We start from the raw sequence: 57,671 nt of genomic DNA on the forward strand, positions 1-57,671 counted from the left end.
ATCAACAATCGCTTGAAGCTCATCAAACGCTCTGGCTACGGGTTCAGAAATTTTGAGCGATTCAAATTACGCTGCCTCATTAGCTGGCATTTTCCTACTGCAACTGCATAATCAACCCGGTAGAGCCAAAACTTTATGCGCCACCAGGCTGACGAGAAGCACTTGGCTTTCGACATTTTGTTGCCCGCCACCCGCGACGATATTACCGTCAACGGCAACTACCAGCGCCTGCTTCAGGTGCTGATCAACCTGGTAGGCAACGCCATCAAGTTCACCCACGAGGGCGGCGTCACCATCAGCGCCGAGGTCAAGCCCCAAAAGGTGGAATATCAGGGCAAACCCTGGCCCGGCCTGGCCAAAATTAGCGTGGCTGACACGGGCATCGGCGTTTCGTTAGAAAAGCAGGATCGCTTGTTTCAAAGCTTTAGCCAGGTGGATGGCGATCGCACCCGCCAGTACGGCGGCACCGGCCTGGGGTTAGCGATTTCCCAGCGCTTGGTTGAGGCCATGGGCGGGGTGGTGCAGTTCATCAGCATGGGCGAAGGGCTGGGCTCGACGGTGACATTTACCGCACTGCTGTACCAGGAGCCGGTAGTAATCGACAAAGAGCCGGTGTATCCGCCGAAGTAGAAGGCCTGGTCAGCGGCAGATTAGCTGGGTACAGGACTGAGGTAGGCGGGGCGGGCGGTTTGGGCCTGGGTCAGGGTGCTGTGCACGGCGTCCCAATCTTCGGCGGCAATCAGGGTTTTGAGTTGCTCTAGCTGATGCTGGTACTGGGTCAGGGCATCCAGCAGAGCCGTGCGATTGTGGCGGGCCATGAGGGTGCCGAGGTCAGGGACGCCACCGCCGACGCGACTGGTGTCTTGAAAACCTGAGCTGGCAAGGGTTTGAGCGATCGAGAGAATAGCCGGGTCAGATTCCCCCTGGCAGGCCAAAATCAGGCTGCTGCTCACCATCACCGGCAGGTGCGAGATCCAGGCGACGGCGCGATCGTGCTGATCGGGGTGGCATTGGCAGAGGTTGGCCCCGAGGGTGGTTGCGATCGCCCTCACCCGCTCCAAAGCTTCCGGCTGCGTTGCCACAGTGGGGGTGAGCACATAGGGGCGATCGCGAAACAACCCCGCCTCCGCTACCGCCAGCCCGGCCTCGGCCTTGCCCGCCATTGGGTGCCCGCCCACAAAGCCCGGCCACAGCGCCTCCAGTCTGGGGACAAGTTCCCCCTTCACCGAGGCTACATCGGTTACCACCGCTCCCTCGGATAGGTAGGGGGCGATCGCATCAGCCGTTGCGACCACGGCATCAATCGGGGTGCAGATAAACACCACATCGGCCCCCGCCACCAGAGCCAGATCGGTACCGGCCTCGGTAACGGCCCCCATCGCCAGAGCCTGCTCGGCGGTTTCAGCACGGCGGGCAATGCCGACAACAGGATGACCGTACCGGGTCAAATCGAGCCCCAGCGACCCGCCGATCAGCCCTAAACCAACAATGGCAATGCGTTCCATAGCCCTACCCCTTATCCACAGAAACCCCTATCAGCATATCGGTGGGGGGATACCCAGCGGCCCCAGCAAGGCATCTATGCGACAATAGACGCCTGTAGCCTAAGCTGGGCAACCCTCCGCCTGCTTTGGTCGTCAACTGTTCCCACTGATTCTTTCGAAAGGCAGCGGCGTTTTCCCTGTGATTGAGGCCCAAGTACATCAACAACTGCGCGCGCTGCTGCGGGAATGGGGAGAGCCGAGCTGGCCCCATCACCTGACGCTGGCGCGGCTGGTGGCGCGGGCGCTGCGGCTGCGGCGAAGTGCCCTGATGCAGGTGGGTGGTCTGTCGGCCTACCAGGGCGAGTATCGCCTAAGCTACCTGATTGCGCTAATGCTGTGGCCCGGCCCGGCAGTGGTGGTGGCCCCCGACCCCACGGCTCAGCGGGTGCTAATGGTCGATATTCCTCGGCTGCAAGAAAAGCTGCGACTGCGGAAGCCGGTGCAGCGGGGCAATGGTTGGCCAGGCGACGGGTTCGACGGGCTGCTGATCACTACGCCCGAGGCCTGGCTGGGCGATCGCCTAGAGGGGGGCACCCAGTTCCCCGCCGGCATCCCTACGCTGATCGACGATGCCGACAACCTCGAACTGTGGCTGCACCAGCAGCTCACCGCCGACCTCGCCACCCTCGACTGGACTCACCTGGCCCTGGCCTACCCCGACCACCAGAGCCTCATTCAAGACACCCAGGTGGCCCTGACCCACGCGGCCTTTCAGCGCCCGGCCAACCCCTACCACCGCTACCTACTCGAAGAGGGCGATAGTCAGCAGCTCCAGCGGCTGCACCAGGTGCTGACCGCTAGCCGCGCCAGCGTTCCTCAGGGTGAGGGGCCGATGCCGCCCCGGTGGGCGAAGTTCTGGCAGCGGTTCAGCCCGCCCGACCACCTGCTGTGGTTTTCGGTTGATCGCGATCGCGGCCAAATGGCGCTGCACTGCGCCCCGGTGGAACTGGCTACTGCCATGACCTCGGTGTGGCCCCGCCAGCCGGTGGTGCTGATTGGCGCAGCCCTTGACCCCGACGCCGACGCCGAAAACTTTCGCCAGCGGTTAGGACTGGGCGATCTGACCTGCCTGCAGTTCACCCCCAACCGGCAAAACGACGCCATTCAGCTCTACCTGCCCACCCACCTGCCCCTGCCCAATACCCCCCAGTTCCAGGGGGTGCTGCACCAAGAAATTCGCCGTTTGCTGAGCGTTGGCCGCCCCCAGATCCCCGGCCCCACGGTCATTCTGCTGGATGATTTGCCCCTCAAGGGGCAGCTAGGGGCAAGGCTGGCCGGGGAGTTTGGCTCGCGGGTGCAGGTGGAGAATGCCGCCATCGATGCCAACGGCATTTTGGTCAGCGGCTGGGCGTTTTGGCGGCGACACCAGGGGCTACTGCCGCCCCCGGCACTGCTGATTATTGCGACGCTGCCCCTGCCCTCCTTAGAAAATCCGATGGTGGCGGGGCGGGTGGCCTACCACAAGCGGCGGCGGCAGGACTGGTTTCGGCTGTACCTCTTCCCCACGGCGGTGACGGAGCTGCAGCGGGCTGTGGCCCCCTCGCGGCTCCACGGGGGCACCGTGGCCCTGCTCGACACCCGCGTCCACTACCGCAGCTACGGGGCACAAATTTTAGAGGCGCTGAGCCCGGCGGCCTGCTCGCGATCGCTGCCCACCGCCTGGGATCCCTAGCTGGGGCTTTTGTACTGTCCCCCAATTCGCTATCGTCATAGTAAGCAAGCGATGCATAGCGCGATCGCAACCATCTCAATAACGTGACAGGTAGGACGTGGCAGGGTAGACCCATGGGCGAATCAAAACGACGCAAAGAGCAGCTGGGGGAGAAGTACGGTCAGTCAGAGCCGATTTTGCCCTGGGTGCCCATTACCAAAGAGCAGTCGCAGCAGTTTGTGAAATGGACTGGCCGAGGCACCTGGGGGGCGATCATAGTGGTCATCGCGTTTTGGATCACGCTCCGATTCATTGGCCCCAGCTTAGGCTGGTGGACGCTGGCAGATTAGGGGCTTATACCAATCGTCCACGCGGCACCCCCAACGACAAAAATCTATGTTTTAGAGCAAATCCGAATTACACCCCCCCGATTCCCAACAGGTGAATTTGTAGGGGGCGCATGGCATTCGCCCAGTGGAATTAGGGCAACCAAGCAGGATTCAGCATTACACCAAGTCCAGCTTGGGAGCTGTGTCCAACTCGGGAGCTGATCTGTAGGTTTTCCCCAGGCAGAACTCCACTTCTGGACTTGGATGAGGTTTATTTCAAGGTTTGGAGACAAAACCGGGGTAATTTTCCCGCTAGCGCTAAGAAATCGTAACCAGGGCTTTCCGTCTTCCGTAGATTCTAGGTAGAGTTAGGAAGGTGGTTGCGCGGGAGCTTACGGGTATATGCTGAGTCAACAGCAGTCTGGCCCCCAGCGGGGCGAACCCCTGGTTGAAGGGGTTGCCAAAGATTTCAGTCTAATGATCGATGGGGATGACTCGGCGCTGGCGCTGTCTGAGGTGCTGGTGCCCGTACCGAAGAGCGGCAATCAGTCGTGGCGACTGCTGCTGATTTCGCTACTGAGCTGCTTTGCGGCCAGCGGTGCGGCGATCGGGGCATTTCTGTGGCTGATCAATCTCCCCCCCACCGCCAACTGCGACAATCCGGCCTCGGTGACGACCGATCGCGCCCAGCTATTTTGTGCCCAGGTGGCGGCTGAGTCAGGGGATCTGCCCGATGTGCTAACCGCCCTCGACCTAGCAGGCAGTTGGACTGCTGGGCACCCGCTCTATTACGAAGTACAGCCGCTCGTTGAGCAGTGGTCGTGGGTGGTGCTCAAGGCCGCCGAGCAGGAGCTGCGCAGCAACGGCAGTATGGCGCAGGCCCAGGAACTGGTGAGCCACATTCCGGCGGACAGCCCGGTATTTGCCACTGCCCAGGAGACCATACAGACCTGGCAGGGCGAGTGGGATCAGGGCGAAGCTATTCTGGCCACCGCCCAAACCGCCCTCCAGCAAAAAGATTGGGCCACAGCCTCTCAGCAGGTGCTGGCCCTGGGCCAGATGAACAACTCCCACTGGCGGGTGGGGCAGGTGCAGGCTCTGTCGCGCCAGATTCGCCTAGAGAAGCGGGCGCAGGAGCTATTGGGTGAGGCCGTGGCCACGGCGGCCCCCGGCGGCAGCGATCGCCTGGGTTTGGCCCTGCGCACCGCTAGCCAGATCGACGAGAGCACCTACGCCCGCCAGCAGGTGCAGCCCTACCTCGATCGCTGGAGCGACCTGCTGCTCAAGCTGGGCCAAGACAAGTGGTATGCCTCAGATCTCGACACCGCAATCGACCTGGGCCGCAGCGCCGCCCTCAACCCCAGCCGGGCCAAAGTCGCCCAAGAGCTGATCTGGATCAGCCAGGCCCGCCAAATGGCCCAAAAAAGTCTAACCACCTGGCGCACCTCCCCCGACCAGCTGGTAACGCTCTACCAGGCCATGCTGCTGGCCAACCGGCTGCCCGCCGACAGCCCCTACTATCCCCAGGCCCAGTCAAGCGTGGTGAGCTGGCGCAGCCACATGGGCGAGCTGGCCCGCCTGCAAACCGCCCAGGCCGTGGGGCAGGTGCGCACCAAAGAGACGCTAAAATCGGCCATTGACCAGGCCACCCAGGTGCCCCTAGGGCATCCCCGCCGGGTGCAGGCCCAGACGATGGTGGCCCACTGGCGGCAGGAGATCGAGCGCTTAGAAGATCGTCCCCAGTTAGTGAAAGCCCACGAGCTGGCCAGCGCCAAAACCTTTGACAGCCTCCAGGAGGCGATTCAGACCGCCAGCGGCATCGCCCTTCACCGAGCCCTGCGCAGCGAGGCCCAAGGCTGGATCTACATCTGGAACAACGACATTCAGGTGATGGAAGATCGGCCTTTGCTCAACCGGGCGCGATCGCTGGCTCAGCGGGGCCAGCTTTCCCAGGCCATCGTCGAAGCCAGCGGCATCAAGCCAGGCCGTGCCCTCTACGGGGAGGCTAGAGCTGCGATCGCAGGCTGGCAGGGAGAGATTGCCGCCGCCGAACAGGCCCGCCTGCGAGCCCTCCAGCGAGCTGCCACTCCCCAAGTCAAAGCCGCTGACAGTGGGATCTCTGCCCCGGCTGAGGATCCGACTGCCGAGACTCTCGAAGAGGCTACCTTCCCAGGGGCAGAGGCCCTGCCCCTGGCCCCTGCGCCCGTGAACTCCGACCTGCGCCAGTCCCCATCGCCCCTGCCCGATCGCATTGACACCATCCCCGGCGAGGCGGCTCCGGCTGAGGCCGTGGCCCCCAGGTCGCTGCCGTCGCCCCCAGCCCTAGAAAGTCCTGCGGTTCAGCCCGCCCCGATGGATTTGGCTCCGACCCCACTGCCTGCGGCTCCCCCGGCACCCCTGCCGGTAGCCCCCCCAGCCCCCGCTCCCCTGTCCATAGACCTAGCGCCGGACCCCGCCGCTGCCCCTGATGGAGAACCGCAGGCGGCGACCCCCAAGGCTCCCGCTGTGTCGGTTCAACCCCAGCCCGAAGCCCTGGCGCGATCGCCCCTGGGTTCGCCCCACCGCTCTGCCCCAGCCACCGAGGTACTGGTGATCGGGGCTCTGTACACCGGCTACTGAGCCCTGCTCTAGGAGACTTCACTCCCGTCTATCCGAGCTGGTCAATCTGATCTGGGCGGATCTGCTCCGCCGCGCAGCAGCATCTCCTGGTGATAGATGGCGTTGTTGGCGATCTCCCAGGGAAAGGTAAACGATTCAAACGACTCGCTGGTGATGCGATCGACATCGAGATCGGTGACCACCCGTTTGAGAATGTCGAACAGCGTTTTCCGCAGGGCCTCCAGTTCCTCAAAGGTTTGGGCCTGGTCGATTGCCTCCATCAGCGCCAAAATTTCTAGATTGTAGGTGTCGGCTCGGTTTTTTTGCTTGCCCAGCAGCCACGATCGCAGCTGCCACAGCCCCGAGATGCCCAGTACCCCCACCGACAGCAGCAGGGCCATGGGTTCGGCATACTCCACCAAAAACTCTGGCTCTCCCTGGCGATAAAAGTCTTCGGCACCGGGGTGCAGGGGCAGGCCCAAATCCCCGGAGGTGTCGAGGCGAATCATGGCGGCTCGGGGATAGAGGGCCACTAGCTCGTTGCGGTTTTGGTGCAGGGTGCTGGTCAGGGCATGCACCACCTTGGGGGGCAGAGTCTCGTGGGCCACCAGCAGAGCGTTCACCGCCACCACCGGCAGATCGGTCGAGGGAATCGGCTGCCCGCCGTTGTAGGTGCCCTTCGGAATCACCTGGGCTTCGAGGTAGGGGAGCGACAGCCGCAGGGCATCGACCTGATCGATGGCAACTAGCCGCATGGTGCCGGTTTGCAGCAGGTTGGCCACCGCCGGGTTGCCCAGGGTAATCACTCGAAACAGGGCATCGACCTCCCCTTCGGCCAGGGCCGCCTGCGCCGCATCGACGGGCATGGGTAGAGTGGTCATGGCGTCGGCGGTCAGACCGTAGTGCTGCACCAGCGGCCAAAACAAAGCGTAGGAACCGCTGCCTTCAGGCATGAGCGCCACCCGTTTTCCCCGCAGGTCGGCTACGCCATCAATATCGGCATCGACCCGCGCCAGCAGGTGAAACAGCTCAGGGAACAGCCTCGCCACCGCCCGCACGGGGGGCTGTACCGGGGTATCGCTCTGCACCAGGGCCAGCTGAGCCTGGTCAGTTTTAAGCAAATCCATATTTTGCAGGGAGCCGTTGGTTTCGAGCACTTCAATGGCGATGGTGGGATGGTTGCGGGCCACCACCGTCGCCAGAGCCTGGCTAAAGGCGTAGTATTCGCCCGTGCTACCGCCCGAGGCCAGCACCAGGCGGTAGGTGCGGGTCTGTTCGCGCACCACAAAAAAGGTCGAGGCGACCACCCCCATCAAGCTGAGTACTACCACCGGCAAGACAACCTTTCCCTGCATAGATCTCCTGGGCCGATATAAAATGGGGACTGGCCAATTTTGCTGTGGAACCTAATCCAAGTTCAGCCTAGGATTGGTCGCTTTTTCACTGCAAAACTCACTTCTGGAATTGGATTGGGTTTACACCTATGGCTCTACTCCAAAATTTACCCCAGGTACCCGACACTCTGCGCGGTCGCACCGTCGGTCGCAACTTTCAGGCGGTATTTTTGCTGGCCCTGGTGTCAGTGCTGCTGCTGGGGGCTTTTGGGCTGCGGCTGTTTCAGCTCCAAGTGGTGGAGGGCGATCGCAACCGTCAGCTGGCCGACACCAACCGCATTCGACTGGTGCCCAAGCGCCCGGCTCGCGGCACCATTTTTGACCGCAACGGCAAAATTCTCGCCGGTAGCCGCCTGTCGCATACCGTGTCAATCTGGCCGATTGCCCTGCCCCGTGACCAGTGGCCCATGGTGATTAGCCGCCTGTCGCAGGTGCTCAACATGCCCCCCGACGAAATTCAAAAGCGCCTAGAGCAGGCGGGCTACGAGTCGATTGAGTCGATTACCATTGCCCGGGGCATTAGCCCGGCCCAGGCCACGGCTCTGGCCGAATACACCAACGAGCTGCCGGGGGTGCGGCTAGAGGCCGAGGCGGTGCGCAACTACCCCAACGGCGATCTGGCCGCCCACGTGATTGGCTATACGGGCGAACTCACCGACGAGCAGCTCAAGGCTCGCCGCGAGCAGGGCTATCGTCTGGGGGATGTGGTGGGGCAAATGGGGGCCGAGTCGGCCTTTGAGAGCACGCTCCACGGAGCCTGGGGCGGTCAGCAGGTCGAGGTCGATAGCGCTGGCCGCATTATTAGCATTTTGGGCGACAAACCCGCCGTGGCCGGTAAAGACATTCAGCTCACCATCGACATTGAGCTACAGCGGGCGGCGGAGGCGGCCCTGGGCACCCGCGAGGGGGCGATCGTCGCCATTGACCCGCGCAATGGTGCTGTATTGGCCATGGCCAGTTGGCCCACCTACGACCCCAATATTTTCACCACCCGCATTACCGAGGCCCAGTGGCAGCAGCTCCAGGGGGCCGATCACCCGTTCCTCAACCGATCGCTGCAAGCCTTTCCCCCGGCCAGCACCTTCAAGATTGTCACCACGGCGGCGGCTATAGAGTCGGGCAAATACGATCCGGGTACTGTGCTGCCCACCTATCCCTACATTCAGGTGGGGGGCATTCAGTTTGGCGACTGGAACCGAGCGGGCTTTGGCCCCTTGGGCTTTACCGGGGCGATGGCCTGGAGTAGCGACACCTTTTTCTATCAGGTAGCCATGCGCCTGGGTGGCCCCACCCTGATTGAGATGACCCGCCGCTTTGGCTTTGGCCGCAAAACCGGCATTGAGCTGGGAGCCGAAGAGAGCGCTGGTTTAGTACCCGACGACGCCTGGAAGCGCGACGCTATGGATACTCCCTGGGTGATTGGCGACGCCATCAACATGTCGATCGGCCAGGGGTTTATGCAGGCTACTCCCCTGCAGGTGGCCAATATGTTTGCGGTGGCTGCTAATAACGGCTACAACGTCAAGCCCCACCTGCTCAAAGATAATGAAGAGCACCGCAATTGGAAAGAGTCTTTGGAGCTGAGCGATGTGACCGTTGACATCCTCCACCGGGGGCTGCGGCAGGTGATTACAGGCGGCACGGGCCAGAGCCTCAACGTGCCCCACCTGCCTCCCCTGGCGGGTAAAAGTGGCACCGCCGAAGCACCGCCGGGGCTATCCCACGCCTGGTTTGGAGCCTACGCCCCGATGGAAAATCCCGAAGTGGTGGTGGTTGCCTTTGCCGAACATTCCGGTGGCGGCGGTGGTAAGGTGGCGGCTCCCATGGTGTTACAGGTTTTAGAAGCCTACTTCAAAGCCGACCAAAATGCGGCGGCGGCAGCCCCCTAGGTGCGGCTAGCCAGGCTAAAGTCGCGGAAGTGCTTGGCCTGAGCCTCGATGCGGCAGGCGAGGCGATCGCACACCAAGCCGCACAGATCAAAAATCAGCTCGTCGGCAACGCTGTAGTAAGCGGAGGTGCCCTCGGTGCGGCGGCTGAGAATGCCGGCCTGGAGCATCACCTTGAGGTGCTTGGAGACATTGGCCTGGCTGGTTTGGGTGGCCTCAACTAGCTCCTGCACGCATTTTTCACCCTCTCGCAGCAGATTGAGAATTCGCAGCCGCATCGGCTCGCTGAGTACGCTGAAATACTCTGCTACCTGCTGCACAACTTCAACTGAAACCGGTTCTACAGAATCCATCGGGGTTTAGGGGGTAGGCTCGGGTGTGCGCGAACGATTCTTAGTAATCTTAACAACTATTGTATTTTTGCAGTTATCCATAGCGATACAGTCATCAAATCTTGTCAATTGCTTAGCCCTGATCCCCGTGGGGTTTAGGCAAACTTCAGGCAACGAGATTTTGCCGAGACCTTGGGCCATGGCCCCCGCCGTGAGATTCTTAAAGATAGCGTTCACCCACCCTGAGGATTGCTGTGAAAGCCATTACCCTGCTTGGATCAACTGGGTCTATCGGTACCCAGACCCTCGATATTTTAGAGCACCACCCCGACCAGTTTCGCCTGGTGGGCATTGCCGCAGGGAACAATGTAGCGCTGCTGGCCCAGCAGGTGCGCCAGTTTAAGCCCGAGATTGTTGCCATCTGCAACCCCGATAAGCTGGGTGAACTGCGCGATGCCCTGGCAGGCATGGAGCCGATGCCTCAAATTTTGGCGGGCGACGACGGCATTATGGAAGTGGCTCGCTACGGTGACGCTGAGGCCGTAGTGACAGGCATTGTTGGCTGCGCTGGGCTGCTGCCGACCCTGGCGGCGATCGAGGCGGGCAAAGACATCGCCCTGGCCAACAAAGAAACATTAATTGCCGGTGGCCCCGCCGTGCTGCCCCTGGTCGAAAAGCACGGCGTCAAACTGCTGCCCGCCGACTCCGAGCACTCCGCCATTTTCCAGTGCCTCCAGGGGGTGCCCAGGGATGGCCTGCGGCGAATTTTGCTGACCGCTTCGGGTGGGGCCTTTCGCGACTGGCCGGTGGAAAAGCTGGCCCAGGTGACGGTGGCCGACGCCCTCAAGCACCCCAACTGGTCGATGGGCCGTAAGATCACGGTGGATTCGGCCACGCTGATGAACAAAGGTCTAGAGGTGATCGAGGCCCACTACCTGTTTGGCATGGACTACGACCAGATCGACATCGTCATCCATCCCCAGAGCATTATTCACTCGCTGATTGAGCTGCAAGACACGTCGGTGCTGGCCCAGCTGGGCTGGCCCGACATGCGCCTGCCGCTGCTCTACGCTCTCTCCTGGCCCGATCGCATCTACACCGACTGGGAACCCCTCGACCTCGTCAAAGCGGGCGATCTCACCTTCCGCGAGCCCGACCACGCCAAGTACCCCTGTATGGATCTGGCCTACGCCGCCGGGCGCGCGGGCGGCACGATGACCGCTGTGCTCAATGCCGCCAACGAGCAGGCGGTGGCGCTATTCTTAGACGAGAAGATCCATTTCTTAGAAATTCCTAAGGTGATTGAGGGGGTGTGCGATCGCCACCGCTCCCACAACGTCACCCAGCCGGTGCTGGCCGACATTCTCGCTGCCGACCAGTGGGCCAGGGCCGAGGCTACCAGCGTTAGCGAGTCGTTGACCTCAGCCACTGTCGTTTCAATGGGATAGGAGGGCACCCGTGGAGCTGCTGATTGTACTGGGGGCGATCGTGATTGCGATCGTGGTGTTTGGCTGGGTGTTTAAGCTGATCAAAAACACCATTCAAACGGTGCTGCTGGTGGCCTTTTTGCTGCTGGCACTCTACTTCCTCTTTGGCATCGGCCCCGACGCCATATGGAATCAAATTCAACTTTGGCTCAGTGGCGGGCAAAATCGTTAGGTTAGCCTAGCCAGGCACAATTTGAGCTTGGCGAGCTGCTAACCACCGGGCTAGCGATCGCTGACTTTCGCTACTGCGCCTGCCAGCCAGCAATCCTTCGGTACCAATATGTTCATCTAGCTGCGGCCATTCTATGGCGTAGCCATCGCCCAGCAGTTGCCAGTCGCTTCTTTCTTGGGGAGACCCATGCAGCAACCGAGGATACCAATCTAGGGGAATCGCCAGGCTGCGACCATCGGCCAACTCAACCACCAGTTTTTCATGGTCTATACCTACGGAGGTGGCGAGAGGTTCGGTTTCAAGGATCAAAGTAGTCATGCCAGGCCTCTAGAAGACTGTCTTGGTTTTCCTCGACAATTTCGGCAATCTTATTGAGTTCGTAGTCTTTGAAGCCACGATTTTTCTCTAATGTAACTGGGCTGAGCCAAAATTTGGCGATCTGGCGATCGCGCTTAACGTGAATATGAGCGGGTTCACCGCGATCGGAGCTGAAGAAGATAAAGCTGTAAGGCCCGACCTGAAGCACGGTAGGCATCGGCAATACTTTGGGTGAGAGAAATTCCAAAAGCTAGGCAAAACCCTAGTTTAGGAAGCCTAAATAATCAACAGGACGCTGCGTTGATTAAGCAAATACCACGGTGCGGTTGCCGTAGACCAAGGTGCGGTTTTGCAGGTGCAGCCGCACGGCGCGGGCCAGCACAATGCGCTCCACATCTTTGCCCTTGCGGATCAGTTCCTTCACGTCGTCGCGGTGGCTGATACGCACCACGTCTTGCTCGATGATTGGGCCTTCGTCGAGGTCGCTGGTGACGTAGTGGGCAGTGGCCCCGATGATTTTGACTCCCCGCTGAAAGGCGCGCTGGTAGGGGTTGGCCCCCATAAAAGCGGGCAAAAACGAGTGGTGAATGTTGATGACGCGATCGTACTGGCTGAGGAAATCTGAGCTGAGCACCTGCATATATTTAGCCAGCACCACCAGGTCAATGTTGTAGGTCTTGAGCAGCTCTAGCTGCCGCTGTTCTTGCTCGGCCTTGGTGTCTTTGGTCATGGGCAGGTGCTCAAAGGCGATGCCGAACTGGTCGGCGATAGGTTTGAGGTGGGGGTGATTGCTGACAATGAGCGCAATTTCGGCCTTGAACTCGCCCGCTTTGTGTCGCCAGAGCAGGTCGAGCAGGCAGTGGTCTTGGTGACTGACCCAGATCGACAGGCGGGGCACGGCGTCGGAGAAGTGGAGCTGCCAGGTAGCGCCAAGGGGTTGGGCGATCGCACCAAACGCCGCACCAATGATCTCCCTGGGCAGGTTAAACCCCTCTAGCTCCCACTCGATGCGCGATAAAAACAGCCCTGCTTCAGGGTCGCGGTGCTGGTCGGCGTGGAGAATATTGCCGCCGTTGGCGTAGATAAAGTTGGCAATCTTGGCCACTAGACCCTTTTGGTCTGGGCAAGAAAACAGCAAAATGGCGGTGGGAGAGCCCATGGGGAGAAAGATTAGAAGAAGAAAAAACGAAAAATGAAGAGAACTTAGGAATTGCGAAAAGCCTGCTTTGCAGACGTAGGGTGGGCATTGCCCACCAGCCACATCTATGTCATTCAGCCCGCAATGGAATGCACGAAACGTGGGACGGCCCTAGGCTAGCACCGCTTACCAGCTACATCCATGCCATTCAGCCCTTGATCGTGCGCCATGAATGGCTGGCTTAGCCTAACATCTGCGACCACGATCAGTTGGTAGCTTCAGGAGCGGGGGCCGTCGGCGCGGGCGCAGGCTGAGATTCGTTTGCTGGGGGCTCTACAGTAGGTGCCGGGGCGGGAGGAGATGCCGCTGGTGTGCTGCTTTCTGGGGTTGAGCTGGCCCCCGGATTATCTGAGGCCGGGGTTTCCACCGGCATCTTCCACTCGGCGAGGGGGCGGTTGATGCCGTTGGCCACGTCGCGGGTGACGACGAGGACAGAGTATTCGGTTCCCTCGGCTGGGGGCCAGGGATCGGGGTCTACTACGGCGTAGTTGGCGCTGCCGCTAAAGTCGGGGCCACCTAAAATCAGCTCGTGCTCGGTGCCGTCCTTGAGGGTGGCGGTGACGATGCCGAGGGGGGCGTTAAAACCAAAGTCGGTGGCCTGGTCGGCCTGCATGGTGACGGTTTGCAGGGGCGAGTCGGTGTTGAGGCGGCTGAGAAGAAAGGCGATCGCCCCCGGTTCCGCCAGGGCTTCGTCCGGCGCTGTCATTTGCCAGGTCTCGTCGTCGCCCTGCTCAAAGACCAGGGTTTCGTCGCCGCGATCGACGGTGAGGGTGGCAACATCAGTTTCTTCAAAGGTGAAGATGGGCGCGGTGGAGGTGGTATCGGTGGCGGATTCGGGGGACTGCGAGCGCTGCGACTCAGCAATCAGCACCCCGGCCCCCAGCAAAAAGGCCACCCCAACCAGCATTACCGTACTGCGCTTAAACTTCATACCCGCTTACCAAAACTCTCAGGTCGTAGGACAGATCCTGCTGTGCTGATCCATCCTACGACCTGAGAGGTAGCTTGATAGGCATGTTCATCAGGAACTTTTGTTGTCTTTCACTCTAATGAAGTGCTGTCTGTTCTCCTCAATAAGGGGAGAACACAACAGCGATTAGGCTACCGAGAGAGCAGCGGCGGGAGCCGTTGAGGTAGAGAGCTGAGCAAGAATGCCGTTGACGTTGGTTTTGGCATCGCCAAACAGCATCAGCGTGTTGTCGTTAAAGAAAAGGGGATTTTCGACCCCGGCGTAGCCCGACGACATGCCGCGCTTGAGCACCACCACCGTACTGGCTTCCCACACCTCCATCACGGGCATACCAGCAATGGGGCTGTTGGGATCATTTTTGGCGCTGGGGTTCACCGTGTCGTTGGCCCCAACCACCAGCACCACATCGGTGTGGGGTAGGTCGTCGTTGATCTCGTCCATTTCGAGCACGATGTCGTAGGGCACGTTGGCCTCGGCCAGCAGCACATTCATGTGGCCAGGCATGCGGCCCGCCACGGGGTGAATGCCGAACCGCACCTGTTTGCCCTGGGCGCGGAGCAGGCGGGTGATCTCGGCCACGGCGTGCTGGGCCTGGGCCACGGCCATACCGTAGCCGGGGACGATCACCACGCTCTGGGCGGTATCGAGCAGATCGACCACTTCACCTGTGGTGGTGCTGGTGGCGCTGCCCTCAATAGCCGCCGCCTTGCCACCACTAGCCGTTTCGCCAAAGCCGCCCAGCACCACATTGATAAAGGAGCGGTTCATGCCCTTGCACATGATGTAGCTGAGAATCGCGCCGCTGCTGCCCACCAGCGCCCCGGTGATGATCAGCAGGTCGTTGTTGAGCATAAAGCCCGCCGCCGCCGAGGCCAGACCCGAATAGCTGTTGAGCAGCGAGATCACCACGGCCATGTCGGCCCCGCCGATCGCCATCACGATCACAATGCCGAAGATGCCTGCGATCGCCGTCATCGCCCCCAACGCAATCAGCGGCGTAGTGCCAACCCCCGTCAGGAAGGGGAAGCCTAGAGCGGCGATCGCCCCCAGCATCCCCAAGGTCAGCACATGGCGGGCGGGCAGCAGCACCGCTCGGCTCGGCACCCAGCCCCGCAGCTTGGCCACCGCAATCATCGACCCGGTGAAGGTGACAATGCCAATGAATACGCCAATGAAAATCTCCACCCGGTGGACGGTCACATCCCCACCCGTGAGCGCCGCACTGGGCTGGAGGTATTCGGCAAAGCCCACCAGCACGGCGGCCAGACCCACAAAGCTGTTGAGCAGCGCCACCATCTCGGGCATGTCGGTCATCGCCACGCGGGAGGCGGCCAGCGCCCCCACCATCACCCCCAGGCCAATGGAGCCAAGTTGAATCGGGTAGCCCTGGCTGATGAACGCAGTAGCAGCAAAGGCAACGGCCATACCGACTATGCCCAGCAGGTTGCCCCGCTTGGCACTTTCCGGCTGCGACAGCCCCGCCAGGCTGAGAATGAACAGAGCGCTAGCGGCGATGTAGGCGGTGGTTACGAGGTTATTTTCCATGGGGTAGGAGAATGGGGATGAGGGCAAATTTTGAACTTTGAATTTTGCATTTTGAACTTTGAATTCAAAATGCAAAATTCAAAAAGAATTACTTATGAAACATATTCAACATGCGCTGGGAAACCATGAAGCCCCCGGCGATATTGACGGTGCCGAGGAAGAGGGCGATCGCCCCCAAAATCGTCATGGGTGAGGTGATGTCGCCAGAGATCTGGAGCATGCCGCCGATGATAATGATGCCGCTGATGGCGTTGGTGACGCTCATCAGGGGGGTGTGCAGGGAGGGGGACACATCCCAGATCACCTTCCAGCCGAGGAAACTGGCGAGGACGAAGACGGTTAGGTGGGTGATGAAGGAGGCCGGTGCCCAGAGGCCGATGGCGACGACCAATCCGCCCAGGAGGAGAGGCCAGAGGAGCTGGCTGAGGGGGGACTTGGCGGCGGGGATTTCCTCGGAGGTGGGGGAGGTAGGGGAGGTGGGGGCAGCGCTGGGGGCCGGGGTCTCGACCTTGGGGGGCGGCCAGGTGACCTGGCCGTTGTGGATGACGGTGGTGGCGCGGATTACCTGGTCTTCCATATTGATGGAGAACTTTTCGGCTCCGCCCAGGTCGCTGAGTAGGTGCACCAGGTTGTTGCCGTAGAGCTGGCTAGCCTGAGAGGCCATACGGCTGGGCAGGTCGGTGAGGCCAATGATGGTGACGCCGTTGTGGGAGATTACCTGGCCGGGCTGGGTCACTTCGCAGTTGCCGCCCTGCTCGGCAGCGAGATCTACCACCACTGAACCCGGCTTCATGCTCTCGACCATCTCCTGGGTGATCAGCAGAGGCGCGGGCTTGCCGGGGATCAGCGCCGTGGTGATGATGATATCGACATCCTTGGCCTGCTGAGCAAACAGGGCCATTTCGGCAGCGATAAAGGCCGGGCTCATCACCTTGGCGTAGCCACCTTCGCCGCTGCCGTCTTCGGTTTCATCAAAGTGCAGTTCGAGAAATTCGGCACCAAGGCTTTGCACCTGCTCTTTGACCACTAAGCGGGTGTCGAAGGCTTTGACAATCGCCCCCAAACTCTTGGCCGCACCGATCGCCGCTAGACCAGCCACGCCGACGCCAATCACCATCACCTTAGCCGGGGGCATCTTGCCTGCGGCGGTGATCTGCCCGGTAAAGCAGCGGCCAAAGTGGTGGGCCGCTTCAATTACCGCCCGGTAGCCGCCGATGTTGGCCATGGAGCTGAGGGCGTCGAGCTTCTGGGCGCGGGAGATGCGGGGCACCGAATCCATCGCCAGCACCGTGCCGCCCTGCTCGGCCATTTGGGCCAGCAAATCTGGGTTTTGGGCGGGCCAAATGAAGCTGGCCAGGGTGGTGCTGGGCTTAATTAAGGTGGCTTCATGGCGGTCGAGATCGGGGTGGTGCTGGGGCGATCGCACCTTGAGCACCACATTGGCGGCGTCCCAAAGACTGGCGGCATCGGGCATGATTTGGCAGCCTGCGGCCTCGTAGGCGCTGTCGGTAAAGCTAGCCCCGGCCCCGGCCTGGGTTTCAACCAGTACCTCAAAGCCTAGCTTTTGCAGTTTCTTGGCGGTGTCGGGGGTGGCGGCGACCCGCTGTTCGCCTGCAAATACCTCCTTGGGGATGCCAACTTTAAACCCTGAGGGGGCGGCATCAGCAGGAGCGGCCATAGAACTATCTTTGGGTGCTGCAATGGTCATAGGTGGTTATAGGAGAAATGGCCTTAAACAACAAAGATGCGGGCAGTGAACGGAGCCAACGCGATAAAAAAGACCCGACCTCAGCACTCAATAAAATGGGATCGAAGGTGGGTAAATTGTGCGACAGAATATGCGGCAAAATTTAGGGGCGATCAGCGACGGAGCTGTGCGCTGGGGGCGCGATCGCCCCGGCGATCGAAGGTGCTTTGAGAAATGGCAAAAAACCTGTACTAAGGGGGCAGTCTCCAGCTAAGCTAGGGTGATTGACAGAGTTGGCGACAGTCTAAACGCTCCCATTCTGAACGTATTTTCTACAGAATTGCCATAACGCGCCGACTAATACAATCTCCCCTGGCTTCCCAAATCGCCTGGATATTCAGATTGTTTTTTGATTTCGACTTTGGTTTCAACGCAGGACAACAACTTGCGGCAACAATCTGGCAGAGCGGCTTGGCAGAAAATTCCCTTGTCCCATTCTCTGGCATGGTAAAAGGGCTGCCCACCTCAAGGCAGAAAACTTCAAGAATGTTTTATATCTGCTAAAGCTTTATCGGTCAATTGTCAGCGGTAGAAGATATAGCGATGGCCATTACGCTTAGGACACCTGCTTTTGCCCTTTGACGAGACCTGGGACAGCGCAATGGCCATAACATCTTTTTTTGTTGCAAAACTAGTCGCACCTGCCCCAAATTAAAAATCCTGTAGTAGAAACTCTGCCAATTCTAAAAATCCGGCCACCTCGGCAGCCTGGGTAACATAGGTAGGGCGATAGGTGAGGTGAGGCCAATAGTCCGCCACGTTGGCCACCCCCACCGACTGGGGAAACAGGGCCGGATCAAACATGCTCTGGTCGTTAGGGCTGTCTCCTACAGTCAACACCTCGGCGGTGGAGACGGGGGCAAAGTGGCGTTCGATCGCCCGCTTCAACCCCGCCGCTTTCGACTGGCCCACTGTAAACAGGTGGCACTGCACCGTGCTGTAGGTAAACCCCCAGCCCAACGACTGACAGATCTGAGCCATTTCATCCAGGTCGGCCTGGGTGAACCCCTCAAGGTCGAAGGTCCAGTCGGTGAGGCGAAAGCGGTTGTCGTTGGACTCATGCAGCTGGGGCCACCGCCACTGGAGCTGGGTAAAGGCCTCGTGCAGCCGCTGGCGATGGGCCACCAGGTCGGGAATTTCAACTAAGGGCTCAGGCGGGCCATCGGGGGGAAAGTAAATGCCGCCGTTTTCGGCCATGGCCCCGGCTACGGGTAGATAGTGGGCCAGGCCATTCACCCAGCCCGCCGATCGCCCCGTGACGATCATCACCGGCAGCCCTGCCGACTGGAGCTGCTCTAGCCCTTGCAGCAGGGCGGGGGTAAACTTGCCCGCGTGGGTAAGGGTGCCATCCATATCGGTGGCCAGCAGCTGGGGTCGGGGTGAAAACCCGTGGCTAGGTAATGGTTGAACTTCGCCCATTGAGTTTACACTTTGGGGTTACTGTGGACAGGTCAGGATGGCCTAATGCACGCTATGAGCACGTTAGCACCCGATCAACGCAACTACTACTATCTATTGGAAGGGGGTCGAGCAGGGGTGCACAAGCCCATTTTGGCGGCCCTCTACGCCGTTCACAGTCAGCCCCAGCTCACCGATGGCGAAACGGGTTTGGGTATTGCCCCGGTGAACCAGGTGGATATGGGCGAGGTCGATACCTTTGCTACCCAGGTGCAGTATGCGGCCAACACCCTGCGCAGCCTCACCAACGGGCTAGCTGAGCAGGGCTGGAGCGGGGCCGACATTTGGGATGCCAGCGTGGGGCGCTACAGCGATCGCTTTCTGCAAGTGGTGGCCAAGGGTTTTACGCCAGCGGAGGGCGATCGCGACGCCGCCCAGCTCGAACCCACCGACCCCGCCGCCCTGCTCCAGGCCTACCTCGAAGACATCAGCACCGACTACAGCGGGGCGCAGCTGCCCCAGAATTTGGGCCAGCTCGACCCGGCCCTACTGGCCTTTGCCGAACGGGTGCCGCCCAACTACGGACGGCTCGACTTTCAGCGCCAGGCCATGGTGGAGGCGGTGCGGCTGTGGCGGCAGCTCAACACGGCGGAAGCGGTGTACGACGCCCTCAGCGTGCCGGTGGTTGACCAGGTGCCCGATGAGGCGGCCCTAGACAATGCCCTGGTGGCTTTTATGCAGTCGGCAGCGCGCTACTACGCAGGCTACCCCAACCAGCGGGAGGCGCTGATTCGCCTGGTGCAGCTGTGGCGGGCGATGGATGCGCGGGAAGAGGCGATCGCCTGGCTGCTCACCCACGACCCCTTCGCCAATGAGACCAACCTGGAGATCATTGACCCGGCGCTGATCGCCTTTGTGCAAAAAATTCCCGATCTCTACAATGGTCAGGGCGATCTGCGCTTTGCGCTGACCGAGGGCTACCGCCGCTGGTTTGGCCTCGACTCGCGCACTGCCGCCATTCAGCGGCTGGGGGTCAACCCCGACGACCTGGCACAAAACGTCGACAACCAGGCTGCCTTGGTGATGACCGCCCGCACCCTCGATCGCGCCCTGCTCGACTTTGCGGCCACTATTCCCACCACCTACACCCCCACCGAAGACCAGCGGGAGGCGCTAATTCGCCTGGTGCAGGTCTGGCGGCGGCTGGAGGGGCGCATTCCTGCGATTCAGTCGCTGTTTGAAGATCTGCGGCGGCTAGAGCGGGCCGCCCCCTCGTCGCCCGAGGCCATGCCCGCTCCAGTACCTGCGCCCCAGCCGCCGCGCCCCCTGCGGTGGACGCCCAACAATATTCAGCTCGACGCCAGCATTGTGCCCAACGGCAACTTTACCTGGTCGGAAGCGACCCGTGGCGGTGCCCGCATGCCCCCCAACCAGGCCACGGTGGATGCCATGGTGCGCATTGCCGCCCTGGCCCAGCAGGCCCGCGATCGCATCGGTCGGCCCTTTCTAATTACCAGTTGGTATCGCCCGGCTGAGATCAATCGCCGCGTGGGCGGAGCCTCCCGCAGCCGCCACATTGTGGGCGATGCCATCGACTTTTACTGCCTGGGGCTGACTGGGAACCAAGTTTATTGGGCGCTGGATCCCTGGTGGCCGGGGGGGCTGGGGCGCTACAGCCAGTTCCCGGCGCTGGTGCATTTGGATGCGCGGGGGTCTAAGGCGCGGTGGATGCATTAGGGGCGTAGGGGCAGACCCACGTTTCTGCCCTCGAGAATTTTGGATTGGCGATTTTGGATTTTGGCAAGGTAGCGTGGGTTTTCAAAACTCATCTGGGTTAGCGCAAGGAGACTTATGCGACCCACGGTTCAAGGAAGATGGCGACTTATGACGGCTAGCGATCGCACCGTGACGGGGGCTGAGCTGTGGGCCTGGCGTGAACAGGCGCTGGCAGAGGCCCGGTTGGCGGGAGTTGACGCCGACGAGGTGGACTGGCTGCTGATGGCGGTGGCGGAGGTGGATCGGCTATCGCTGCGGCTGGGCACGGTGCAACAGCGCGCGAAAATCCCACTTTGTTATCCTCTAGCCGAATTGGATCGTCGCTGGCGGCAGCGCCTCACGGAGCGCACCCCTGTGCAGTACCTGGTGGGTGAAACTCCCTGGCGCGACCTGATGCTAACCGTGTCTCCGGCGGTGCTGATCCCCCGTCCTGAAACGGAGCTGATCATTGATCTGGCCGAGATGGCGATCGCCCTAGGCCCCAACGGGGATCAGCTGGCCCAGGGCATTTGGGTAGATATGGGAACTGGGAGCGGCGCGATCGCCCTAGGCCTCGCCCAAGCCTTTCCATTAGCTCAAATCCTAGCGGTGGATTTTAGTGCTGAGGCACTGGCGATCGCCCAGGTGAACTCAGCTAGGGCGGGGTTGAGCGATCGCGTCACCTTCTACCAGGGTTCTTGGTTTGAACCGCTGAATGCCTATCGATCTCAGCTCAGCGCAGTGGTGTCGAACCCACCCTATATTCCCTCGGCGCTGCTACCGACCCTGCAACCCGAGGTGATCAACCACGAACCCGCCAGTGCTTTAGATGGGGGCAACGATGGCCTGGATGATCTCCGCCTTCTCACCGCTCAGGCTCCCGAATTCCTCGTGCCGGGAGGTCTTTGGCTGGTGGAAATGATGGCGGGTCAGGGGGAATCAGTTCGAGAACTGCTCGAAGCGCAGGGATGCTATCGCGACATTCAAATATGTCTGGATTTGGCGGGGCGCGATCGCTTTGTGCAGGCAATCTACGCCCCTTAACTCCATTCTCAAATCCAGGCACCCTGTAGGGGCAAACAGCGTTTGCTCTAACCAAACCCTAGCGATCGCGCAGATTGCGCTGGTATTCCCAGAAGCGCTGCCACCAGTCGGCGGGCTCATCCTTGGGGCCGTCGTGCTCGGTGGGGCGATCGCTGGGGCCATCCACCACCAGGCTGCCCACGTAGTCGGCCTCGGCGTAGACGCGATCGATCTGCTCGCGAATTTCGGCCATGTCAGCCTCCGACACCACGCCGTTGCTGGTGGCTTTGTAAAACTGCACCGTAACCCGAATTGGGTAGTCTGGGTCGCGCTCGATCGCCAGGTTGTCGATTTCGGTAAACGGCCCCTCCACCGCGCCATGGCCGATGACGGCAGCCTCCACATCGCTGGGGGCGCGGCTTGCCTCCATGGCAGGGGCAGCCGCTAGGGGGGCAAGCATGCCATCAAAAGATGACTGCCCCATGGGTGCTCGCTGCTTGAGGGGCACCTGAATCAGCAGCACCATATTCAGCCCCTCGGTGTCGTCCTCAGCGGCTTCCCCAGGTCGCTCGGCTGGATTCTCCACCACCTGAAAATCGCTGAGGCGCTGGCCCGTAAAGCTAGCCCGTTCGCCATTTTTGTTGAAAAACAGGCGCTGGCCCCAGGTTTGCCCGGCCTCAAAGCCATCGCGCTGGTTGTCGATCACCGTGACGCTGGTGCCCTCGCGGGTGGCAAGAATGGTCAGCACCGCCGGGTCGCCGGGGCGCGACTGATAGTTGAACAGCACCGGGTTAAACGTGGCCATACCCTCTTGGGGAATTGGCAAAAAGCAGGCCTGGGCGCTGACCAGCACGTGGCTGTCGCGCTGGGGGGCGAGGAGCGATCGCCCCCGTCCACTCCAAGAATCTGGGGTGTTGAGGTAGCTCCGCAGATCTCCCAGCACCTCACTCAGAGCCACCCGGCGCAGGTCTTCGCCTTTCTCGTTGCCCACCTGCAAAAAGAAGCTGTCTAGGGGAATGTCGGCGCTGATGTCTTCAAAATTGGGATGGCGAATCACCGGCATCAGGTGCAGCTGGTGCTGCCTGCTCACAGGATCTTGCTGCTGCACCTGAATGGTCATGTCGCTAATGTTGGGGCCAACGGAGGAGCCGTAGAAGCGCCCGGTGTCTTCCCAGGTGACGTTGAGCACGTTTAGGTTAAAAGATTCTGCCAGCTGGCGGGCGATGGGGTCGTGCACCATCGCCTGGGTGCGCTCGATGACTTGGCGATAGCGGTCAAAGGCCTGGCGCTGCACAATCGGCGGCATCGGAGAGTTTTCCGTAGCGTTGGCGTTGGGGTTAGGCGCGATCGGATCCCAGGCCTGGGTTGGGACAGCGAGGGCCAGGGGCAGGGCTCCTGCCGCCATTGCGCCCAGTAACCAAGTCTTCCAGCGGTGTTCCATCCTCAGGCCCTCTCAAAGCTATGCCCCTAACCTACGCGCCGGAATGGGCCATCTCAGGACGGTTACAAAAACTGAAACTGCGCCTGAGGTCAAGTTTTATACTGCACTATTTACCTGAACCACAAGCCCATGGGGGTGAACGCTGATTTGAAGGGTGGCTAGGGCGGTGGCGATCGCATCTGCCAATCCCAGATCATCAGCCCTATTCGTTGTCGTCACCGCAATCACCTTGGCCCCGGCAGCCTTGGCTGACGCTACCCCGGCAGGGGCATCTTCAATTACCAGGCAATTGGCGGGGGCTACTCCCATACGCTCAGCCGCCAGCAGATAGGGATCGGGTGCTGGCTTGCCCCGCTGCACATCGTCGGCAGTCACCATCACCATGGGCTCTGACAGCCCTAGATGCGGGAAGCGAATCGATACCGTGCGGCGGGTGCCGCTAGTGGCCACCCCCCAGCGATCGCGCGGTAGCCCAGCCAAAAGTTCTTTCGCGCCTGGGTAGAGCACTAGCCCATTAGTGTCGTCAGCCTCGGCGGTTTCCTTAAGGTGAGCCTCCTGAGCAGCATTCACGTGGGGTGCAACCTGGCGAATGGTTTCTACCGTGGGCCGACCATGGTGAATGCGAGCGATCGTGTCGTAGTCAACTCCGTGGCGATCGGCCCAGGTTCGCCAGTGGCGATCGGCCACCGGGTCGGAGTTGATCAGCACCCCATCGACATCAAAGATGATCGCCTGGCAGAGAAAATCCATAAGTGCGGGTGCATAAACGCTACGAGCCATTGTAGGTTCCCCAGGTTAAGCACCGGGTGGCTGGAGGAATGCGATCGCGCCCCAGCGTTCTTTAAATGAACAGTTAGCTCTCGCCCGACTCTTGAAGTATGCGATCGTATAACGTTTGACCGATACGAAAACCCGCTTCAAACAACAAGCGATCTAAAAGCGGTTTTGTCGCGGGGATCAGTCTTTGGTGTTTTGCATTCACTAAAATGCCCAAAATCCCTCGAATTTTAATGTTGTACTGTGAGGCAATGCTCCGGCCCAGACGTTCGTCGATCAGGAGGCGATCGGCGCTGATATCAACGGCTAGGGCAATGGCAGCTGCCTCACCAGGATCAAGCAATTGGTTTAACGTTTGGATAATCTGAGTATTTTGAGGCGTCTGTACTTCTAACCATCTAGCTTCTATCACATTTGAGATGATCGGCTGAATCGCTTGAAAACGTATCAGTTCATCGTAAACAGTTGGTGGAATGAGTATTTTTGAGTAAATCTTTTGCAGAAGCCCCAGTTCACCGATGACAGCTAAGTTGCTCAGCGGAGATGTATTGCTGACGACTCGCATTACCAACCATCCTGGCGAAGACTCTCTAGGTCTTGCTCTAATTCCTCAACGTCATAGTGAACACAGATGCCACGGGCCGCGATAAGGTGCTGAAACTCTATTTGATGGAGCCCAGACAGTTGACTAGCCGTACCAAGGGTAATGCGTTCCTGCTGGAACAGGGCAACAGCCAATTCAGTACGCAAATCGGCTTCGGTCAATTCCAATCCATCAGGAAAATTAAGTGTAATTTGCATTACTAATCTCCATAAGGTTTATTCTTTTGAACAACTAAGACATCTCATAAAGGCACGGCTTCGTTCAAAACGCGATCGCGAATTTTAGCTCGCAAACCTCTTTCAGTTACGATATCTACCGGGCAGCCCAGCAGGTCTTGCAATTCCATCAGCAGTCCACCCAGATCGAACAGACTACGCCCTGCCTCCATGTCGACCAAAAAATCGACATCACTTTGAGCATCTGCCTCATTGCGTGCTACAGATCCAAAAACTCGAATATTGTATGCTCCATACTGTTCTGCAAGAGCTAAAATCCTTTCACGCTTTTCTTGAATTTGTTCACCGATAAACATAACAAGCACCGAAAATTAAAACAAACTAGATGACAGTCAACTAAAGCTGAAACTTTCTTGGGCTAAAAAATATTCATAATCATGCTTTGACCACGTTTCTTCAAATCTGGCTGCATGGATTAGAAAATCTAGGCCTCTTATTAGAGTGACAAGGCTTAGGTGGCAGACACAGAGACTCGTTTCTCAAGTGCCGTATCAATGGCTACAAACTTGTTATAACAAGTTGGCTTTACTGAGACCATTCTTGTTGCGCTGCAAACTAGGAGGTCTCACAGTGACTGGAGTGCTAACACGGGTCGATACCTCGACAGATCTAGAGCGCTACGTCGTCGCCGAGGGGCGCGATGATCTAGTTAAGCAGGTGCGGGCCAAAATTGACGAACTGGGCATTCAATACATCTATTACCAGTTTATTTCTGTAACAGGGCGAATAGTTGGCAAGGGCATCCCCGCTGACTATTGGGAGGTCACTGCTGAGAAAGGCTTTCAGCTGGTCTACGGGGCCACCGCCAACCTGGCGATGAATCGCCACGGCCAGTACCTCGGCTACGGCCCCGAGGCGGCAGAACTGGTCGCCATCCCCGACCCTGAAACCTTTTGTCAGCTGCCGTGGGATAAGCGGGTAGCCCGGGTCTACTGCGTCTGCTTCCGCAACCGCGAAGAGGAAGAAGACGCGGCGGCCTTCTTGACGGGAGACTGTCGGGGCAACCTGAAGCGCATTCATGCCGAATTCCAGGCCAAACATGGGCTACAGCTGCGCCACGGCTGCGAACCCGAGATGATGTGGCTCAAAAAAGGGCCAGACGGCAAGCCAGACGGGGGCGTTACTAAGCCCAACTGCTACCACATCGACCAGTTTGAAGAGCTGCGCCCGGTATTTCTGCGGGTGATTGAGTACGGGCGGGCGATGGGGCTGGATATGATCCAGGGCGACCATGAGGACGCGCCGGGGCAGCTAGAGTTGAATTTTATGTTTGATGATGCGGTCAGAACCTGCGATCGCCTCTCCACCTACCGCCAGATCTGCGCCCAGGTAGCCCGCGAGTTTAACCTGATCGCCTGCTTTATGTCGAAACCATTTATGGGGGTGTCGGCTTCGGGGTGCCACCACAACCTGTCGCTGTGGCGGGGTGGCGATACGGCCATTAAAATGTTTGGCTTTGATACGCTGCCGGGCTTAGAGGGCAACTTCACCTATCACCAGGGGGGTGAAAACACCTTTATGCCAGAGGAAGGTGTATCTCGCCGCATGCCGGGTCAGGTGGGACTGCACTGCATTGGCGGGGTGATCGAGCACCTGCCCGCGTTGACGGCGATCGGCTGCTCCACGGTCAACTCCTACCGCCGTCTGTGGGATGCAGGCTTTTGGGCCCCAGTCTACTCCGACTGGGGCTTTCAAAACCGCACCTGCGGCCTGCGAATTTCGGCACCGGGTCGCTTTGAGTACCGCGCTGTTGACTCTATGGTGAACCCTTACCTGATGGCTGGGGCTATTCTCAAGGCCTTTGACGATGGCCTCAGCCGCCAGCTCGACCCCGGCGAACCCGAGCAGCGCAACATCTATGAGGCGATGGAAGACGGCAAAAAGGTGAAAAAGCTGCCCATGTCTCTGGGGGAAGCCCTCGACTGCCTGGCCACCGATGAGGTGATTCAGTTGGCGCTGCCGGGGGAAATGTACCGCATCTTCGACCAGTACAAGCGCGACGAGTGGGAGCGGTTTTTAGCCACCACCACCAACTGGGATATGGATAATTACTTAGACTGCCTGCCCTAGGGGTGCCTCAATCCAGCACTTCTGGCGAATTTTGTAACAACAGTTCCCCCGCCGTTCTCAAACAAAATAACGGCGGGGGACTCATTTAAACGCTGCTGCTTCTTACAGCGTCATCATAGTTTTGCTGCTTATGCGCTGACGGGCGACGAAAAAGCCTTGATGCCTTCGGTGGGGCCGTCAATACCTTTCCAAGCAGAGAGCCCGCCTTGCAGCACAGCCACGTTGGCATAACCGGCCTGCCGGAGCTGGCTAGCGGCCTGATCAGCACTGTCGCCGTAAATATAGATGTCGCGCTTGCGCTCTAGGGTAGACTCAACCCCCTCAGGGATTTGGTCAATGGATATGGGGACAGCGCCGGTAATGCGCTCGTCGTTGAAAGCTTCGCGGCTGCGGACATCAACAATAGTTAGAGCTGGCTCACCCCACTGCAGGCGCTTGAGTAGCTCTTCTGCCGATGCTTGGCTAGCCGACATGCTAGGAGGGGTGGGTAGAGGCTTGGTAATAGTGTCCTTAGCCGATTCAATTTGGTCGGGGACTTGACGAGATGCGTCATCGGCCTTCTGGGAAAGCTCTTCAGCCCGCTCGGGTACTTGGCTAGCCGCCGCTTCGACTCGGTTGGTCAAATTCTCTGCTTGGTCAGCAACTTGATTGGCAGCATTATCAGCTTGATCAGAAAAATTAGTCATAGATTACCTCTATCAGCGTCAATAGCTTCAAGCTACAAGGCGAACCCTAAAGTCTCATCCATCAGCAGGCATAATCCGGAGAGTGGTTATTCTCAAATAACCGCTAAATGCGATCGCCATCGCTCAATGTGAGTATTTGAATAGGGCCAAATGCAGGATTTATTCGCTTTATATGCGGTGCGATCGCATCCCTTTCAACCCCCACTACAACTCGTTAGCAGCCACCTGGAAGACTGGCTTGCCGAGGGCGCGATTCCGGGACGGATACTCGCTCCGAGTCGGTTCCCGAACGCTCATTTTCCCTTGCTACAATCAGCCACAGACAATCAGACAAAATTGTGGTGGCGAGGTCAGACACAATGGGACGATGGACATGGGCAACGGCTCCGGTTTTGCTATCTATATCGGGCCTTATGGCCTGCACCATACCTGAACCCGCGCCCCCGGCACCTGAGGTGGTTGACCCCATCTCTGCCCACCCAGCGACGCTGCTGCCGGCCCTGTCGCCCGAGGCGCTGCAACAGCGAGAGGCCGAACTGACCGATCGCATTGACTCTGAGCTGGCCCTGGCGGGGATCGGCAAAATTATTAACCTGGGCGAGCCAATTTCGTCAGAGCTAGAGACGTTTCGGCTGGCCTGGGCCGAGAGCGATCCGGCGATCGCCCCCTTCCTGGGCACCTGGGTCAAAGACTGGGATCTGATGCCCTACGACTTTGTCACGGTGCTGCCCTCGACGGTGCCGGGGCAGGTGTGCCTGGTGCGCTACCGCCAATCGGAAACCGAAACCGTCCCCTTTGAAACCTTTACTACGCCGCCCGAGTTTTCTGTGGCGCTCGTCGTAGACGGTCAACTGCTGAGTCAAGATGTGCAGACGGCGGCGACGCTCATTCGCCCGACCCCGGCTTCGGCCTACGTACCCTACGCCATCGAATTTTTAGGCATGGTAGAAGCCGAGGGTGAGCTGCGCCTGCTTGCGGCCCAGCAGCCCCCCACGATTGACCCAGCTTGGGAAACCAGCCTGGTGGAGCAAATCGACACCTACGGCTGCTCAGCTAGTGCGCCATCTTGAGTGATTTTTGGAAAGCTTCCTCCCTAATGGTGGGCAGTGCCCACCCTACAGTGGCTACAGTCGCCGGATAAAGCGGGGAGCTTCTTCCTTAGAAATCTTCTTGGAGTGTTCCAACCAATACTTATCCGGGGACTTGCCTTGACCGGCCCAACGGGCCGAGTTCGCGTCCTTGTAAAGGATATTTTTTAGTTGAGATGATCTCCGATTGCCTGTGCTCAGGGGTTTTAGCCGCTGAGCACAGCTAAAATTCGACGAATTCGATCAAAAAATGCTTGATTTTGCGAACTATTGCGGAAAATGAAGTTTAGTGAATTCATCCCACGGTTTTCCGGGGTTCCATCAAGTTTGCTCATCCTTCTGGGCTTACTATGACTTTTAAATTCTTTTCGTCGTTCCCCGTTTCCTTCGCGTCGTGGTTGTGTTCCTATGGTGACAGACTGTTCGGTATCGACCAGCCTGAAGGTTGGTCGTCTAGAAAAAGTTGGCGTTTCAGACAAGTCCGAAGTACTCTCGCTTTCGGAGGTCTGGGCAAAAAAGTACGTCAAAGATCTGCACCTTCAAGATCAGGCGCTGCTGAGCTTAGAACAGTCCAGATCTAAGCTGGATGTGGCCGCAAAACTGATCGATATCTTGCGCTCTGTCAGCGCTCGGGCCTGGAATAAAACTGAAACATTGCTGGCTCGCGAAGTGCGGCGGCACCAGATTAGCCCCAGCCTGATTGACCCCTGGACGATTTCTAAAGATGTGCATTTGGTCTACGAAGAAGCGCTAGCAGCCTACGCCAAAGGGGTGACGCCCCAGCGGTTCTCGGTGGCGGCCTCAAAGCGGTTGGGGGCTATTCGCCAAAAGCACACGGCGATTGACCCCCGGGTGATTGGGTTTGTCAGCATGCAGTTTCACTACTGCGGTCAAATGCTGTCGGCAGAGGCTCCTGAGTCGGAGCGATCGCCCCTACAGAGCTACTTCAAGGTGGTTGATGACCTGCTATATATGCCGCTGCACCGGGCCTACACCGCGGCGGGCAACTACGACTACCACCATCCCCGCCTAGAGACGGTGCGGCTGGCCCTGCCCGCCACCAGCCGAATTGCTAAAAATATTGTGAATCAGGTCATTACCCTCTGCCCTGACTATGCCACCTACACCGGGCCGCTCAGCGAAGCCACGGTGCGCACCTCTAGCATTCGCGATGTAGAGATGTTTCAGATTTATCTCTGGACCTGCATGTTAGAGAACAACATCTCTGCGATCGCCCAGGAATTATTTCCCCTCTGCGTCATGCTGTACCCCAGGCTCAAGGTCAGTTGGGGCCTGGTGCGGCTGATGGTGAACCTGCTCGATCAAGAGCTGTCGGCCTGTGTGGGGTCAATCAATGTTAAACACTATGAACCCCACTACACCGCCATGCTAAAAATGTTTTCGCCCTCGACGTTTCCCGATCCGCTCTAGGCGAATTTCCTGGCCTAGGAGAACGCCATTTCCTAGGCCGGGCCGCTCTGTCCAGGGGGCTCTCTGCGCTGATGCGATCGCGCGGAAACCCTTACGAGGCGTCTAGTCTATCCCTCGCTCTGCAAAATTTCTTGATAATCTTCGGCCTTGAGCTTGCGCTCCATCAGGGCAGCGACGGCTTCTTCTGCCGAGATTTCGCCCTTGAGCAACAGGTACACCTGCTGAGAAATTGGGATAGAAATCTGCTCGCGTTGGGCAATATCGTGGAGCACGTAGGCGGTGTTGACTCCCTCTGCGGTGCTGCCCAGCTCTGCTAAAATTTGCTCTAGCTTTTGACCTTTAGCCAGGCCGTAGCCGACCCTGTAGTTGCGGCTGAGAATGCTGGTGCAGGTGGCCAGCATATCGCCCAGGCCCGAGAGGCCCAAAAAGGTTTCGGGCTGCCCGCCCAGATGGGTGCCAATGCGCATCACTTCGGGCAGGGCGCGGGTGATCAGCGCCGATCGCGCATTTGACCCCAGCTTTAGCCCTTCGCACACGCCAACGGCGATCGCGATCACATTCTTCAGCGTGCCCCCCAGCTCTGCTCCTAGTGGGTCAGTACTGCTGTAGGTGCGAAAGTTGTCTCCGGCAAAGACGTGCTGCACGGCCTCGGCGGCGGTTTCGTTTTCGCAGGCAATCACTGTCGCAGCGGGCAGGCCAGCTTCAATTTCTTTGGAGAGGTTGGGGCCAGAGAGCACCGCCACGGCATGGTGCGGAAACGCCCGCTGAAAAATCACCGAAGGGGTCAGCGTTGTCTCAGGGTCCAGTCCCTTCGTGGCGGTTACGAATACCGTAGTCTCAGGAATGTTCAACCCCTTGAGCCGATTCACCAGCTCCGGCACCCCCTTCATGGAGATAGCCGACATGATCACCTCAGCCCCGTCGACGGCATCCTTTAGAGACAGATCGCTGCTGCGCGACCACATCCGCACGGTGTGGCCATTGACGTTGGCAATGTGGGCCAGGGCGCTGCCCCAGGCTCCAGAGCCGAGGATGGTGAGGGTAATCTGGCGGTGTTTATAGTCTTCGAAGACTTGGTTGAGGGGTTGGGTAGTGGTGAGCATGGGAGTGGGGGAGTGATGGGGTGGGCAGGTAGGTGCGTGAATATGTGGATGGGGAAATAGGTGAGGGAGATGGGGGATGGGGGGAGGAATTCAAAGTTCAAAGTTCAAAATTTTGACTTCTCAATTTTGAATTTTGAACTCCCCCTCCCTCACCCCCATCATCGATTCCCTAGGCGGTTTGCAACGAAGGACTCTCCTGCCCCATTGCGTAGTCAGGAATGCAGTTCTCGGCCATGAACTGGTGGTAGGTGCGGATATTGCGATCGCACCTCTCCTCGCTCCAGCCGCAGCGATCGCGCAGCACTTGGGCTACCACGGGCAGGGCGGCAAAGCCATAGTTTTTGTGCATACACACCGTCGTGCGGCGGCGCAGAATATCCACAAAGGTGTGGGCCATCTCAGCCTGCACCGCAAACACAATCTGGGCCTGAATGTCGTAGGTATAGTCAACGATGGGTTCAGCCAAAGCAGGGTGCTCATCGACTAGGGCCAGCAGATCCTCGGTGCGAGCCCCATAGATGCCGATCAGGTGGTCGAGCACGGCGGTGGGGATGCGGTGGCGGTAGCGATCGTGCCACTGACCCACCCGGGGGTTATCTAGCAAAATGGCCCCGGGCAGAGGCCGGGTGTGGGTGGGGCAGGCAGGCGCGGCCTCACCCCGCTTGCGAAAGGCCGCTGTTACAAACTCTTCACCCACCTGACGATGGGTGGTGAGCTTGCCGCCAATCAGTGAAATCAGGTTTTTCGCCCCCTCTTTGCTGTGGTCATGGAGAATGTGGGCGCGGGTAATGCTGCCAGCCTTCTTGCCCTCGGCATAGGGCAGAGGCCGCACCCCAGCATAGGTAAAGCGCACATCCTCACGGGTGAGGTGGGCGGCGGGCAGCACGGCGTTAGTTTCTTTGAGCAGATAGTCAACCTCAGCGTCGTTGGCCTTGATGTTGTCGAGGGGGCCTTCGTAGCGCTCATCGGTGGTGCCAATCAGGTACTGGCCCAGCCAGGGAATGATGAAAAAGGGCCGACCGTCCGATTTCGCTTCCACATACAGAGCCGAGTCGGGCGCGCCAGGAAAGGCATCGACAATGATGTGGCTCCCCTTAGTGCCGCCAATTTTGCGGCCCTTGCTCACAGGCGACTCGCTCAGACCGCAGACCGCATCGACCCAGGGGCCAGAGGTGTTGACCACCACAGTTTTGGCGTGGGTCGTAACCTCAAAGGTTTCATCGCTCAGCAGATCGCGGCAGGTCAACCCGGTAATGCGCTGGTCATTTAGGTGAATATCTTCCACCTGAGCATAGTTGAGGGTCACGGCCCCAGCCTGCTGGGCATCGAGAATATTTTCAAAGCACAGGCGCTCAGCATGTTCAGCCTGGCCGTCGTAGTACTGGCCAGCCCCCGCCAGTTTCTCGGCATCAATGGCGCGAAACAGCTGCCGGGTTGTCTTATGCGACAGCATGCGGTGGTTGGGCAACGATTTGTCGTAGCTCAGCACATCGTATAGCACCATGCCCACCTGAATGATGCGATAGCTGCGCGACCCGCTGCGGTAGATTGGAATGGTCATCTGCAACGACTTGGCCAGGTGGGGAGCATTGCGCAGCAGCACTTCCCGCTCGTGCAGCGACTCCCGCACCAAGTTGAACTCAAAATATTCTAAATAGCGCAGCCCGCCGTGGATCAGGCGGCTTGACCAGCTGGTGGTGCCCCCGGCAAAGTCATTCTTTTCGAGCAAGATTGTTCGCAAGCCACGCAGGGCGGCATCGCGCGCTGTGGCCGCACCATTGATGCCGCCGCCAATGACGATCAGGTCGAAGGGTTGGTCGGTCAGGGTTTGGAGGTTACGCATGAATCTTGGGGATGGTGAGGATGTTTGAAGCCAGGACTTTTCTGGTTAGCCTAGCGCATGGTTTTTGTTGAAGACGGTCTTGGGCAGCACCTACTTCACGACTGCACGCACTCTTTACGCAGATAAATGTGCCGTTGCTAGGGAGATTTCTAAAAAAGAAGATTCCCGCTTTGTCCAACGACTGTTGCCACTGTAGGGTGGGCACTGCCCACCGTTCACCCATTGCTTGACCGGAGAGATGGAGTTAAGGCTTAAGCGGGAAGGGGGCGATCGCAGCCGCAGATCCCAGGGTTCTGCAGTGGACTAGGGCATTGGCAATAAACTTAGGAAAGAACCCTGGGATTTGGCCCTAGCCTATTGGTTTTGGGCGCAAGGGAATGGTGGGCAGTACCCACCCTACGGGTGCCTGAAATTCGGAACCCACCCCGCTCTGCGGGCACCCCTCCTAGGAGGGGAAGACTCCGCAAATCCCCTCTTGGGAGGGGTAGGGGTGGGTCAGACTATGCCATAACCCACCCCCAGTACATTCGCCTTAGCGTTATGCACCCTACAGCGGATCTATGCCGTCACTAGCTCGGGCTCGGGCTCGGCGATATCTACCGCATTGGCTTCGCGGAACATGTGGTTAGCCCACTGCTGCACGTCGTAGCGGGTGATCGCTTTGTGCATGTTGGCCATGCGCCGCTTTTGCTCATCCAGGGGCATGTTCAAAGCGAAGTCGATGGACTCGTCCATGTTCTTGTCGGAGTAGGGGTTGGTGAGCACCGCGTCGGGCAGCTCCACCGCTGAGCCAGTAAACTCCGACAGCACCAGCACGCCGTTTTCACCGCCGTGGGCGGCGATATATTCTTTCGCCACCAGGTTAAGGCCGTCGCGCAGGGGTGGAATCCAGGCGATGTCGGCGGTTTTGTACAGGGCCATCAAGTCATCAAAGGGGATCGGCTCAGTGAAGAGCTGAATGGCATTCCAGGTGAGGGTGGAATATTTGCCGTTGATCTGGCCAACCAGCTGCTCAATCTCGCTCTGGGCGGTTTTGTAGACCCGCATGCCAGCGGCAGCTTTCACGGCGGTCATGATCAAGTTCACCTTGCCGCGCAGCTCGGGGCGACGCTCTAGCAGGCGCTCGAAGCAGAGCAGCATTTCTTTAGCGCCCTTCACATAGTCAACCCGGCCCGCCGAGACAATGATTTTGTTGTCGCCAAGATCGTCGCGGATCTTGGCGACGCGCTGCTGCACCGAGGGCTTGTTGACCATCTCGTGGATGTAGCCGGGGTTGGTGCCGACGGGGAAAGCATCGACATTGACCATGCGGCCTTTGTACTCAAGCCGGGTGGTCATGTCGGGTTCGGCCAGGGCGGTACCGAAGGGGGTAAAGGCTTCGGGCACGGGCTTGCGCTCGACCAGCTTGACATCGCGCAGGCTGCGGGCGGCGGAGACAAAGTTCTCGACGTAGCGGGGAATGTGGAAGCCGCACAGGTCGCAGCACAACAGGCTGTCGATGATCGCCTCGCGCCAGTGCAGAATGTTGAACACATCGGCGGCGGGGAAGGGGGTGTGGTGGAAGAAGGCGATCTTTACATTGGGCATTTTTTGCCGAATGTAGAAGGGCGTCAGCCACAGGTTGTAGTCGTGAATCCAGATCAGGGCGTCATCGGCGGCCTCTTCGCAGGCTGCTTCGGCGAACAACTTGTTGATGTGCTGAAAGTTTTCCCAGTCGGAGCTTTCGTAGGTGAAGTGCTCGGGAAAGGAGTGGAGGATGGGCCAGATCGCCTCTTTGGCGGTGATGTAGTAAAAATCTTTGACCCGCTCGGCGGTGAGGGGAATGCGGCGGATGACGGCGCGATCGCTCCAGCCTTCCATGGTTACTCGGTCATCGAAGCTCTCTTGCTTATCTTCGGCGACCTGTTTCCAGGCGACCCAGGTGCTGCTGTCGGCATTGGCAAAAAAGCTTTTTAGGGTCGGCACAATGCCGTTGGGGCTTTTTTTCTCGCGATAGACGGTTTTGCCGTTTTCAACGACTTCGTCGTAGGGCTCGCGGTGATAGAGAATAACTAAAGAAGATTTCATTATGGCTTGTTGCTCCTGGCTAATGCGCGGGACGGCTGCTGTGCAAACTCCAACACGGATTGTTACATTACGTAGCAATTCTATGTATATAGAGCTACGCTGGCATCTACCTAGGGGTATATCCCTATGTCTATAGATAGAGACCATGACTGGATTCTATGATCTTTGTGAGTATTACCCAAGGTGTTGGGGCTTGACAAAGCCACAGAAGAGCTGATTTTGAAGCGAGGTTCAAACGCTGCCCATCCCACCAGGTTCCCGTTGCTAAAGGGTTTTGGGGGTTGGCTTGCCCCCACGGCAAGAGCGCACGGAGCGGCGGAATAAAGTTTTTTAGCTCACCTAGGAGACACCCACAGGGCAGAGGGGCTTGGTAGGCTAGATCTACTGCCGCTTCTAGCTTTTTGCCCCATGCAAGTTCTCTCTGCTCAACCAGCTGATCCAGCCACCGCACCAGCGCCGTCGCCCGGCCAAACCGTGGTGCTAAATGTCAGCGGCATGAAGTGCGCCGGGTGCGTGCGGGCTGTCGAAACTCGCCTGGCCCAGGTCGATGGGGTGCGATCGGCCACAGTCAACCTGGTGACGGAAGTAGCGGTGGTCGAGACCCAAACCGGATCCGTTACTACTGAAGAACTGGTGGCGCAAGTCTCCCAAGCGGGCTTTACCGCTACTCCCCGCACCAGCAATGGCAATGGCGACGACCTCACCGCCTGGGTCGAAGCCAAGCGAGCCGAGCAGCAGCAGCAGGGGCGGCGGCTGGGGGTAGCGATCGCCCTCCTCATCCTTTCCACCATTGGCCATTTGAACCACTTCGGCTGGCTGACCATCCCGGTGCTTAGCGACCTCTGGTTTCACGCCGTTTTGGCCACAGTGACGCTGGCGTTTCCGGCCAGAGAAATTCTGGTCGATGGCTGGGCCGGTATGCGGCGGCTGGCCCCCAACATGAATACCCTGGTGGCCCTGGGCAGCGTTAGTGCCTACCTGGCTAGCGTGGTGGCGCTGGTGTTCCCCGGTCTGGGCTGGGAGTGCTTTTTTGAAGAGCCGGTGATGCTGCTGGCATTTATTTTGCTGGGCCGCACCCTGGAGCAGCGGGCGCGGTACCAGGCGGCGGATGCGCTGCGATCGCTGGTCGAACTCCAGCCCGCTGTAGCCCGGCTGATCTCTAACCCCGCCACCGCTGGAGCCGCCCAAACCGGCGTCGAGGTGCCCGCCCGCTGCGTGCAGGTGGGGGAATGGGTGCAGGTGCTGCCCGGCGAAAAAATTTCTGCCGACGGCACGGTAGTCTCGGGCCAGAGCACGGTGGATGAGTCGATGCTGACCGGCGAATCGATGCCGGTGCTGAAGCAGCCCGGCGATGGCGTAACGGCGGGGACTGTTAATCAGAGTGGGGCGATCGCCCTACAAGTCACGGGCACCGGCCAAAACACCGTGCTGGCCCAAATGATTCGCCTAGTCGAGACCGCCCAGAGCCGCAAGGCCCCCATCCAGCGGCTGGCCGACCTGATCTCGGGCTACTTCACCTACGGGGTGATGTCTCTAGCGACGCTCACCTTCCTGTTTTGGTACTTCATTGGGCTGCACCACTGGCCCCAGGTAATGCACTCGGCCCTAGGCATGGCTCACATGGGCCACACCATGACCTACACCTCTTCGACCCTGCTGGTGAGTTTGAAGCTGGCGATCGCGGTGATGGTCGTCGCCTGCCCCTGCGCCTTGGGCCTGGCTACCCCCACCGCCATTCTGGTCGGCTCTGGCCTAGGGGCCGAGCGCGGCCTGCTGATTCGCGGCGGCGACAGCCTCGAAACCATCCACCACCTCGATACGGTGGTGTTCGACAAAACCGGCACCCTCACCGTGGGTCAGCCCCAGGTGACAGAGATCCACGTCCTTGCCGAGGGTCTGAGCGAGGCCGATATTATGCAGCTTGCCGCCACCGTTGAGAGCGGCACCCGCCACCCCCTGGCCAAGGCAATCCACCAAGCAGCAACAGCGCGCGAATTGGATCTGCTACCAGCGGACGAGTTTGATACGCAACCCGGCCTCGGTGTTGCCGCTCAAATCAACTGGCAGGGCACCGTGCAGCCCTGCGCCCTGGGCAACCAACAGTGGATGACTCAGCGAGAGATGATGCTGGATGCCGATGTGCAAGACCGGGCGAAGTCGCTGGCGGAAGCAGGACAGACGGTGGTGTATGTGGCGCTGGGGGATGCGGTAGTGGGGCTGGTGGCGATCGCCGATCAACTCCGGTCCGATGCCGCCGCTGTGATTGATTCTCTGCAACAACAAGGGCTTCAGGTGCGGCTGCTGACGGGCGATCGAAAGGAGGTGGCAGGGGCGATCGCGGCCCAGCTCAACCTCAACCCCGACCAAGTCACCGCCGAAGTCTCCCCCCAGGGCAAAGTCGATGCGATTCGCCAGCTCCAGGCCGAGGGGCACACTGTAGCGCTGATGGGCGACGGGATTAATGATGCACCTGCGATCGCCCAGGCCGATGTCGGCATCAGCCTCCACTCCGGCACCGACATCGCCATGGAAACCGCCGATGTAATTCTCATGGGCGACCAACTCTCGGGCCTGCTCGAAACCCTGACCCTCAGCCGCGCCACGTTTAACAAAATTCGCCAAAACCTGGCCTGGGCCTTTGCCTACAACCTGGTGGCAATTCCCCTCGCTGCTGGCGTACTGCTACCCACCGCCGGAGTCAGCCTCAGCCCCGCCGCCGCAGGCGGCATGATGGCATTTAGCTCGGTGGCAGTAGTCGTTAATTCTTTGTTGTTACGTCGCTGATCTGCGAATGCGTTATCAACCAGGGGATATAAAAGCGATTTAGCAAGCAGAACTGAGCCCAGGGGATATTAGTGGCGCAGAACTCTAACCAATCATCTTTACAACAACAAATGGATGAGGTAAAAGATCTTTTAATCATGAGTCGAATGGATTGGCCTAGCGATGAAGAAGTGGATAAAGACTGGGCATTGTATCTGATATAAAGTTGTCAGCATCAAAACTGAAGCTGGGCAGGCCCAAAAAGCTAAAACCCGTGACTTACAAAGCTTTCGAACGCTGGGCCATATTCATCCTCCTAGTCGGTTGATATCACTGTTTTAGTAATGTTCTTTTGGCAAGAAACTACTTATGCGTCGTCTAGGCATTTCTTCTATTAGCCGAGTTTTTGCAGCATTTGCATTGTTAATATGCTTCTACAGCTTTTTTATTTCACCTGAAACTGAAGTCAAAACTCAAGCTATATACTGGTTTTGCGTAGCGCTTGTTTCATCAGTAATTCCATATTTTGAAGAAGTCGTAACCTATGTAAAAAGTATTAAGCTTGGCGATATTGAGATTGCACTAAAAGAAGTCAAAAGGGAAATTCAAAGAGTTGATGACAAAGTAGAGAAATTAGATAATAAGCTGTTGGCTTCATTGGGCCAAGTTCGCCAAAATGAGGCATCTCTATCGCAGGAGGCTCGTGAAAATCGACAGAAAATTTACGATGAATCTGCTCAAGTGCTTGCACTGTTACCTCCCGAGAGCAAGATAAGTTTGCAGAAGCGACTTACTTTGAATCACCTGAATGAAATAGGTATTGATGTACAAACACTAAAAGAAATACTTGGAAAAATTGGTTACTATCAAGGATCGATAGATACATTATTTACTCCTGAGTTAGTGCAAGCAATCGAGAAATTTCAGTCTGAACATACACCAGGGGTGCCTGATGGAATAGTTGGGCCGATCACACTCTCCAAGATTGCAGAGCTTCACTCCTGAAGAGTTTGATAAAGGCTGAATTATTTGCTTTAGGCTTGCCACAAGTAATGCCTGACAGCCAACTGGGGTGAACTACGGTGCAACTCGGTGCGCAGTTCTTCTTACGCAATCTGCCACAGAGCAGGTGGAGTGACAGGGAAAGTAGGGGAGTGGGGATCAGGCTAAGGCGTTGTCAATAAAGGCTTGCCAGGTGGGGTTGGGCTGCCAGATGCGGTGGAGATCGGCGATCGCAACGGTAGGGTCAACCCCCAGGCGGAGCACCCGGTAGAGATAGACGAAGGCCGAGACGCGCATGTTGAGGGCGCAGTGGACGAAGACCTTAAAGTCGCGATTCCTGTCCATCACCTTAAAAAAGATTTCCAGATCTGCCAAGGTTGGGGCTTCCCACACCACCGGAATGTGAAAGTGGGTCATCCCCAGACTTTTGACCAGCTCCGCCTCGTTGGAGATGGCGTGGTCAGAGGTGGACAGAGCCAGATTCACGACGACCGTATAGCCCGCTTCGGCCACGGTCTTAAACTGCTCGGCGGTGGGCTGCCCGGCTGTGCCCAGGTTGGGTGAAATGGCCAGGTAGCTGCGAATGGCCTGCAAAGAATCAGCGGTCATAGCCAAATCCCCCGGTACGATTCAGTACGATAGAGAAAACCTACCCTGGAGACTTTAACCCATGGTTATGGTGGAATCTACCATGCTGCCCCTAGGCACCGCTGCCCCCCACTTTGAGCTAACTGATGTGGTTAGCGGCAAGACCATTAACCTCGGCACCTTTGCCGATGCGCGGGCGCTGCTGGTGATGTTTATTTGCCGCCACTGCCCTTTCGTCAAGCATGTAGAGCAAGAGCTAGCCCGCCTGGGCAAAGACTACGGCCCCCAGGGCGTGGGCATTGTCGCCATCAGCGCCAACAGTCTAAAAACTCATCCCCAAGACGGCCCCGAGCACCTCAAGGCCCAGGCCCAGGATGTGGGTTTCACCTTCCCCTACTGTTTTGACGAAACCCAGGACGTAGCCAAGGCCTACACCGCCGCCTGCACCCCCGATTTCTTTCTGTTTGACGAGGCCAAAACCCTGGCCTACCGAGGCCAGCTCGACGACAGCCGACCGGGCAACAGCCTGCCTGTGACCGGCCAAGATCTGCGGGCCGCGCTAGATGCCGTATTGGCCGCCGAGGCTATGCCCGGCCACCAAAAACCCAGCATTGGCTGCAACATCAAGTGGACGCCGGGCAATGAGCCCGACTACTTTGGCTAGGGCGATCGCCCCGTTTCACCCCATCCCACCGCCGCGAAACGTCACAGAGTACGAAGAAAATCTGGATTCGCTGAGCCGTCGATCTAAGCTGCAAACACGGATTTAGCGATTCATCCAGAAGTCGCGCCAGAAGCGCGATCGCCCCGTCTGTAGAAATCATGAGTCGATTGCGCCGATTTTTCAAACTCTGTCTGCTGGGCCTGATGGTCGTGGGGCTACTCCAGGCGAGCGGCTGTGGCGCGACCGTCTCTGAGCAACCTACACGGCTCACCATCGGCCTGGTGAGCTACGACGACGGCGCTAGCTCCCTCGAAAAGTATCAGCGCTTTCAGACCTACTTGGCCGAGCAGCTCAAGGCCGTGGTGGAGCTAGAGCCCGTGTTTAACGAGATTCGCGCGGTGGAGCAAATTCGGGCCGCCAAGTGGTCGCTGGTGTTTGCCCCTTCGGGCCTGGCGGCGATCGCCATTGCCGAGGCCAACTATCTGCCCATTTTCCCGATGCTGGGTACCCCCAACCAGCGAGCGGTGCTGGTGGTGCGCAGCGACAGCCCCTACCAAGCGCTGGGCGATCTGGCCAACCAGGCGATCGCCCTGGGGGAAGCGGGGTCGGCCACCGGCTACTATCTGCCCCTGTACGACCTCTACGGCCTCACCCTGAAGCAAATTGAGTTTGCCCCCACTTCCGCCACCGCCCTAGCGTGGATCGCCGAGGATCGCGTCGCCGCTGGGGCCATGTCAGAGGACGACTTTCAGCAGCATCGCAGCGGCTTTGAGGAGGGTACTTTTCGCATTCTGCACGCCAGCCGCGCCATCCCCGCCGGGGCCGTCCTAATAAGTCCCACCGTCGATCGCAATCAGCAGCAGTACATCGAGCAGGCCATGCAGAATGCCCCCTCTAGCATGACCGCCGATGCGGGCTACAGCCCCAACAGCAATCCCCCCGACCTCACCCAGCTGATCGCCCTGGTCGAGAAAGTGCGCCCGCTCGAATCTCGGATCAAAGAGCAGCCCGCCGTGCTCACCCTCGCCCCGCCCTAGGGCCGCCCATAACTGGGATTGACCACCGCGATCGTGAGCTGCGAGACCACTAATCGCTGACCCGTAAGATAGAATCACCTTAAAAGCGGCTGGCCCTGGTTGCGGCAGCGCTTGGCTGGCTGTGGGGTGCGATCGCGATTATTTCCAGGACATTGGGGTGCTGACGACGGCATCATGCATCATCTCAGGCACGGTCAGAAAGCGGCCACCGCCGAGGTGAAGTTTACGATAGTTAACGGGGAAACATCACCTGCGCTAACTTTTTAATGTTTCTAGCCACCCTTGGAGCTGACTCGTGTGACCCACGGACATCGCACCCTAGCCGCGATTATGCTGACCGATGCGGTGGGCTTTAGCGCCCGCATGTCGGTACATGAAGAACTCACCCTGGCTCAACTTCAGCGCGACCAAGAGCTGATGGAAAAGCTCTGCGAGCAGTTTGAAGGCAAGGTGTTGAAATCGACCGGCGACGGCCTGCTGATGTATTTCGTCAGTGCGGTGCAGGCGGTGAGCTGCGGGCTAGAAATTCAAAAAGAGCTGGCCAAACTCAACGGTGGTGACGGCGGCAATCTGGCTCTACTGCACCGCATTGGCATTCACTTGGGCGATGTATTTTTTAGCCAGTCGGATGTGATGGGCAATGGGGTCAACATTGCCGCTCGTCTGCAAACGGAGGCCCACCCCAGCGGGCTGTGCATTTCTAAGATTGTCTATGACGTGGTCAAGGCGAGGCTCGATTTAGACGTTACCTACGCGGGGCCGCTTCAGCTCAGAAATATTCAAGACCTGGTGCCGGCCTACCATGTCAACGTCTTACCCCAGCCGGCGGCGGTGAGCCCCTCGGCCCCCCCGGTGGATGAGCCGGAGCCTGGCCTAGAGGCCCCCGGCGAGGGTCGCCATGTGGCCCCCGGCGATCGGATTGGCGGTCGCTATGTGGTGCAGCGGGTGCTGGGGCAGGGCGGGTTTGGTCGCTCTTACCTGGTGGAAGATGCCCAGCGGTTTGGGGAAGCCTGCGTGCTAAAGGAGTTTTTCCCGACCAAAAAGTCGGGGAGCAATCTGCAAAAGGCGCTGGACCTGTTTAAGCGCGAAGCCAAGACGCTGTACCAGCTCGACCATCCCCAGGTGCCGAAGTTTTTGGCCTGCTTTACCCAGCGCAGCCGCCTATTTATTGTGCAGGAATACATCGATGGGGTGCCCTACTCGCAGCTGATTAAGCAGCGCCGCCAGCAAAATAGCCAGTTTTCTGAGGCGGAGGTAGTGCAGTGGCTGATGCAGATGCTGCAAGTGCTCGACTATCTGCACGGGCTCAGCATTGTGCACCGCGATATCTCGCCCGACAACATTATGTATTGCCGCGATCGCAGCCTGCCGGTGCTAATCGACTTTGGCCTGGTCAGCGACGCCATTAGCACCCTGCTCTCTGACCAGGTCACCGCTGCCGACGAGGCCCAACCCGCCACCATGGTGGGCAAATTTGGCTACTCGCCGCCCGAACAAATTCACCTGGGCCAGTGCTACCCCTCCAGCGACCTTTACGCCCTGGGGGTGACAGCCATTGTGCTGCTCACCGGCCGCTACCCCCGCGACCTCATCGACCGAGAGTCGCTAGAGTGGCGCTGGCAAATCTACGCCCGCGTCAGCCCAGAGCTAGAGGCCATTCTGACCCAGCTAGTACAGCAAAAGCCCAAGGCCCGGTTTCAGAATGCCGCCGAAGTCATGGAGCGCCTGACTCAGCTCAGCGCCGCCAGCGAAACCCCGATCTCGCCCCTGGGGGCAGAGCCCGCCTGGGCACCAGCGCTCAACCCGCCCGCCCCGCTGACCCACGCCAGCTCAAAAATCGCCCGCTCAGAGCTGCAAAACCCCTCGTTTATAGAAACCTGCCGCCAGGAGCTGGCCCGCTGCATTGGCCCCATGGCCAGCGTCATCGTCGAAGACATGATCGATCAGCATCCCCAGGCTACCCCAGAAGAGTTTGTCGAGATTTTGGCGGGCCAGCTGTCGAACGGGCGGCAGGCCACCGACTTTGTGAGTCGCATTCAGGTCGCCGTAGACGACAGTGCCTCTAGCCTGGGGGCAGTCTCTTCGGAGGATGAACCGACAGCGCTCGACCCGGTATCTGATGCTCAAATGCCCGCCGAGCGCCTCAGCCCAGAGTTTCTCAGCCGCTGTCGCCAAAGCCTGACCCGCTGCGTTGGCCCAATGGCCAACTACCTGATAGACGACGCCCTGGCCGATTTTCCTACCCTCTCCCCCCAGGAGTTGGTGCTGCGCCTGGCAACCGAAATTCCTGACCCCAAAAAGGCCAATGACTTTCGCCAGCAGATGCAGTAGGGGGCGCAGTCCGACATCAATCTGTCACCGATGACCAATGAGACGTCGCTGTACCCAAGGAATGGACGTAACTGGACTCGAACCAGTGACCCCCACGATGTCAACGTGGAGGTCGAGACGACCAAAAGCCTTACCGTGAAAGCTTTTCAGAAAATTGTCATTGAGTTGAATACCCAAATCATACCCAATTTAATTTTTATAATTCTTAAAATTTTTGGCTTGGCTTCTTGTAGGCAGAGTCCTACACAAAGCTAGAAGTCTTACACTGCATAACATTCAACACTACAACATGCCTTGCATGTCATTTCTTGAACCCTACACAAGTCAAAAACCCTACACTGCTGTGGCTTTGCCAAGATCAACTTACTGGTGTAGTGACTGGCCCAGATTCGCTACCATAGGGGCAAATGTACTCCTCTCTTCACCATGCCTCGCTTGGATCAGCTTCACTGAATGATCTGCCAGATTTGCTAATGGCTGCGCGGGTGGGAGAAGTAGTGCGGCTGTAGGCTCAGGACATTGCCGCTGACCTCATTACCTACCGGGCCAGGAATACTAAGACAAAGCAGACCCGTAGCGTGATTGTGGCTCGCCTGTTGGCGGAGCTGCTGGAGGTGGCCGCCCTACCGCAGCAGATCTTGTTCCCTGGTCAGTCGAAACAGGGCTACATGAGCACTCGGGCCGTGGATAAGACGTTTTGCGGTTGGCCTGTGACTGTTTAGGGTTTAAGGGGGTGAGTACCCATAGTTTTAGGCGTTGGCAAAGCCTCACCGGAGGTACATTGCTGCTGGTGAGATGCATTAGCAGAGGCATTCCCTGAGGACGCTGCAGCAGATTACTCGCCATGCAGCTATTGGGAAATTGGTGAAGTAGATGAGGCGTTATGAGGGTTGTGAGACATGACTATTACATCTTTAGGATTTTGAGGTACCCCTAGAGCAGAACGTTGTGTTTATTAGGACATATGATTTTGGCATCGTTTAATTGACCAAGATTAGTTACCTATAGGAATTTCTAAAAATGAAAATTGCATTGAGAAGGGCTTGAGGTTTCGTTAGTCCTAGACTCTCAGGATTCTCAATAGAGCAATTGATCCAAGTAACTTTATGGGCCAATGAACGATGTTTCACCTTAGGACTTGAGGAGTACTAAGCAGGAAGAAAACCATACCTCCCAACATTCTCATTCTTTGTGAAGTGTGTTAAGTGTACCCTGCCTCTAAGGTCTATTGGTGGGTCTTCATTTTCTATGATGATGGCCTGACTATCAAAAAGGTTCATCGCTAAGTACTCATAGAAGCGCGCCTTCAAATCTGATTCAGCCAAAGCCGAGTCTTCTTCGCTCTCTGGCTCGCGGTAAGCTAAGAGCGGCGAGTCAAGTACGACAAAGCCAGGATGAGGTAAATCTTCCTGACGGCAAAACTCCATAAGGCCGATTATCATCGCTGCATGAGTAATTGCCCGCACTCCTTTGCCACTACTAGAACGTAGTTGACCATTAATGACAAGATCCTTCTTAGACATATCAAAGTGAACCCTTTCAGCGCCTGGGAATCCCCACAATTGGAGTAATTGTTGAACAACCTGGGCATACTCATCAAGAACTGATGTAGCTACATCAACTGAATTTCTTTCAGGCTCGGGCTCGGGCTCTGTTGAAGCTTCACTAACAAGGACATCTTTCCTTTTTCTGTGCTCTTCTAAATCTTCAAACCTCCTTAGGACAAGTCGGTAATCTAACACTCGACTAGCTAATTCTCCAATGTTAGTCTGCAAGTCACCCAGTGGCGCAGTAATTCTCTCTATCACTTGATTCAATTCTTGATATTCTGGAACAAGAGCGTTTTGTTGAGTGCGTAGAACATCTAACTCAGTCTCTAACTCCGATGCTGTTTGCTCAAGCTCAGAGGAAAGTTTCTGAACCTTTGCGATTTCACCCCTTGCAGCGACAACAGTTGCCTCAATATTCCCATCGCACTCGGTGCTTAGATGCTGTTCGTTTGGCGGTGTTCCACACAGAGGACACGGAGTTATATTCAAGTCTATAAGAAATGATCCTGATTCTTCTATAGAAGCAAGTCGCTCAAGATCACTCTGATAATGTTGCTGAAGAAGCCCAAAACGGGATAACTGTCCCTCAATCATTTGGATACTATCGGTTAATCTTTGTATCTGGCTTAGAATTTCGTTCCGCCTCGTAATCCGCTCTCCAAGCTGTTCTCTTACCTGAGCGATACGATTCTCGTTAGCTTGCATTTCTTGACTAAGCCGAGCTATCTGATCCTCTGCTTCAATGCGATTTACCCCAACTTCCCGTAAACCAGAATGCAATTCTGCAATTAGCTCATCAAGAAGCTCTAATTTCGCTTCAAGACTTTGCTTTGCAGCAGAAACTTCTCTCTGCCTCTGCTCCTGAGCAATTTGGGCACTATCATCAACGCCAGTTAGAAGCAACCTAAATGCAGAGTACTCGGCTGTTGCAGTCGTATATTGTCCTGACAGGATTGGAGAACTGCTTCTAATAATTTCTTCTTCTTTAACAAGAAGAAAACGGACAAGATTTCTTATAGTAAAACTCTGTAATTCTTGACGCTTATTTTTGATAACACTTTTGCCCTCAAGGCCAACTAACGAAAGAAAAAATGATGAAAGATTATTCTGATTATTTGCGGAGTATTTTGCCTGTAGAACTGTGCCTTCATGATCAGGTTCTTCCTCTAGCCAGCTTCCATCAAACTTGACAAAGCTGCCCCCTTTAACACCTCGCTGAATAGTAAACAGAATATCATTTGAAGCTTCAAGAAGAAGCCTCACACGATCATATGCAACTCGCTCCTGAATGTCTCTTAGATTTCCACCACTGCCAAGAAGATAATCAATACTCTCAACAATAAATGACTTGCCCGTATTTGAAGCTCCAAACACGATATTAAGTCCCGGCTCAAACTCCACAGTTGCAGGAGCTTTTGTAGGACTGAGATAGGAAAGGCCTTTTATCTGAATGGGATTCCACATCATTATCTTCTATCAGTAACCCCCTCTGTAAGCTGAAACTGGCTTGCCCATCCTCCATGGTAGATACGCCGTTCTATATCCCGGATGTCTTCTGTTGAGACGTTCCCAAATGTGCTAATGACCCAGTTAGAACGTTTACGAAGCTTCAGAGTATACTCGGCCCCCAGCATGTCTAGAAAGGGGGCTGCAGCATCTGCGGCGACATAACTAAAGCCATCATGTTGTGCCAGCCGCTCTATTAAATCGCGACTTATCATTAGGAGGAGGCCACGTTCAATCAGCCCACGCCTTACTGCCAACTCTCCAGAACGCATAGGTATTGGAGCATGAAGACTCTCTGGTCCATCTACATCTCGTGAATGGACGGTTAAATAGTCGAAGAAAACCAAATACTGTAGATCCAAAGAGCGGGGAAACGCAGCGACAAGAATACTGAGCGATCGTACCCCTGACTCAAGTGGGCTATTGAACGGAGATGGCATAATAATGGTCACTCCTATTCGGCGATTTTTGGAACCCATGTCAATCGGTTATCATTAGCCAATTGGTGGCAGATCCCCTGTCGATCCTGAATCTGAACAACAGTTCTAAGCGGGTTTGCTGTAAGCGAAATCTGTGCTGCCTGTTTGAGAACTTCCCTCATTCGCGCTAGCCCGTCAGTATGATTGCTCTCGCATGTATCAATGACGCCATGAAACACTTCATTCTGCATGTGATCAAAAGTTCCCTCCGGGACATTGTCTCGAGCAAAATTCCTAAGCGATTCTGCACTAAAAAAATTTGTTCTTTGTCTTAATAGGTGGTCTCTAAGATATGGGGCAGAACTCGGAATATCGGCAACAGTATTGACTGTTGTTCTTAGATAATCACTATAGGCATCACATATCTTTCTTATATATCGGCTTTCCTGTTCAGCATGCTCATTAGGTGGTGGTGTGGGTAAAGGGCGAGGTCTAAGATGTCCGCCGAATCGAACTGCATGAAAAGGCGTTCGTTCATGGCCTTCTATAAGTTCCCGCACTGTTTTGTAAGAAAAAATAGAGAAATCGAATTGCTCAAACCATTCAAGAAACTCTCCTGTGAGCAGTATGCTGGCTGTCTTCGTAATTTCGCTCTTGCATTTAGAATCCCACTGCTCACGCAATCTACTCCTAAGCTCTTCTGGTTTATTCATTAAATTAGCAAGCGTAGTTCCAACACCACGAGGCGCAACAAAGTAATACTTCCGAGGAGGTAAGTACTCAGTTTTGAAAGAGTAGTAGATAACTTTCCCAAACTCAATCCACATCATGGCCGGAGATAGCGGCTTATCATAATGCTTGCATTGGTAATTGTCCCACTCTCCGTTCAATCCTGCATCACTCAGATATCCTGCTACATCAATCCCCATATCGCCTGCTCCTGAGTGACGACGAGTTAAGTGATAGAAATTATTTAATGAACCACACCACTCTTCAATAAATTCCTCCCATTCTTCAGCAGAAAACGTGGTGACTCTAACCTGTTTCGAAATAGGAACTCCGGTAACCACATAGTCGCTAGGTAGGGTTGTCGATGATGGCCGAGGTGCTACTGGCCTCATATCTTCATCAGTAATCAAAAGCCCTGCTACCTCGCTGAATGAATTGGTTTTTTGGACAATTCTAGTCTATCTCTAAAGATGCAGTCCAATTGAAGCGAAGCTATAGCTAGAGATGGGGCACATTACTTCTCTTTTTTCTTCAATGCGTCCTCAGTCATCCCACAAACACTAGTCTGTGATCGCACGCAAATGGCAGCCCTTGGACGCCCCTTAATGCCAGGATAGCCATACAGCTCTACCGAATGTACATGCTGTAAGCCCCGCGATAGGCTCAAAACCATTGCTTTGCAGGGCTTACAGAGATTCTGGGGTGTCGTCAACATGATGAGCCCCGGAGAGCCCCATCACTCCATATTGGGAGTTGTCGGGCTCTCTGCCTACACTTATTGCGAAGCTCCGCTAGAACCGGATAGAACGGATGGCTCTCGTTATGCTCCAGGTTCAGAGGTAGCGAAAGCTGAGAGATAATCTGCGGTTCTAACACCCACGGTTCCGGTGTCTCCATCCAAGTGACCAGGGCATTAGCCTCCATCCAGTTAGAGAGCGCTTGCTCCCCATCGGTAAAGGTGAGGCGTTTACCACTGCTACCCACTCGCCTTAGCTCAATGCCCAACTCATCGGCCAGCAGGCACCCCAGGGTAAGGCGCAGAGTAGAGCCAAAGGCATTGTTGTTGTAGTGCTGACGCACCCGCTCTTTCAACTGTTGGCGACTGGAGGAGGATTTACTAGGTGAAATACCCACATAAAGCAGAGTGGTTGCTTTTACTTGATGACAGCCCTCCGTTGGTACCCTAGGCGGCACCTTACGGAAGTACCAGGCATAGACCCCTGCCTTCCGTGGGACTGGGCAATTTCTAGCCAATACCTCCGGGCGGGAGCAGAGATGAGTGGGGTTGAGGATCGCTTCAAAAGTTGACTCATTCATGGGGTTGGGCATTTTTGCGACTAACCCTTGCAGAGTTCCCGACTGGTGGAGAGTGGGTACGGTCTTCCCTGATGCTAGCAGCCCGCTATGATAATCGCTCCTACTGCTGGTGCTACCTCCCCATCCTTACTTTGAGTCTGTAAGGTGAGTCCAATTGGCTAGTTGCCATCTGACACTACAGAGTTGACATCCTTTCGATGATGATCGACCAGAAATAAGCTGGAGTTCTACGAAACCCTTGATGGAAAAGCACTTTGAACTGCTTGAAGCAATCCAAAGCAACTACAAACTTCGGGACAAAGAGCCTGGTGCTCTGGAGAAAGCGATCGCAGCCTGCAATGAGCAAATTGAGATCGCCCCTGAAGTGGCCCAGTTGTTTCACCGGGAATTTAAAGAATTGAATCAGTTCGCAGTCGAGCAGGGTGAGCAGCTGTTACCAGAAACTGCCGCCGCGTTGCCGACTCATACAGGTTATACCCAACTCGCCATTATTCGTGAAAAGCAAGGGCGGCTAGCAGAGGCCATCTGCCTATGTTGTGAGGCCCAGGAGCAAGGGTGGGCAGGTGATTGGGAAAAACGGATAGCCCGGTATCAGAAGCAGCAAGCTCGGAATCCTTAGTGCTAAATCGTTTATAAAGACTTCTGCAACAGTCTGGGGCACCTTTGGCCCTTTGGCCTACAGTTGAGGCAACTCTATAGCAATCTTGGCTATGACAACTCCAGACACCCCAGGCGATAACCGCTCGGTACAGATTGGCGGCAGTGTGACCGGCAGCGCTGTGGTGACGGGCGACAGCAATACGGTTTCGGTACAGTTTCAGCAGGCATCGCTGCCAGCACCAGAAACGGTGGATATTCAGGCGGAGATTGAGGCGCTGAAAGACATCTTCGCAAGTCTGAACAACCCAACTATCACAGGCGCAGCTGAAGAGATGGCGCAGGAGGTGGCGAAGCCAGAACCGGATAAGGAGATCATTGCCGATGCTCTGGAAACCGGGCTGAAGCGCATTCAGAAGTTAGCGGATTTTGGGGATGTGATCGATAAGCTGCGGCCCCATATAGAAGCCACCGCTGGCTGGCTGGGGATGCATGGCCACAAGCTGCTGCCCCTGGTGGGGTTGGCGCTGTAGCAGAGAAATGGGCCTAATTGATAAATGACAGTAGAACAGGACGATAGCCAGAGGCTGGTGAGAGACCATCGCAGCATTCATATCGAAGAGAACGCTGTTGGCAGTGCGATCGTCTCTGGCGATGGCAACATCATAAATGTGATTCACCAGACCACTCAACAGCGGCAGGAGCCCGCTGCCGCCGATGCCCCGGTAAAGCTTGGCCTCAACCCCTACAAAGGGCTGGCGGCGTTTACAGAACAGGACGGCGATCGCTACTTTGGCCGCGAAGCCCAGGTGGAGCGGCTGTGGGAACGGTTTCAACGGCTGGTGGAGCAGTCGGCGGTGCCCCGCCTGTTGCCGATCCTGGGGCCATCGGGCTGTGGCAAATCCTCCCTGGCCAGAGCAGGGCTGATTCCGGCCCTGGCCCAACGGCCTGTGCTAGGGAAGGCCCAGCTGCGAGTGGCGGTGCTGATGCCCGGTAGCCATCCTCTGGAAGCGCTGGCGGGGGTGCTGGCCAAAGCCGCTACTCAAGACCCGCTACCCGTCACCAAAACGCGGGAATTTGCCACGGAACTAGGCCTGGTCAATAAGGAGGGGGTCTACGATGGCCTGCGCCGCATTGCCAGCCTGATTCCTCAGATCCACGATGCCCCCCTAGTGGTGCTGGTGGATCAGTTTGAGGAGGTCTATTCCCTCTGCAAAGACCTCGACGAACGCCAAGCTTTTATCGACAACCTGCTCGCTGCTGCCCAAGACCCCAGTAGCCATGTATCGGTGTTAATTACCCTGCGCAGCGACTTTCTGGGCGAAACCCAGCGCCACCCGACCCTCAGCCAGGTGATCGGCTCCGACCAGAGCGTGATTGTGCCACCGATGACGGCGGCGGAACTGCGAGAGGCGATCGCCCGCCCCGCCGAACAAGCAGACCATCTCCTGGATGCGGCCACCATTGACCTGCTAGTGCAGGACACCGAAGGCCGAGAGGGGGCGCTGCCGCTGTTGCAGTTTGCCCTCACCCGGATCTGGGAGGGGTTAGCGGAGGGGAAAGCCCCAGCAGAAACCTATCGCCAGATGGGCGGTGTGGGCGGTGCCCTGGCGGGGAAGGCCCAGAAAATCTATGACCAGCTTTTGCCCAAGGAGCAGGAAACCGCCCGTCGCATTTTCCTGGGCCTGGTGCAACTGGGGGAAGGCACCCGCGACACCCGCCGCCGCGCCCCGGTGGCGAGCCTGATCGCCAGCCAGGACAGTCCAGAGGCAGTGAAGCAAGTGCTGGCCCGGTTTTCCTCGTCGGGCGCGCGGTTGGTGACGTTGGCCAGTCAGGGGCATGAGGAAGTGGCGGAGGTGACCCACGAGGCGCTGTTTGGCCATTGGCAGTCGTTGAACGACTGGCTCGATAGCAGCCGGGATGACATCCGCTTTCAGCGGCGGTTGGAGGCGGCGGCGGACCATTGGCATGACCAGAGACGACCCGCAGGCTTACTGTGGCAGCCCCCCGACCTGAATTTACTTCGCACCTTTGTCAAAACCAGCGAAACTCATCTCAACCAACGCTGCCTCGACTTTTTCCACGCCTCTGACTGGGCTGAACGGCGACGACGGCGGTTGAAGCGTTTAGGAGTTACTGGCTTGGCAGTAGGCCTGGTTTTGACTACAGGCCTTAGCACCTTTGCCGGATACCAGGTACGGCGGGCCGAACTACGGCAAATCCAGATCTACACAGCCGAAGCCAGGGACCTAGCCGAGATCGACCCCCTAAGCAGTATGGTGAATGGCTTGGCGGCAATTAGCCTGGGCCACAATCCCCTAGTCAAGCTGCCTCACGTGTGGGAAGGCAGTCTGGTATCCGCTGCTGTTCTAGATTTGGGGAATCGGCATGCCCGATTTGATCGGGTAGTTGGAGACCATCAGTATTATCGGGTTAATTCGGTGGGGTTTAGCCCAGATGGGCAGACCCTCGTCAGTGGGAGTAGCGATGGCACGGTCCGACTATGGGATCGCTCAGGCCAGCTCATCGGGGAACCTTTCGTGGGCCATCAGACTCGTGTCACATCGGTGGGGTTTAGCCCAGATGGGCAGACCCTCGTCAGTGGGGGTAGCGATGGCACGGTACGACTGTGGAATCGCTCAGGTCAGTCCATCAGTGAGCCCTTCGTGGGGCACCAGGAATGGGTTAGTTCCGTGGGGTTTAGCCCCGACGGGCAGACCCTCGTCAGTGGGGGCTGGGATGGTACGGTGCGGCTGTGGGACCGGTCAGGCCAGCCCATCGGGGAGCCTTTCGTGGGCCATCAGGATGGGGTTAGTTCCGTGGGGTTTAGCCCAGATGGACAGACCCTCGTCAGTGGTGGCAGCGATGGCACGGTACGACTGTGGAACCGGTCAGGCCAGCCCATCGGAAAGCCCTTCATGGGCCATCAGGATGGGGTTAGTTCTGTGGGGTTCAGCCCCGATGGACAGAACCTCGTCAGTGGGGGCGATGATGGCACGGTGCGACTGTGGGACCCGTCAGGCCAGCCCATCGGGGAGCCCTTCATGGGCCATCAGAATTGGGTCTGGTCGGTGGGGTTTAGCCTCGATGGGCAGACCCTCGTCAGTGGGGGTAGCGATGGCACGGTGCGACTGTGGAACCGGTCAGGCCAGCCCATCGGGGAACCTTTCGTGGGCCATCAGGATGGGGTCAGATCGTTAGAGTTTAGCCCAGATGGACAGACCCTCGTCAGTGGTGGCAGGGATGGTACGGTACGGCTGTGGGACCGGTCAGGCCAGCCCATAGGGGAACCTTTCGTGGGTCATCAGGATGGGGTTAGTTCCGTGGGGTTTAGCCCAGATGGACAGACCCTCGTCAGTGGGGGAAACGATGGCATGGTACGACTGTGGGACCGGTCAGGCCAGCCTATCGGAGAGCCTTTCGTGGGTCATCAGGATGGGGTTAATTCCGTGAGGTTTAGCCCCGATGGGCAGACCCTCGTCAGTGGTGGCAGGGATGGCACGGCCCGGCTGTGGGACCGGTCAGGCCAGCCCATCGGAGAGCCTTTCGTGGGCCATCAGGATGGGGTTAGTTTAGTGGGGTTTAGCCCTGATAGGCAGACCATCATCAGAGGGGGGAACGATGGCACGGCATTACGTCTTCAAGATGAGGTCAATTCAGTGGGGTTTAGCCCAGATGGGCAGACTCTCGTCAGTGGGGGCTTGGATGGCACAGTGCGACTGTGGAACCGGTCAGGCCAGCCTGTTAGGAAGCCTTTCGTGGGCCATCAGAATTGGGTCGGATCGGTGGGGTTTAGCCCAAATGGGCAGACTCTCGTCAGTGGAGGCTGGGATGGCACGGTGCGGCTGTGGGACCCGTCAGGCCAGCCCATCGGGGAATCTTTCGTGGGCCATCAGGCTAGTGTCAGATCGGTGGAGTTTAGCCCAGATGGGCAGACTCTCGTCAGTGGGGGCGATGATGGCACGGTGCGACTGTGGCCAGTGTGGTTGGCGGAACAGGGCTGGGTGAGCTACACCTGTGATCGCATTCGACCTTACCTACTAGCCCGCAGTAGTGCAGATGAAACCGTGCGACTGGCACGGCGCACCTGTGAGCGGTTTGCTTGGCGGTAGAGTTAGGGCTAGTCGCTCTGGGATTCAGCCATGACCACCTCACCAATGCATTTCATCACCTGAAGCACCTCGTAGAGGTCATTCCCCGGATTGACCAAAGAAAATAGGCGAGAATTAGCGTATTGGGACTGAGGCGCTTTCGTCAGCTTGAGAAACAAAAAACTTTGACCATTGCTCACCATCGCAGATGTAGGCTGCTCCACCTCAGGGTTTGCCAGCACATAGGCCAACGCTTGCCCCATCGCCACATTCACATCAAAACCGCTCCGCTTCGCCTCCAGCGCCAAAATCCAAAACCGCTCCTTCAGCACCAACACATCAATCCTGCCGCGAATCACCTCCCCCTCATCCTCGGTGGCAATTTCAACACTCACCTCCGACCGAATATAGAACGGGTCATCGTAGAAGCCAGCCATATCCAACAGCGGCGAAAGCACCACCATCTTGCCACTGTTTTCTAACAGTGGCAGGCTTTTTAGGAAGCGTTTGAAATGAGTTTTTACCCGATCAAGATACTGCTTTTCCAGCTCGGTCAGTGCCCCTAACCCCTGCGTCCATTCCGAAAAAAAGTCTGGCTGAGTTGCCTCCCGCAGGCCATAGCGATCTTCGAGAAAGGCGATAGAGACTTGACTGTCGGGGATAACGCTGACAATAGCATCTTGCGAAGGAGATAGGGCGCTGCGATGACAAGATCCTTGGGCTAGCACTGTAGCCTACAGTTTAATGCTGCTGAAAAAGACCCATCGAGCAAATGGGTTGCAGTTCTCGGTCGGCAATAGTGGTGTATGAGGTATCTAACTTTTTTGGACACAGATTAGCAAACTTTCCCTCGCTCTTGTTGCGGCAACATAGCGCTCACACTTATCCAGGAGATTGGCGTTGGTTAAATCATTCATGGCATCGGTATCGCCTGTACAGGCCATGGCGATCGCCTTGAACTCCAGCCCCTTAATCCGTTTCATCGTACCGAGACGTACTCCAGGTTCTTCGGGGCCGGGGTCTTCTTGTCTGGGTTGTAGTTCGTAGGTCTTCAGTCCCTCGGCCTGGAGCGCAGCGCGAATGTCTGGCTTATAGGGAGTGACGCAAATCTCATGGTCAGAGAACTGGCCCGCTTCCACCAGAGTTTTGGCCCATTGGGCAATCACCCTGGCTTCCTCTGGTTCATCAGTACAGGGGGCAATTTCAGGGGTTGGCCCTGTGAAGACCGAGCGATCGCCGACAGTGCTAGTCTTACCGTCATCCAGGTCATCTACATCTAGCCCATCGAGAATCTGCTCAGCAAAGCGGCGGATTTGCTCACTGGTGCGGTAGTTCACCTTGAGGCGTTTAGAGCGACCTCGGACTTCTATGCCCGCCCGGCTGAGGGGAACGCGGGTACGGTAGATGCGCTGGTGCCCGTCCCCAGCTACAGAGAGAGGATTCACCTGACCATCGCCCAGGGGGCTGAGGGCAGCTAGCAGCCGCAGACCTTCGAGGCTGAAGTCTTGTACCTCGTCGGCTAACACATGGCGAAATTGAGGAAAGTTGCCCTGATCTACGACTAGGCGAGCCTGGTGGATCGCCCCCTCAAAAGTCATCAGGTTGCGCTTTAGCAGCAGGCGTTTGAAAGCCTTAAAGACTGGCCATGCCTCTCGTCGCTGCTTGCGACCCAGGCGGGGCCTGCCGGTGCGCACCGTCGTCAGGTAGGCTTCCTCGGTCTCAATGCCATTGGCATCGACCACCAGATTGAATTCCTCTTGCAGGTCTAGCTTCGACATCGGCAGGCCGGTAATGGTAGGGTCAGCCCAAACTTCGTTCCAGAGGTCATCGCGCTCTTCGGGGGAGGCAATGCGCCCCTTCCACCCACCTCGCTGGCAGATGGTGCGAGCCAACTGGTTGAGATGGGTTACTTCGATCTGGTCGGCCACCGTAGGGTCAAGACGAGGGATGTAGCCTTTGAGGGTGATCGCTAAGTTGGTAGAAAACGTCACCAGCAAAATCTTGTCCTTGGGATTGTCGAGCTTACGAGCTAGGTGAACGGCTCGATGCAGCAGGGCTACGGTTTTCCCGGTTCCGGCAGCTCCGGTGATGCTCATGGGGCCGTTTACCTCCCACTCCACCAGTTGGCGCTGGCGGGGGTGGAGGAAGATGCGCCACTCTTCCAGGGAGCCGCCTTGGAAAATGGCCTTGAGGGCATCTTCGCCATCGACAATGACGAGATCGCGGTTGGATCGCTGGGTCAGCTTTGAGAAGTCGCCGGGGCCTTCTACCGCGACAGTGGTAGTCGCTTCAATTTCAGACCCTAGGGCCTGGGCTAAGGCCTCATCGAGGGAGAGTCCAGCGGCGTAGCCAATCAGCACCTCAGCACATTCGTCGGGTAGATATTTGCTCAACATGTCTAGGTCGTAGTCGCTGCGAACTTCCCGTACTGCCGGGATCAGCATCTGCGGGACACCGGCATGGAAAAGCTCATCATCCGAGAGTTGTTGAAGGACATAGCGGTTGCCTGGGCTGTAGGTTTTGGGCGTTGCCACCTGCTGAACAGCTTGCTGGGTCGCCTGAGCATCAAAGATTTGAAACGCACCGGTGCTGCCGTGGACTTCGAAGCGTTTGTTTTTGGCCCAGTCGTAGGCGCGATCATGGGAGTCGATGTGAACCAACAGAAAGGTATCGCCCTGTTCTGGAGCAATGACGATCGCCCGATAGCCATCGGGCAGGTCAGCACCCCGCACTTTGCCATCGAGCATGGTTTCTTGGAGCCCATGCAGGCCAATGGCAGGGTCCCAAGGATCCACCTGAAATTTCTCGATTAGGGTGGCGACCTTCTTTTGCACCTTGGTTGGAAGCTTATAGAAGTTCTTAAACACCTTGGCGTGCATCATCAGTTGGGCCATGGTTCGTTCTCCCTGATCAGGTGTTAAGTAAGTCAATCAAAACGGCGGTGCCTCGAGCCTGGATATCATCGGTGGTGACTATCTTCCAGCCAGCGGATTGCCAGGCTGATGCCAGGGACACCTGGTCTCCGGCTAAAACGGCAATGGGGGGCGAGTGGTCAGGCCAGGCTAATTCTGCCAGAGCATCGTCCCCCGTGGTTACGGCAATGGCTTCGGCTTCGTAGGCTGGTTCGGGCAGCGGCACCCCGGCAGCGGCCAGACTATCTACCAAGGCATGAAAAGAGGGAATTACCTCTTCGCGGACATCGGCCCAAGGGCCGCTGGCGGCATCGACTACCGTCGTGGGAACGACATCGGGAGCAGTACCCTCGGTAACTTCTGAGGTCGTGAAGCAGGTAAACGCCCCACAGAACTGGAACAGGTTAAGGCAGGCTAAAAACCTGCGCCACCGTGGCCGATAGCTTTGACTGGCCAAGCGCTCATCGTTGCTATCGCCTAAACGGGCGCTGACCCGCACCTGGTTACGCTGGTTGGCCAGACAGGCTTCTAGGGTAGAAAAAGCAACCACGTCAGCGCCAGAACTGGCCTGGGAGTTGCAGACCCAGGTGCCCTTTTCGTCGCTAGCGGGCGAGACAAAGTCTTTGCCTGTACACCAGTCTTCCAGGGCGCTAAAGAGATCGGCTTCCAGATGGGTGCGATGGGCCGCTAACACTTCTAAGGGGAACGCGGCGGCAAAGTCAGCAAGTTTTTGCCAGCCAGCGGCATCGGGGCGCTCAATGAAGGCTAGGAGCTGTTGCCAGGGGTTACCGGCGGCGCGACGTCCGGCAGGCATGACTATGCCCTGGTTGGCGGCAGCATTGGCGAAAAACTCCATCTTGTTGGCAATGGGAGCCTGCACGATGCAGAAGCTATCGGGGCCAGAGTGCTGCACATCTTCCCAGGTGATGTTCCATAGGTGGTAACGGCCAGAGCTGAGAACAGCGCGGCGTTTGGCCATGTCATCGGCCAGGCGGTTGGTGGTGACGTGGAACTCAAACCCATCGGTGAAGATGGCGATGGGGCGAATGGACTCATCGTCAGCGCAGCGCAGTAAAAAGTCAGGCTGGCACTGAAGAGTGACTCCCTGGGGTGGCCCCAGATGGGGCTGGAGTTCGAGTTCCCAGGTGTGGCTGGGGTGAGGAATCGTAAACCGGAATCCGGCTTTACCCTGCACCAGGGTTTTCTCCCAGGTGCCTGATTTGTCGAGCACCCATTCTTCTAATTTGCGCACTAGCTCTCGCTCTAGCAGGCTGCCGAACAGAGATGTGTTGGGAATTTCGGTCAATCCGGCCCGCTCGATGCGGCGATCGCCCGCCTGGATCAGTTGTTTCAAAAGTCGAACCCCTAGGGCACGACTGACCTGAGCCGCATTGTAGCGCTGAGAATAGGTGCGCACACAGCGGTAGCAGCCGTCGGTGTCGTTTTCTTCTAGGGCACTCATGCGGCCACAG

At 57.6% G+C, this 57,671-nt stretch carries 50 protein-coding genes and 1 tRNA gene (1 of these 51 running past the window's edge); 23 read left to right on the forward strand and 28 right to left on the reverse strand.

All coding sequences use genetic code 11. The annotated features are described in order from the left end of the window. Nucleotides 1-111 (forward strand): transposase (locus VB780_RS11915; protein WP_323351313.1); only part of this gene is annotated, 111 nt, incomplete at its 5' end. Between the two features lie 24 nt (nt 112-135). After that, entirely contained in the window at nt 136-630 is a 495-nt protein-coding gene (locus VB780_RS11920) for an ATP-binding protein (RefSeq protein WP_323351374.1), read from the forward strand. A 20-nt stretch (nt 631-650) separates the two neighbouring features. Here the strand turns inward: VB780_RS11920 and VB780_RS11925 are convergent, their stop codons facing one another. Beyond that, complete coding sequence (locus tag VB780_RS11925; RefSeq protein ID WP_323351375.1) at nt 651-1,505, reverse strand: prephenate/arogenate dehydrogenase; 855 nt, start codon at nt 1,503-1,505, stop codon at nt 651-653. A gap of 178 nt (nt 1,506-1,683) precedes the next feature. Here VB780_RS11925 and VB780_RS11930 point away from each other — a divergent pair, with 178 nt between their 5' ends. The 3 genes from VB780_RS11930 to VB780_RS11940 all read left to right on the forward strand — a co-directional run bounded on the left by VB780_RS11930 (nt 1,684) and on the right by VB780_RS11940 (nt 6,143). Beyond that, nucleotides 1,684-3,216, forward strand: a complete 1,533-nt coding sequence (locus tag VB780_RS11930; RefSeq protein WP_323351376.1) for an ATP-dependent DNA helicase — start codon at nt 1,684-1,686, stop codon at nt 3,214-3,216. A 113-nt stretch (nt 3,217-3,329) separates the two neighbouring features. Continuing rightward, entirely contained in the window at nt 3,330-3,545 is a 216-nt protein-coding gene (locus VB780_RS11935; protein WP_323351377.1) for a DUF2839 domain-containing protein, read from the forward strand. Between the two features lie 381 nt (nt 3,546-3,926). Beyond that, on the forward strand, nt 3,927-6,143 hold the full coding sequence (locus VB780_RS11940; protein WP_323351378.1) for a hypothetical protein: 2,217 nt from the start codon (nt 3,927-3,929) through the stop codon (nt 6,141-6,143). 41 nt (nt 6,144-6,184) lie between these two features. On the opposite strand, the gene VB780_RS11945 is transcribed toward VB780_RS11940, so the two are convergent. Continuing rightward, nucleotides 6,185-7,477 (reverse strand): TAXI family TRAP transporter solute-binding subunit, encoded by a 1,293-nt coding sequence (locus tag VB780_RS11945; RefSeq protein ID WP_323351379.1) that lies wholly within the window; start codon nt 7,475-7,477, stop codon nt 6,185-6,187. Nucleotides 7,478-7,605: 128 nt separating this feature from the next. Here VB780_RS11945 and mrdA point away from each other — a divergent pair, with 128 nt between their 5' ends. Then, nucleotides 7,606-9,405 carry a penicillin-binding protein 2 gene (mrdA, locus tag VB780_RS11950; protein ID WP_323351380.1) on the forward strand — a complete coding sequence of 600 codons (1,800 nt, stop codon included), beginning with the start codon at nt 7,606-7,608 and terminating at the stop codon, nt 9,403-9,405. On the opposite strand, the gene VB780_RS11955 is transcribed toward mrdA, so the two are convergent. After that, a complete protein-coding gene (locus VB780_RS11955) occupies nt 9,402-9,755 on the reverse strand; it encodes a metalloregulator ArsR/SmtB family transcription factor (protein WP_323351381.1) in 354 nt (117 codons plus the stop codon). The two genes, mrdA and VB780_RS11955, sit on opposite strands and share 4 nt — an antisense overlap. Before the next feature lie 233 nt (nt 9,756-9,988). Between VB780_RS11955 and dxr the strand changes: the two genes are divergently transcribed. Further along, a complete protein-coding gene (gene dxr / locus VB780_RS11960; protein ID WP_323351382.1) occupies nt 9,989-11,182 on the forward strand; it encodes a 1-deoxy-D-xylulose-5-phosphate reductoisomerase in 1,194 nt (397 codons plus the stop codon). A 10-nt stretch (nt 11,183-11,192) separates the two neighbouring features. Further along, nucleotides 11,193-11,393 carry a hypothetical protein gene (locus VB780_RS11965; RefSeq protein ID WP_323351383.1) on the forward strand — a complete coding sequence of 67 codons (201 nt, stop codon included), beginning with the start codon at nt 11,193-11,195 and terminating at the stop codon, nt 11,391-11,393. Nucleotides 11,394-11,399: 6 nt separating this feature from the next. On the opposite strand, the gene VB780_RS11970 is transcribed toward VB780_RS11965, so the two are convergent. From VB780_RS11970 to pntA, 6 genes are all read right to left on the reverse strand, one after another. Next, nucleotides 11,400-11,711, reverse strand: coding sequence for a DUF2442 domain-containing protein (locus VB780_RS11970; RefSeq protein ID WP_323351384.1), 312 nt, complete (start codon nt 11,709-11,711; stop codon nt 11,400-11,402). Beyond that, complete coding sequence (locus tag VB780_RS11975) at nt 11,692-11,928, reverse strand: DUF4160 domain-containing protein (RefSeq protein ID WP_323351385.1); 237 nt, start codon at nt 11,926-11,928, stop codon at nt 11,692-11,694. Before VB780_RS11975 ends, VB780_RS11970 begins: the two co-directional genes overlap by 20 nt. Nucleotides 11,929-12,015: 87 nt before the next feature. Further along, the gene (gene purU / locus VB780_RS11980; RefSeq protein ID WP_323351386.1) at nt 12,016-12,870 is read right to left on the reverse strand and encodes a formyltetrahydrofolate deformylase; all 855 of its coding nucleotides are present in this window, start codon (nt 12,868-12,870) and stop codon (nt 12,016-12,018) included. Between the two features lie 244 nt (nt 12,871-13,114). Then, nucleotides 13,115-13,840 (reverse strand): hypothetical protein, encoded by a 726-nt coding sequence (locus VB780_RS11985; RefSeq protein WP_323351387.1) that lies wholly within the window; start codon nt 13,838-13,840, stop codon nt 13,115-13,117. A 165-nt stretch (nt 13,841-14,005) separates the two neighbouring features. Further along, nucleotides 14,006-15,424: an NAD(P)(+) transhydrogenase (Re/Si-specific) subunit beta gene (locus VB780_RS11990; RefSeq protein ID WP_323351388.1), complete on the reverse strand. Its 1,419-nt coding sequence runs from the start codon at nt 15,422-15,424 to the stop codon at nt 14,006-14,008. 88 nt (nt 15,425-15,512) lie between these two features. Next, complete coding sequence (gene pntA, locus VB780_RS11995; RefSeq protein ID WP_323351389.1) at nt 15,513-17,132, reverse strand: Re/Si-specific NAD(P)(+) transhydrogenase subunit alpha; 1,620 nt, start codon at nt 17,130-17,132, stop codon at nt 15,513-15,515. A gap of 118 nt (nt 17,133-17,250) precedes the next feature. On the opposite strand from pntA, the gene VB780_RS12000 reads away from it, so the two are divergent. Next, on the forward strand, nt 17,251-17,385 hold the full coding sequence (locus VB780_RS12000) for a hypothetical protein (protein WP_323351390.1): 135 nt from the start codon (nt 17,251-17,253) through the stop codon (nt 17,383-17,385). A 437-nt stretch (nt 17,386-17,822) separates the two neighbouring features. On the opposite strand, the gene VB780_RS12005 is transcribed toward VB780_RS12000, so the two are convergent. Continuing rightward, nucleotides 17,823-18,590, reverse strand: a complete 768-nt coding sequence (locus VB780_RS12005; RefSeq protein ID WP_323351391.1) for an HAD family hydrolase — start codon at nt 18,588-18,590, stop codon at nt 17,823-17,825. Between the two features lie 54 nt (nt 18,591-18,644). On the opposite strand from VB780_RS12005, the gene VB780_RS12010 reads away from it, so the two are divergent. Both VB780_RS12010 and prmC read left to right on the forward strand, forming a co-directional pair. Beyond that, nucleotides 18,645-20,306, forward strand: a complete 1,662-nt coding sequence (locus tag VB780_RS12010) for a D-Ala-D-Ala carboxypeptidase family metallohydrolase (RefSeq protein WP_323351392.1) — start codon at nt 18,645-18,647, stop codon at nt 20,304-20,306. 147 nt (nt 20,307-20,453) lie between these two features. Further along, a complete protein-coding gene (gene prmC / locus VB780_RS12015) occupies nt 20,454-21,368 on the forward strand; it encodes a peptide chain release factor N(5)-glutamine methyltransferase (protein ID WP_323351393.1) in 915 nt (304 codons plus the stop codon). A gap of 58 nt (nt 21,369-21,426) precedes the next feature. Here prmC and VB780_RS12020 read toward each other — a convergent pair whose 3' ends face one another. From VB780_RS12020 to VB780_RS12040, 5 genes are all read right to left on the reverse strand, one after another. Beyond that, complete coding sequence (locus tag VB780_RS12020; RefSeq protein ID WP_323351394.1) at nt 21,427-22,788, reverse strand: hypothetical protein; 1,362 nt, start codon at nt 22,786-22,788, stop codon at nt 21,427-21,429. Nucleotides 22,789-22,884: 96 nt separating this feature from the next. After that, a complete protein-coding gene (locus VB780_RS12025; protein WP_323351395.1) occupies nt 22,885-23,538 on the reverse strand; it encodes an HAD family hydrolase in 654 nt (217 codons plus the stop codon). A gap of 103 nt (nt 23,539-23,641) precedes the next feature. After that, complete coding sequence (locus VB780_RS12030; RefSeq protein WP_323351396.1) at nt 23,642-24,130, reverse strand: DUF3368 domain-containing protein; 489 nt, start codon at nt 24,128-24,130, stop codon at nt 23,642-23,644. Further along, complete coding sequence (locus VB780_RS12035; protein ID WP_323351397.1) at nt 24,130-24,366, reverse strand: UPF0175 family protein; 237 nt, start codon at nt 24,364-24,366, stop codon at nt 24,130-24,132. The genes VB780_RS12030 and VB780_RS12035 overlap by 1 nt, the downstream gene beginning before the upstream one ends. A 44-nt stretch (nt 24,367-24,410) precedes the next feature. After that, a complete protein-coding gene (locus VB780_RS12040; RefSeq protein ID WP_323351398.1) occupies nt 24,411-24,701 on the reverse strand; it encodes a nucleotidyltransferase family protein in 291 nt (96 codons plus the stop codon). Between the two features lie 274 nt (nt 24,702-24,975). On the opposite strand from VB780_RS12040, the gene VB780_RS12045 reads away from it, so the two are divergent. Beyond that, nucleotides 24,976-26,475: a glutamine synthetase family protein gene (locus VB780_RS12045; RefSeq protein ID WP_323351399.1), complete on the forward strand. Its 1,500-nt coding sequence runs from the start codon at nt 24,976-24,978 to the stop codon at nt 26,473-26,475. Between the two features lie 128 nt (nt 26,476-26,603). Here the strand turns inward: VB780_RS12045 and VB780_RS12050 are convergent, their stop codons facing one another. Beyond that, entirely contained in the window at nt 26,604-27,161 is a 558-nt protein-coding gene (locus VB780_RS12050; RefSeq protein ID WP_323351400.1) for a rhodanese-like domain-containing protein, read from the reverse strand. Nucleotides 27,162-27,520: 359 nt separating this feature from the next. Between VB780_RS12050 and VB780_RS12055 the strand changes: the two genes are divergently transcribed. Then, a complete protein-coding gene (locus VB780_RS12055; protein WP_323351401.1) occupies nt 27,521-28,231 on the forward strand; it encodes a hypothetical protein in 711 nt (236 codons plus the stop codon). A 426-nt stretch (nt 28,232-28,657) separates the two neighbouring features. Beyond that, nucleotides 28,658-29,680, forward strand: a complete 1,023-nt coding sequence (locus tag VB780_RS12060; RefSeq protein WP_323351402.1) for a hypothetical protein — start codon at nt 28,658-28,660, stop codon at nt 29,678-29,680. 107 nt (nt 29,681-29,787) lie between these two features. Here the strand turns inward: VB780_RS12060 and VB780_RS12065 are convergent, their stop codons facing one another. The 3 genes from VB780_RS12065 to ggpS form a co-directional block, all read right to left on the reverse strand. Next, nucleotides 29,788-30,783: an NAD(P)H-dependent glycerol-3-phosphate dehydrogenase gene (locus tag VB780_RS12065; RefSeq protein ID WP_323351403.1), complete on the reverse strand. Its 996-nt coding sequence runs from the start codon at nt 30,781-30,783 to the stop codon at nt 29,788-29,790. A gap of 169 nt (nt 30,784-30,952) precedes the next feature. Continuing rightward, nucleotides 30,953-32,626, reverse strand: coding sequence for a glycerol-3-phosphate dehydrogenase/oxidase (locus VB780_RS12070; RefSeq protein ID WP_323351404.1), 1,674 nt, complete (start codon nt 32,624-32,626; stop codon nt 30,953-30,955). A gap of 558 nt (nt 32,627-33,184) precedes the next feature. Continuing rightward, nucleotides 33,185-34,693, reverse strand: coding sequence for a glucosylglycerol-phosphate synthase (gene ggpS / locus VB780_RS12075; RefSeq protein WP_323351405.1), 1,509 nt, complete (start codon nt 34,691-34,693; stop codon nt 33,185-33,187). A gap of 408 nt (nt 34,694-35,101) precedes the next feature. Here ggpS and VB780_RS12080 point away from each other — a divergent pair, with 408 nt between their 5' ends. Both VB780_RS12080 and VB780_RS12085 read left to right on the forward strand, forming a co-directional pair. Next, nucleotides 35,102-37,477: a heavy metal translocating P-type ATPase gene (locus VB780_RS12080; protein ID WP_323351406.1), complete on the forward strand. Its 2,376-nt coding sequence runs from the start codon at nt 35,102-35,104 to the stop codon at nt 37,475-37,477. A 348-nt stretch (nt 37,478-37,825) separates the two neighbouring features. Continuing rightward, nucleotides 37,826-38,461, forward strand: coding sequence for a peptidoglycan-binding protein (locus tag VB780_RS12085; protein ID WP_323351407.1), 636 nt, complete (start codon nt 37,826-37,828; stop codon nt 38,459-38,461). A gap of 156 nt (nt 38,462-38,617) precedes the next feature. Here the strand turns inward: VB780_RS12085 and VB780_RS12090 are convergent, their stop codons facing one another. Next, nucleotides 38,618-39,067 carry a protein tyrosine phosphatase family protein gene (locus tag VB780_RS12090; protein ID WP_323351408.1) on the reverse strand — a complete coding sequence of 150 codons (450 nt, stop codon included), beginning with the start codon at nt 39,065-39,067 and terminating at the stop codon, nt 38,618-38,620. Nucleotides 39,068-39,128: 61 nt separating this feature from the next. On the opposite strand from VB780_RS12090, the gene VB780_RS12095 reads away from it, so the two are divergent. From VB780_RS12095 to VB780_RS12105, 3 genes are all read left to right on the forward strand, one after another. Then, nucleotides 39,129-39,710, forward strand: coding sequence for a thioredoxin family protein (locus VB780_RS12095; protein WP_323351409.1), 582 nt, complete (start codon nt 39,129-39,131; stop codon nt 39,708-39,710). Between the two features lie 158 nt (nt 39,711-39,868). Further along, nucleotides 39,869-40,747 carry a phosphate/phosphite/phosphonate ABC transporter substrate-binding protein gene (locus VB780_RS12100; protein ID WP_323351410.1) on the forward strand — a complete coding sequence of 293 codons (879 nt, stop codon included), beginning with the start codon at nt 39,869-39,871 and terminating at the stop codon, nt 40,745-40,747. 297 nt (nt 40,748-41,044) lie between these two features. Then, nucleotides 41,045-43,078 carry a protein kinase domain-containing protein gene (locus VB780_RS12105; RefSeq protein WP_323351411.1) on the forward strand — a complete coding sequence of 678 codons (2,034 nt, stop codon included), beginning with the start codon at nt 41,045-41,047 and terminating at the stop codon, nt 43,076-43,078. A 62-nt stretch (nt 43,079-43,140) separates the two neighbouring features. On the opposite strand, the gene VB780_RS12110 is transcribed toward VB780_RS12105, so the two are convergent. Further along, a tRNA-Val gene (locus tag VB780_RS12110) sits at nt 43,141-43,212 on the reverse strand. A gap of 444 nt (nt 43,213-43,656) precedes the next feature. Between VB780_RS12110 and VB780_RS12115 the strand changes: the two genes are divergently transcribed. Further along, nucleotides 43,657-43,800 carry a hypothetical protein gene (locus tag VB780_RS12115; protein WP_323351412.1) on the forward strand — a complete coding sequence of 48 codons (144 nt, stop codon included), beginning with the start codon at nt 43,657-43,659 and terminating at the stop codon, nt 43,798-43,800. A gap of 426 nt (nt 43,801-44,226) precedes the next feature. Here VB780_RS12115 and VB780_RS12120 read toward each other — a convergent pair whose 3' ends face one another. The 4 genes from VB780_RS12120 to VB780_RS31415 form a co-directional block, all read right to left on the reverse strand. Next, the gene (locus tag VB780_RS12120; RefSeq protein WP_323351413.1) at nt 44,227-46,092 is read right to left on the reverse strand and encodes a hypothetical protein; all 1,866 of its coding nucleotides are present in this window, start codon (nt 46,090-46,092) and stop codon (nt 44,227-44,229) included. A gap of 2 nt (nt 46,093-46,094) precedes the next feature. Next, nucleotides 46,095-46,613 carry an ABC-three component system middle component 2 gene (locus tag VB780_RS12125; protein ID WP_323351414.1) on the reverse strand — a complete coding sequence of 173 codons (519 nt, stop codon included), beginning with the start codon at nt 46,611-46,613 and terminating at the stop codon, nt 46,095-46,097. Then, nucleotides 46,589-47,623 (reverse strand): ABC-three component system protein, encoded by a 1,035-nt coding sequence (locus tag VB780_RS12130; RefSeq protein ID WP_323351415.1) that lies wholly within the window; start codon nt 47,621-47,623, stop codon nt 46,589-46,591. Before VB780_RS12130 ends, VB780_RS12125 begins: the two co-directional genes overlap by 25 nt. Before the next feature lie 367 nt (nt 47,624-47,990). Beyond that, the gene (locus VB780_RS31415) at nt 47,991-48,611 is read right to left on the reverse strand and encodes a GIY-YIG nuclease family protein (RefSeq protein WP_416349228.1); all 621 of its coding nucleotides are present in this window, start codon (nt 48,609-48,611) and stop codon (nt 47,991-47,993) included. Nucleotides 48,612-48,840: 229 nt separating this feature from the next. On the opposite strand from VB780_RS31415, the gene VB780_RS12135 reads away from it, so the two are divergent. The 3 genes from VB780_RS12135 (at nt 48,841) to VB780_RS12145 (ending at nt 53,308) form a co-directional block, all read left to right on the forward strand. Next, a complete protein-coding gene (locus VB780_RS12135; protein ID WP_323351416.1) occupies nt 48,841-49,218 on the forward strand; it encodes a hypothetical protein in 378 nt (125 codons plus the stop codon). Nucleotides 49,219-49,309: 91 nt separating this feature from the next. Beyond that, nucleotides 49,310-49,729 (forward strand): hypothetical protein, encoded by a 420-nt coding sequence (locus tag VB780_RS12140; protein ID WP_323351417.1) that lies wholly within the window; start codon nt 49,310-49,312, stop codon nt 49,727-49,729. Nucleotides 49,730-49,753: 24 nt separating this feature from the next. Continuing rightward, a complete protein-coding gene (locus VB780_RS12145; RefSeq protein WP_323351418.1) occupies nt 49,754-53,308 on the forward strand; it encodes an AAA family ATPase in 3,555 nt (1,184 codons plus the stop codon). An 8-nt stretch (nt 53,309-53,316) separates the two neighbouring features. Here the strand turns inward: VB780_RS12145 and VB780_RS12150 are convergent, their stop codons facing one another. The 3 genes from VB780_RS12150 to VB780_RS12160 all read right to left on the reverse strand — a co-directional run. Beyond that, the gene (locus VB780_RS12150) at nt 53,317-54,015 is read right to left on the reverse strand and encodes a restriction endonuclease subunit R (protein ID WP_323351419.1); all 699 of its coding nucleotides are present in this window, start codon (nt 54,013-54,015) and stop codon (nt 53,317-53,319) included. A gap of 87 nt (nt 54,016-54,102) precedes the next feature. Next, entirely contained in the window at nt 54,103-56,181 is a 2,079-nt protein-coding gene (locus VB780_RS12155; RefSeq protein ID WP_323351420.1) for a UvrD-helicase domain-containing protein, read from the reverse strand. A gap of 16 nt (nt 56,182-56,197) precedes the next feature. Further along, nucleotides 56,198-57,671 carry the end of a DEAD/DEAH box helicase gene (locus tag VB780_RS12160; RefSeq protein ID WP_323351421.1) on the reverse strand. 5,075 nt of this gene lie beyond the right edge of the window, so only the last 1,474 of its 6,549 coding nucleotides appear in the window; its start codon lies beyond the right edge, outside the window; it ends in the stop codon at nt 56,198-56,200.

This window comes from Leptolyngbya sp. CCNP1308 (assembly GCF_034932455.1).
Taxonomy (GTDB): domain Bacteria; phylum Cyanobacteriota; class Cyanobacteriia; order Phormidesmidales; family Phormidesmidaceae; genus Nodosilinea.

Bases quoted from the DNA above. Each gene is read 5' to 3' on its own strand.
- VB780_RS11920 (WP_323351374.1), top strand. From the start codon at position 136: ATGCGCCACCAGGCTGACGAGAAGCACTTGGCTTTCGACATTTTGTTG.
- VB780_RS11945 (WP_323351379.1), bottom strand. From the start codon at position 7,477: ATGCAGGGAAAGGTTGTCTTGCCGGTGGTAGTACTCAGCTTGATGGGG.
- VB780_RS12030 (WP_323351396.1), bottom strand. From the start codon at position 24,130: ATGCGAGTCGTCAGCAATACATCTCCGCTGAGCAACTTAGCTGTCATC.
- VB780_RS31415 (WP_416349228.1), bottom strand. From the start codon at position 48,611: ATGCCCAACCCCATGAATGAGTCAACTTTTGAAGCGATCCTCAACCCC.
- mrdA (WP_323351380.1), top strand. From the start codon at position 7,606: ATGGCTCTACTCCAAAATTTACCCCAGGTACCCGACACTCTGCGCGGT.
- VB780_RS12040 (WP_323351398.1), bottom strand. From the start codon at position 24,701: ATGTTTATCGGTGAACAAATTCAAGAAAAGCGTGAAAGGATTTTAGCT.
- prmC (WP_323351393.1), top strand. From the start codon at position 20,454: ATGACGGCTAGCGATCGCACCGTGACGGGGGCTGAGCTGTGGGCCTGG.
- VB780_RS12085 (WP_323351407.1), top strand. From the start codon at position 37,826: ATGCGTCGTCTAGGCATTTCTTCTATTAGCCGAGTTTTTGCAGCATTT.
- VB780_RS12145 (WP_323351418.1), top strand. From the start codon at position 49,754: ATGACAGTAGAACAGGACGATAGCCAGAGGCTGGTGAGAGACCATCGC.
- VB780_RS11940 (WP_323351378.1), top strand. From the start codon at position 3,927: ATGCTGAGTCAACAGCAGTCTGGCCCCCAGCGGGGCGAACCCCTGGTT.
- VB780_RS12005 (WP_323351391.1), bottom strand. From the start codon at position 18,590: ATGGGCGAAGTTCAACCATTACCTAGCCACGGGTTTTCACCCCGACCC.
- VB780_RS12080 (WP_323351406.1), top strand. From the start codon at position 35,102: ATGCAAGTTCTCTCTGCTCAACCAGCTGATCCAGCCACCGCACCAGCG.
- VB780_RS11955 (WP_323351381.1), bottom strand. From the start codon at position 9,755: ATGGATTCTGTAGAACCGGTTTCAGTTGAAGTTGTGCAGCAGGTAGCA.
- VB780_RS11970 (WP_323351384.1), bottom strand. From the start codon at position 11,711: ATGACTACTTTGATCCTTGAAACCGAACCTCTCGCCACCTCCGTAGGT.
- ggpS (WP_323351405.1), bottom strand. From the start codon at position 34,693: ATGAAATCTTCTTTAGTTATTCTCTATCACCGCGAGCCCTACGACGAA.
- VB780_RS11975 (WP_323351385.1), bottom strand. From the start codon at position 11,928: ATGCCTACCGTGCTTCAGGTCGGGCCTTACAGCTTTATCTTCTTCAGC.
- VB780_RS12125 (WP_323351414.1), bottom strand. From the start codon at position 46,613: ATGGGTTCCAAAAATCGCCGAATAGGAGTGACCATTATTATGCCATCT.
- VB780_RS11935 (WP_323351377.1), top strand. From the start codon at position 3,330: ATGGGCGAATCAAAACGACGCAAAGAGCAGCTGGGGGAGAAGTACGGT.
- VB780_RS12140 (WP_323351417.1), top strand. From the start codon at position 49,310: ATGACAACTCCAGACACCCCAGGCGATAACCGCTCGGTACAGATTGGC.
- VB780_RS12095 (WP_323351409.1), top strand. From the start codon at position 39,129: ATGGTTATGGTGGAATCTACCATGCTGCCCCTAGGCACCGCTGCCCCC.
- VB780_RS12060 (WP_323351402.1), top strand. From the start codon at position 28,658: ATGGTGACAGACTGTTCGGTATCGACCAGCCTGAAGGTTGGTCGTCTA.
- VB780_RS12100 (WP_323351410.1), top strand. From the start codon at position 39,869: ATGAGTCGATTGCGCCGATTTTTCAAACTCTGTCTGCTGGGCCTGATG.
- VB780_RS12065 (WP_323351403.1), bottom strand. From the start codon at position 30,783: ATGCTCACCACTACCCAACCCCTCAACCAAGTCTTCGAAGACTATAAA.
- VB780_RS12025 (WP_323351395.1), bottom strand. From the start codon at position 23,538: ATGGATTTTCTCTGCCAGGCGATCATCTTTGATGTCGATGGGGTGCTG.
- VB780_RS12135 (WP_323351416.1), top strand. From the start codon at position 48,841: ATGGAAAAGCACTTTGAACTGCTTGAAGCAATCCAAAGCAACTACAAA.
- VB780_RS11985 (WP_323351387.1), bottom strand. From the start codon at position 13,840: ATGAAGTTTAAGCGCAGTACGGTAATGCTGGTTGGGGTGGCCTTTTTG.
- VB780_RS12050 (WP_323351400.1), bottom strand. From the start codon at position 27,161: ATGACTAATTTTTCTGATCAAGCTGATAATGCTGCCAATCAAGTTGCT.
- VB780_RS12035 (WP_323351397.1), bottom strand. From the start codon at position 24,366: ATGCAAATTACACTTAATTTTCCTGATGGATTGGAATTGACCGAAGCC.
- pntA (WP_323351389.1), bottom strand. From the start codon at position 17,132: ATGACCATTGCAGCACCCAAAGATAGTTCTATGGCCGCTCCTGCTGAT.
- VB780_RS12120 (WP_323351413.1), bottom strand. From the start codon at position 46,092: ATGTGGAATCCCATTCAGATAAAAGGCCTTTCCTATCTCAGTCCTACA.
- VB780_RS12020 (WP_323351394.1), bottom strand. From the start codon at position 22,788: ATGGAACACCGCTGGAAGACTTGGTTACTGGGCGCAATGGCGGCAGGA.
- VB780_RS12155 (WP_323351420.1), bottom strand. From the start codon at position 56,181: ATGGCCCAACTGATGATGCACGCCAAGGTGTTTAAGAACTTCTATAAG.
- VB780_RS12010 (WP_323351392.1), top strand. From the start codon at position 18,645: ATGAGCACGTTAGCACCCGATCAACGCAACTACTACTATCTATTGGAA.
- VB780_RS12070 (WP_323351404.1), bottom strand. From the start codon at position 32,626: ATGCGTAACCTCCAAACCCTGACCGACCAACCCTTCGACCTGATCGTC.
- VB780_RS12055 (WP_323351401.1), top strand. From the start codon at position 27,521: ATGGGACGATGGACATGGGCAACGGCTCCGGTTTTGCTATCTATATCG.
- purU (WP_323351386.1), bottom strand. From the start codon at position 12,870: ATGGGCTCTCCCACCGCCATTTTGCTGTTTTCTTGCCCAGACCAAAAG.
- VB780_RS12090 (WP_323351408.1), bottom strand. From the start codon at position 39,067: ATGACCGCTGATTCTTTGCAGGCCATTCGCAGCTACCTGGCCATTTCA.
- VB780_RS11990 (WP_323351388.1), bottom strand. From the start codon at position 15,424: ATGGAAAATAACCTCGTAACCACCGCCTACATCGCCGCTAGCGCTCTG.
- VB780_RS11925 (WP_323351375.1), bottom strand. From the start codon at position 1,505: ATGGAACGCATTGCCATTGTTGGTTTAGGGCTGATCGGCGGGTCGCTG.